This window comes from Lysinibacillus contaminans (assembly GCF_001278945.1).
Taxonomy (GTDB): Bacteria; Bacillota; Bacilli; order Bacillales_A; family Planococcaceae; genus Lysinibacillus; species Lysinibacillus contaminans.
Genome location: NZ_LGRV01000004.1, coordinates 4,507 through 62,177, shown reverse-complemented (window position 1 = coordinate 62,177; position 57,671 = coordinate 4,507). Strand labels below are relative to the sequence as shown.

55 protein-coding genes, 2 pseudogenes and 2 riboswitches (1 of these 59 running past the window's edge) are annotated in these 57,671 nt (G+C 36.7%); of the genes and pseudogenes, 41 read left to right on the top strand and 16 right to left on the bottom strand.

All coding sequences use genetic code 11. From position 1 onward, the window contains the following. Positions 1-157, bottom strand: partial view of a catalase gene (locus tag AEA09_RS15005; RefSeq protein WP_053584780.1) — the 5' portion only. The gene continues 1,817 nt to the left of window position 1, outside the view; the window shows 157 of its 1,974 coding nt (coding positions 1-157); its start codon is at positions 155-157; its stop codon lies off the left edge, out of view. A 190-nt stretch (positions 158-347) separates the two neighbouring features. Here AEA09_RS15005 and AEA09_RS15000 point away from each other — a divergent pair, with 190 nt between their 5' ends. From AEA09_RS15000 to AEA09_RS14975, 6 genes are all read left to right on the top strand, one after another. Then, a complete protein-coding gene (locus AEA09_RS15000; RefSeq protein ID WP_053584779.1) occupies positions 348-782 on the top strand; it encodes a MarR family winged helix-turn-helix transcriptional regulator in 435 nt (144 codons plus the stop codon). Between the two features lie 52 nt (positions 783-834). After that, the gene (locus AEA09_RS14995) at positions 835-1,818 is read left to right on the top strand and encodes a ring-cleaving dioxygenase (RefSeq protein ID WP_053584778.1); all 984 of its coding nucleotides are present in this window, start codon (positions 835-837) and stop codon (positions 1,816-1,818) included. Positions 1,819-1,845: 27 nt separating this feature from the next. Beyond that, on the top strand, positions 1,846-2,463 hold the full coding sequence (locus tag AEA09_RS14990) for a nitroreductase family protein (protein ID WP_053584777.1): 618 nt from the start codon (positions 1,846-1,848) through the stop codon (positions 2,461-2,463). Positions 2,464-2,527: 64 nt separating this feature from the next. Then, positions 2,528-3,070, top strand: coding sequence for an NADPH-dependent FMN reductase (locus tag AEA09_RS14985; protein ID WP_053584776.1), 543 nt, complete (start codon positions 2,528-2,530; stop codon positions 3,068-3,070). A gap of 138 nt (positions 3,071-3,208) precedes the next feature. After that, positions 3,209-4,606 carry a sensor histidine kinase gene (locus AEA09_RS14980; protein WP_053584775.1) on the top strand — a complete coding sequence of 466 codons (1,398 nt, stop codon included), beginning with the start codon at positions 3,209-3,211 and terminating at the stop codon, positions 4,604-4,606. Beyond that, positions 4,581-5,270 carry a response regulator transcription factor gene (locus tag AEA09_RS14975; protein ID WP_053584774.1) on the top strand — a complete coding sequence of 230 codons (690 nt, stop codon included), beginning with the start codon at positions 4,581-4,583 and terminating at the stop codon, positions 5,268-5,270. The genes AEA09_RS14980 and AEA09_RS14975 overlap by 26 nt, the downstream gene beginning before the upstream one ends. 93 nt (positions 5,271-5,363) lie before the next feature. On the opposite strand, the gene AEA09_RS14970 is transcribed toward AEA09_RS14975, so the two are convergent. Next, positions 5,364-5,939, bottom strand: coding sequence for a YdhK family protein (locus AEA09_RS14970; RefSeq protein WP_053584773.1), 576 nt, complete (start codon positions 5,937-5,939; stop codon positions 5,364-5,366). A gap of 143 nt (positions 5,940-6,082) precedes the next feature. Further along, positions 6,083-6,304: pseudogene (locus AEA09_RS14965) on the bottom strand (biotin transporter BioY); the annotation flags it as partial. 320 nt (positions 6,305-6,624) lie between these two features. Between AEA09_RS14965 and dapF the strand changes: the two are divergent. The 5 genes from dapF to AEA09_RS14945 all read left to right on the top strand — a co-directional run bounded on the left by dapF (position 6,625) and on the right by AEA09_RS14945 (position 12,119). Continuing rightward, on the top strand, positions 6,625-7,479 hold the full coding sequence (gene dapF / locus AEA09_RS14960; protein ID WP_053584772.1) for a diaminopimelate epimerase: 855 nt from the start codon (positions 6,625-6,627) through the stop codon (positions 7,477-7,479). A gap of 47 nt (positions 7,480-7,526) precedes the next feature. After that, on the top strand, positions 7,527-8,720 hold the full coding sequence (locus AEA09_RS14955; RefSeq protein ID WP_053584805.1) for a dicarboxylate/amino acid:cation symporter: 1,194 nt from the start codon (positions 7,527-7,529) through the stop codon (positions 8,718-8,720). A 194-nt stretch (positions 8,721-8,914) separates the two neighbouring features. Beyond that, complete coding sequence (locus AEA09_RS20120; protein ID WP_169778083.1) at positions 8,915-9,076, top strand: hypothetical protein; 162 nt, start codon at positions 8,915-8,917, stop codon at positions 9,074-9,076. 85 nt (positions 9,077-9,161) lie between these two features. Further along, a complete protein-coding gene (locus AEA09_RS14950) occupies positions 9,162-10,331 on the top strand; it encodes an endonuclease Q family protein (protein WP_245622878.1) in 1,170 nt (389 codons plus the stop codon). Positions 10,332-10,493: 162 nt separating this feature from the next. After that, positions 10,494-12,119 carry an S-layer homology domain-containing protein gene (locus AEA09_RS14945; protein WP_053584770.1) on the top strand — a complete coding sequence of 542 codons (1,626 nt, stop codon included), beginning with the start codon at positions 10,494-10,496 and terminating at the stop codon, positions 12,117-12,119. Positions 12,120-12,239: 120 nt separating this feature from the next. Here the strand turns inward: AEA09_RS14945 and AEA09_RS14940 are convergent, their stop codons facing one another. Both AEA09_RS14940 and AEA09_RS14935 read right to left on the bottom strand, forming a co-directional pair. Beyond that, positions 12,240-12,527: a DUF2653 family protein gene (locus AEA09_RS14940; protein ID WP_053584769.1), complete on the bottom strand. Its 288-nt coding sequence runs from the start codon at positions 12,525-12,527 to the stop codon at positions 12,240-12,242. Beyond that, entirely contained in the window at positions 12,515-12,976 is a 462-nt protein-coding gene (locus tag AEA09_RS14935; RefSeq protein ID WP_053584768.1) for a hypothetical protein, read from the bottom strand. Before AEA09_RS14935 ends, AEA09_RS14940 begins: the two co-directional genes overlap by 13 nt. 517 nt (positions 12,977-13,493) lie before the next feature. Between AEA09_RS14935 and AEA09_RS14930 the strand changes: the two genes are divergently transcribed. From AEA09_RS14930 to AEA09_RS14880, 11 genes are all read left to right on the top strand, one after another. Next, positions 13,494-14,780 (top strand): SEL1-like repeat protein, encoded by a 1,287-nt coding sequence (locus AEA09_RS14930; RefSeq protein ID WP_053584767.1) that lies wholly within the window; start codon positions 13,494-13,496, stop codon positions 14,778-14,780. 197 nt (positions 14,781-14,977) lie between these two features. Then, positions 14,978-15,466: a hypothetical protein gene (locus AEA09_RS14925; protein ID WP_053584766.1), complete on the top strand. Its 489-nt coding sequence runs from the start codon at positions 14,978-14,980 to the stop codon at positions 15,464-15,466. Positions 15,467-15,844: 378 nt separating this feature from the next. Beyond that, complete coding sequence (locus AEA09_RS14920; protein ID WP_053584765.1) at positions 15,845-17,134, top strand: globin-coupled sensor protein; 1,290 nt, start codon at positions 15,845-15,847, stop codon at positions 17,132-17,134. A gap of 272 nt (positions 17,135-17,406) precedes the next feature. Beyond that, positions 17,407-18,795 carry a protoporphyrinogen oxidase gene (gene hemG / locus AEA09_RS14915; protein ID WP_053584764.1) on the top strand — a complete coding sequence of 463 codons (1,389 nt, stop codon included), beginning with the start codon at positions 17,407-17,409 and terminating at the stop codon, positions 18,793-18,795. Between the two features lie 137 nt (positions 18,796-18,932). Next, positions 18,933-19,034: riboswitch (SAM riboswitch) on the top strand. Positions 19,035-19,181: 147 nt separating this feature from the next. Further along, positions 19,182-21,029 (top strand): bifunctional homocysteine S-methyltransferase/methylenetetrahydrofolate reductase, encoded by a 1,848-nt coding sequence (locus tag AEA09_RS14910; RefSeq protein WP_053584763.1) that lies wholly within the window; start codon positions 19,182-19,184, stop codon positions 21,027-21,029. Next, on the top strand, positions 21,022-24,453 hold the full coding sequence (gene metH, locus AEA09_RS14905; protein ID WP_053584762.1) for a methionine synthase: 3,432 nt from the start codon (positions 21,022-21,024) through the stop codon (positions 24,451-24,453). Before AEA09_RS14910 ends, metH begins: the two co-directional genes overlap by 8 nt. Positions 24,454-24,562: 109 nt before the next feature. Further along, positions 24,563-25,066 carry a GNAT family N-acetyltransferase gene (locus AEA09_RS14900; RefSeq protein WP_053584761.1) on the top strand — a complete coding sequence of 168 codons (504 nt, stop codon included), beginning with the start codon at positions 24,563-24,565 and terminating at the stop codon, positions 25,064-25,066. 111 nt (positions 25,067-25,177) lie between these two features. Further along, the gene (desA, locus tag AEA09_RS14895; protein ID WP_053584760.1) at positions 25,178-26,203 is read left to right on the top strand and encodes a Delta(5) desaturase DesA; all 1,026 of its coding nucleotides are present in this window, start codon (positions 25,178-25,180) and stop codon (positions 26,201-26,203) included. Positions 26,204-26,355: 152 nt separating this feature from the next. After that, positions 26,356-27,510: a sensor histidine kinase gene (locus tag AEA09_RS14890; RefSeq protein WP_425412012.1), complete on the top strand. Its 1,155-nt coding sequence runs from the start codon at positions 26,356-26,358 to the stop codon at positions 27,508-27,510. Positions 27,511-27,544: 34 nt separating this feature from the next. Next, complete coding sequence (locus AEA09_RS14885) at positions 27,545-28,150, top strand: response regulator transcription factor (RefSeq protein WP_053584759.1); 606 nt, start codon at positions 27,545-27,547, stop codon at positions 28,148-28,150. A gap of 89 nt (positions 28,151-28,239) precedes the next feature. Further along, positions 28,240-28,956, top strand: a complete 717-nt coding sequence (locus AEA09_RS14880; RefSeq protein WP_053584758.1) for a 3-ketoacyl-ACP reductase — start codon at positions 28,240-28,242, stop codon at positions 28,954-28,956. Positions 28,957-29,101: 145 nt separating this feature from the next. Here the strand turns inward: AEA09_RS14880 and AEA09_RS14875 are convergent, their stop codons facing one another. From AEA09_RS14875 to AEA09_RS14865, 3 genes are all read right to left on the bottom strand, one after another. Beyond that, positions 29,102-30,076: a proline dehydrogenase family protein gene (locus AEA09_RS14875; RefSeq protein WP_053584757.1), complete on the bottom strand. Its 975-nt coding sequence runs from the start codon at positions 30,074-30,076 to the stop codon at positions 29,102-29,104. A gap of 85 nt (positions 30,077-30,161) precedes the next feature. After that, the gene (locus AEA09_RS14870) at positions 30,162-30,914 is read right to left on the bottom strand and encodes an ABC transporter permease (protein ID WP_053584756.1); all 753 of its coding nucleotides are present in this window, start codon (positions 30,912-30,914) and stop codon (positions 30,162-30,164) included. After that, positions 30,911-31,642: an ABC transporter ATP-binding protein gene (locus tag AEA09_RS14865; protein ID WP_053584755.1), complete on the bottom strand. Its 732-nt coding sequence runs from the start codon at positions 31,640-31,642 to the stop codon at positions 30,911-30,913. The genes AEA09_RS14870 and AEA09_RS14865 overlap by 4 nt, the downstream gene beginning before the upstream one ends. 258 nt (positions 31,643-31,900) lie before the next feature. On the opposite strand from AEA09_RS14865, the gene AEA09_RS14860 reads away from it, so the two are divergent. Continuing rightward, the gene (locus AEA09_RS14860; RefSeq protein WP_082332691.1) at positions 31,901-32,401 is read left to right on the top strand and encodes a methylated-DNA--[protein]-cysteine S-methyltransferase; all 501 of its coding nucleotides are present in this window, start codon (positions 31,901-31,903) and stop codon (positions 32,399-32,401) included. Positions 32,402-32,450: 49 nt separating this feature from the next. Here the strand turns inward: AEA09_RS14860 and AEA09_RS14855 are convergent, their stop codons facing one another. Continuing rightward, positions 32,451-33,746, bottom strand: coding sequence for an ammonium transporter (locus AEA09_RS14855; protein WP_053584754.1), 1,296 nt, complete (start codon positions 33,744-33,746; stop codon positions 32,451-32,453). 14 nt (positions 33,747-33,760) lie between these two features. Next, complete coding sequence (locus AEA09_RS14850) at positions 33,761-34,102, bottom strand: P-II family nitrogen regulator (protein WP_053584753.1); 342 nt, start codon at positions 34,100-34,102, stop codon at positions 33,761-33,763. 313 nt (positions 34,103-34,415) lie between these two features. Here AEA09_RS14850 and AEA09_RS14845 point away from each other — a divergent pair, with 313 nt between their 5' ends. From AEA09_RS14845 to AEA09_RS14795, 11 genes are all read left to right on the top strand, one after another. Next, positions 34,416-35,885: a nicotinate phosphoribosyltransferase gene (locus AEA09_RS14845; protein WP_053584752.1), complete on the top strand. Its 1,470-nt coding sequence runs from the start codon at positions 34,416-34,418 to the stop codon at positions 35,883-35,885. A gap of 15 nt (positions 35,886-35,900) precedes the next feature. Continuing rightward, entirely contained in the window at positions 35,901-36,728 is an 828-nt protein-coding gene (gene nadE, locus AEA09_RS14840) for an ammonia-dependent NAD(+) synthetase (RefSeq protein WP_053584751.1), read from the top strand. A gap of 173 nt (positions 36,729-36,901) precedes the next feature. Further along, on the top strand, positions 36,902-37,222 hold the full coding sequence (locus AEA09_RS14835; protein WP_053584750.1) for a hypothetical protein: 321 nt from the start codon (positions 36,902-36,904) through the stop codon (positions 37,220-37,222). A 427-nt stretch (positions 37,223-37,649) separates the two neighbouring features. Then, entirely contained in the window at positions 37,650-38,594 is a 945-nt protein-coding gene (locus AEA09_RS14830; RefSeq protein ID WP_053584749.1) for an AAA family ATPase, read from the top strand. Then, complete coding sequence (locus tag AEA09_RS14825; RefSeq protein WP_053584748.1) at positions 38,591-39,772, top strand: DUF58 domain-containing protein; 1,182 nt, start codon at positions 38,591-38,593, stop codon at positions 39,770-39,772. The genes AEA09_RS14830 and AEA09_RS14825 overlap by 4 nt, the downstream gene beginning before the upstream one ends. Continuing rightward, on the top strand, positions 39,769-41,949 hold the full coding sequence (locus AEA09_RS14820; RefSeq protein ID WP_053584747.1) for a DUF4129 domain-containing transglutaminase family protein: 2,181 nt from the start codon (positions 39,769-39,771) through the stop codon (positions 41,947-41,949). Before AEA09_RS14825 ends, AEA09_RS14820 begins: the two co-directional genes overlap by 4 nt. A gap of 34 nt (positions 41,950-41,983) precedes the next feature. After that, a riboswitch (purine riboswitch) is annotated at positions 41,984-42,085 on the top strand. 159 nt (positions 42,086-42,244) lie between these two features. Next, on the top strand, positions 42,245-43,798 hold the full coding sequence (gene guaA, locus AEA09_RS14815; protein WP_053584746.1) for a glutamine-hydrolyzing GMP synthase: 1,554 nt from the start codon (positions 42,245-42,247) through the stop codon (positions 43,796-43,798). A 162-nt stretch (positions 43,799-43,960) separates the two neighbouring features. Further along, complete coding sequence (locus AEA09_RS14810) at positions 43,961-44,893, top strand: tyrosine-type recombinase/integrase (protein WP_053584745.1); 933 nt, start codon at positions 43,961-43,963, stop codon at positions 44,891-44,893. Positions 44,894-44,907: 14 nt separating this feature from the next. Beyond that, a complete protein-coding gene (locus AEA09_RS14805; RefSeq protein WP_053584744.1) occupies positions 44,908-45,165 on the top strand; it encodes a hypothetical protein in 258 nt (85 codons plus the stop codon). An 870-nt stretch (positions 45,166-46,035) separates the two neighbouring features. Continuing rightward, entirely contained in the window at positions 46,036-46,596 is a 561-nt protein-coding gene (locus AEA09_RS14800; protein ID WP_053584743.1) for a hypothetical protein, read from the top strand. 213 nt (positions 46,597-46,809) lie between these two features. Next, on the top strand, positions 46,810-47,763 hold the full coding sequence (locus AEA09_RS14795; RefSeq protein WP_053584742.1) for a hypothetical protein: 954 nt from the start codon (positions 46,810-46,812) through the stop codon (positions 47,761-47,763). A gap of 117 nt (positions 47,764-47,880) precedes the next feature. Here the strand turns inward: AEA09_RS14795 and AEA09_RS14790 are convergent, their stop codons facing one another. Then, positions 47,881-49,146 carry a hypothetical protein gene (locus AEA09_RS14790; RefSeq protein ID WP_053584741.1) on the bottom strand — a complete coding sequence of 422 codons (1,266 nt, stop codon included), beginning with the start codon at positions 49,144-49,146 and terminating at the stop codon, positions 47,881-47,883. 463 nt (positions 49,147-49,609) lie between these two features. Here AEA09_RS14790 and AEA09_RS14785 point away from each other — a divergent pair, with 463 nt between their 5' ends. After that, positions 49,610-50,458: a hypothetical protein gene (locus tag AEA09_RS14785; RefSeq protein ID WP_053584740.1), complete on the top strand. Its 849-nt coding sequence runs from the start codon at positions 49,610-49,612 to the stop codon at positions 50,456-50,458. A gap of 227 nt (positions 50,459-50,685) precedes the next feature. On the opposite strand, the gene AEA09_RS14780 is transcribed toward AEA09_RS14785, so the two are convergent. Further along, positions 50,686-51,249 (bottom strand): tyrosine-type recombinase/integrase, encoded by a 564-nt coding sequence (locus AEA09_RS14780; protein WP_425412010.1) that lies wholly within the window; start codon positions 51,247-51,249, stop codon positions 50,686-50,688. Between the two features lie 1,143 nt (positions 51,250-52,392). Here AEA09_RS14780 and AEA09_RS14775 point away from each other — a divergent pair. Genes AEA09_RS14775 through AEA09_RS14755 form a run of 5 tightly spaced genes read left to right on the top strand, consistent with a single transcriptional unit; the run spans position 52,393 to position 54,535 of the window. Further along, complete coding sequence (locus AEA09_RS14775) at positions 52,393-52,653, top strand: helix-turn-helix domain-containing protein (RefSeq protein ID WP_053584739.1); 261 nt, start codon at positions 52,393-52,395, stop codon at positions 52,651-52,653. A gap of 6 nt (positions 52,654-52,659) precedes the next feature. Further along, positions 52,660-53,070 carry a hypothetical protein gene (locus tag AEA09_RS14770; RefSeq protein ID WP_162212725.1) on the top strand — a complete coding sequence of 137 codons (411 nt, stop codon included), beginning with the start codon at positions 52,660-52,662 and terminating at the stop codon, positions 53,068-53,070. Positions 53,071-53,088: 18 nt separating this feature from the next. Continuing rightward, positions 53,089-53,607 carry a phBC6A51 family helix-turn-helix protein gene (locus AEA09_RS14765; protein WP_053584737.1) on the top strand — a complete coding sequence of 173 codons (519 nt, stop codon included), beginning with the start codon at positions 53,089-53,091 and terminating at the stop codon, positions 53,605-53,607. After that, positions 53,607-53,873 (top strand): hypothetical protein, encoded by a 267-nt coding sequence (locus AEA09_RS14760; protein ID WP_053584736.1) that lies wholly within the window; start codon positions 53,607-53,609, stop codon positions 53,871-53,873. The genes AEA09_RS14765 and AEA09_RS14760 overlap by 1 nt, the downstream gene beginning before the upstream one ends. Before the next feature lie 5 nt (positions 53,874-53,878). Further along, complete coding sequence (locus AEA09_RS14755) at positions 53,879-54,535, top strand: eukaryotic translation initiation factor 3 subunit E (protein ID WP_053584735.1); 657 nt, start codon at positions 53,879-53,881, stop codon at positions 54,533-54,535. A gap of 143 nt (positions 54,536-54,678) precedes the next feature. Here AEA09_RS14755 and AEA09_RS14750 read toward each other — a convergent pair whose 3' ends face one another. The 3 genes from AEA09_RS14750 to AEA09_RS14740 form a co-directional block, all read right to left on the bottom strand. After that, positions 54,679-54,969: a hypothetical protein gene (locus tag AEA09_RS14750; protein WP_053584734.1), complete on the bottom strand. Its 291-nt coding sequence runs from the start codon at positions 54,967-54,969 to the stop codon at positions 54,679-54,681. A gap of 432 nt (positions 54,970-55,401) precedes the next feature. Then, complete coding sequence (locus AEA09_RS14745; protein WP_053584733.1) at positions 55,402-56,019, bottom strand: hypothetical protein; 618 nt, start codon at positions 56,017-56,019, stop codon at positions 55,402-55,404. A gap of 4 nt (positions 56,020-56,023) precedes the next feature. Beyond that, positions 56,024-56,482: a class I SAM-dependent methyltransferase gene (locus AEA09_RS14740; protein WP_053584732.1), complete on the bottom strand. Its 459-nt coding sequence runs from the start codon at positions 56,480-56,482 to the stop codon at positions 56,024-56,026. Between the two features lie 281 nt (positions 56,483-56,763). Here AEA09_RS14740 and AEA09_RS19685 point away from each other — a divergent pair. Next, a pseudogene (locus AEA09_RS19685) lies at positions 56,764-56,955 on the top strand (GMP synthase (glutamine-hydrolyzing)); the annotation flags it as partial. Between the two features lie 176 nt (positions 56,956-57,131). On the opposite strand, the gene AEA09_RS20360 reads toward AEA09_RS19685, so the two are convergent. Next, positions 57,132-57,671: IS30 family transposase (locus AEA09_RS20360; protein ID WP_245622877.1), on the bottom strand; the 540-nt coding region annotated here is incomplete at its 5' end.

Here is a 57,671-nt window from a genome sequence, read left to right as displayed (position 1 = left end):
TTTCACGGAAATGAAAATCTTCAAGCAAGGTAGGACCTCGATCACCGGCTTTTAAAGAGTGCTCGTCATCTGCCATTTTCAGCCCTTGATTTGTTGTTAATGCTTGTCCTTTATCATTTACACGGAACGCTTCTAGTTGCTGTTGTTTTTCAGTCATTTTAGAATCCTCCTTTAGATTAGTTTCAAAACACTATACCCTTTGAGATTTTTAGCAAACACCTAACTAAAAGTGTTAAATATCTATTACATTTTGAAGAGTTAAGATATTTGCTGTTTCGAAATGAGTATGATATGATTATCTCGAATTAAAGATATTTTTTTGAGTTAATTGGGGGAGAGGGAATCGAGTGAAGGGGAATAATCGAAATTTAAAAGCTTTTACTGTCATATTCCGCGCCTATCAAGCGATACAAGATGCAACGAAAAAGGATTTATTGCAATATGGGTTAAATCAAACTGAGTTTGGAGTCTTAGAGTTTCTTTATCATAGAGGCGAACAGCCGATTCAAGTAATTGGGAAAAAGATTTTAATCGCTAGTAGTAGTATCACGTATGTCATTGATAAGCTAGAGGAAAAAGGGTTTGTCTGTCGCCGTTCTTGTCCAAAGGATCGCCGTGTTACTTACGCAGTATTGACATCGGAAGGACAGATGTTGATGCAAAGAATTTTCCCTGCACATGAACAAAAAATTAACGAGATTTTTGAGGTTTTAACAGAACAAGAAGTGGATTCGATGATGGATGCACTAAAAAAAGTCGGCATCAATGCCACTAAAAAATAAAAAAATTTTACACATATATCTCGAATTCGAGATAATCAGGAGGAACTAAATTATGAACCATTTAAAAGGCATTCACCATGTAACAGCAATCACTAGCAGTGCAGAAGAAAACTATAAATTTTTCACGTATGTATTAGGGATGCGTTTAGTGAAAAAAACAGTCAATCAAGATGATATACAAACGTATCACTTATTCTTTGCAGACGACAAAGGTAGCGCGGGTACAGATATGACATTCTTTGATTTCCCGAATATCCCAAAAGGTGTACACGGTACGAATGAAATTTCAAAAACATCATTCCGTGTCCCAACTGATGCAGCTTTAGAGTATTGGGTAAAACGATTTGATCGCTTAGAAGTCAAACATACTGGCATCAAAGAACAATTCGGCAAAAACACTCTTTCATTTGTTGATTTTGACGACCAACAATACCAACTTATCTCAGATGAAAAAAATGAAGGTGTTGCTTCTGGTACACCTTGGCAGAAAGGTCCAATACCACTTGAATATGCAATTACAGGGCTAGGTCCAGTACATATACGTGTATCGGATTTGAAATATTTTAAAACTGTACTTGAAAAAGTAATGTTGTTTACTGAAATCGCTGAAGAGGGTGATTTCCACTTATTCGAAGTAGGCGAAGGTGGAAATGGTGCACAAATCGTCGTAGAACATAACACAGTTCTTCCAGTTGCTCGTCAAGGCTTTGGTACAGTACACCACGCAGCATTCCGTGTAGCAGATCGTGCTGTATTAGATGAATGGACAGAACGTTTAGAGGGCTTTGGTTTCCATACATCAGGCTATGTAGATCGCCATTTCTTTGAATCGTTATATGCACGAGTGGCACCGCAAATTTTATTTGAGTGGGCAACTGATGGCCCAGGCTTCATGGGAGACGAATCTTATGAGACTTTAGGTGAAAAATTATCATTGCCACCATTCCTTGAAGCAGAACGCAACAAAATTGAGCAATTAGTGCGCCCAATTGATACTGTAAGAAGTGCAATTTCGTTCGATAAAGAATATGAATAAGCATTTCTATATTTGGAGGTAATACAATTGGAATTTACGAAGTTAATTGACAAGCGTCGCTCTGCAAATAATTTCATCAAAGATGTCAAAATGACTGAAAACGATATTCGTCCAATTTTAGAAGATGTGAAGTTAGCGCCATCAGCGTTTAATTTACAGCATCCTGAATACATCGTTGTAATGGATGAAGATATGAAGGAGAAAGTGCGTGAGGCAGCTTATGGTCAATATAAAGTACATGCGGCATCAGCTGTTGTTTTAGTACTAGGTGATAAAGAAGCTTATAAACAAACAGCACGAATCAGTCAGGGTATGGTGGATTTAGGAATCATTACTGATTTCGAGCTTCAAGGTCTCATAGATGATAATACGAATTTTTATGAGGGGCGTGGCGAAGATTTTATGAAGGAAGATGCGATTCGTAATGCATCACTTTCAGGTATGATTTTCATGCTCGCTGCAAAAAATCGTGGCTGGGACACATGTCCGATGATTGGTTTTGATCAGGAAAAAATGCGTTCTCTATTTAATGTGCCAGCAACACACGAAATTGCCTTAATGATTACGATTGGCAAGGAAAAGGAAAGTAGTCGTCGTTTACGAGGCTACCGTAAACCAGTCGAGGAGTTTGTCACTTATTATTAATGAAATATAAAATAAACCATGCAATCAATATTTTTGATATTGTTAAAATCCAGGGGGAAGAAATATGAAAGTAGTAGCAATCGTAGGTAGTATTCGAAAAGAATCTTATAATATGCAATTAGCAACATACATTCAAAAACGTTATACAGAGAAATTTGAACTTGAAGTATTAAGCTTACGCGACTTGCCAATGTATGACCAAGATGTAGAAAATGAAGCACCGCAAGCTGTGTTAGATTTCAAAGCAAAAGTAAAAGCTGCAGATGCTGTACTTTGGGTAACTCCAGAATATAACGGTACAGTACCAGGCGTTATGGTGAATGCGATTGACTGGTTATCTCGTGTAGACAAAGTGATGATTGGCAAACCATCATTTATTATGGGTGCATCAATGGGTAACTTAGGAACTGTCAAAGCTCAATTACATTTACGTGATATCTTATTCTCACCAGGCATTAGCTCACCAGTTCTTGGTGGCAATGAAGTATATGTCGGCGCCGTACACACAAAATTTGATGCAGAAGGTAACTTAACTGACGAGGGTACAGTCAAATTCTTAGATCAAGTTATTGAAAATTTCTTAAACTGGATGCAAAAATACGCTTAAAATATGGTAGGGTGATTTCTTGAATTTACAGAAATCACCCTTTTTTATTGTCTACACGAAGAAAAATATTCTATTTCTGCATGAAATCTTCAAACTTAAGGGGTATAATCTTAAGAAACTTAAAATGGCGGTATATAGATGCGCAAACTTTCATTGAAGCTAGGTACTATCTTTTTTGTCATATTATTTTGCATTGAAACATTAATGATGTTCTTTTTACATGCTTCACTTGCTGATTCAAGGGTAGAAGAAGAACTTATTAGCTTACAAGCAAGAGGGAATTCGCATAGAACGATTTTAGAACGAAATTTTGACAGGGAAACACTATCCCATGTAGCTTTAATGGAATCAGTGGATAGTACTGATGTTGTCATTATAAATAACGAAGGAAAGATATTAACAACCTCTGGACCTCAGGATAATATAGAAGATTATTTAAAAAAATTGAACACGCCAGTTCCTTATATGGGGCAAACATTAGAAGGAAATTGGGAAGAAGTAGCGTTTATTTCTACAATTAGCCCAATAAAAGATGGACAAACAACGGTTGGATACGTTTTAATGCTTCAAAATACAGATTCCATCCACATGCTAATGGAACGCCTGAATAAGCACTTTTTATTGGTTGGTATGATTTCAGGATTGGTGACCATACTCATTATTATTATTTTGTCTAGAAAGCTGGCCAAGCCCCTTATTCAAATGAAAGAGGCTACGCTGAAAATGAGTAAGGGAGATTTCACCGTAACTCTTGCTAAAAGTGGCAAAGATGAACTTGGTGATTTGTCGAATGCGATACAGCTATTAGCAGATGATTTGAAGTATGTGAAGCAGGAGCGAAAGGAATTCCTATCTAGCATTGCTCATGAGTTAAGAACACCCTTAACATTCATCAAAGGATACACAGATATTCTCTATAAACGTAATTTGTCAGAGGAGGATAAAAAGAAATATTTAGCCATTATTATAGAAGAAACAAACCGGCTTTCGCATTTGATTAAAGATTTATTTGATTTAGCAAAAATGGATGAAAACGCATTTGTTATAGAAAAAGAACGCCTTGATGCCAAGTTGTTTTTGGGGAATATTGAAACGAAGCTGAGCCCAGCTTTTCAGGAAAAACAAATAAACTTCTATGTCCACTGTGAAGAATCTATAACGATAATCGCAGATTCGTTAAGGCTTGAACAAGTTATTATTAATTTACTAGATAACGCATTAAAGTATTGTACAGTTGGAGATACAGCTGTAGTGACAGCCAAGTGCATAAATCAGGAAATACAAATAATAATTGAAGACACAGGAAAAGGAATTTCTAAGAAAGATTTACCTTACATTTTTGATCGTCTATATAGGGTGGAAAAATCTCGCGCTCGCGCATTAGGCGGTTCTGGATTAGGCCTTGCTATTGTGAAGGAACTTGTTCACGCACACGACGGTGAAATAAAAGTTCATAGTGAAGAGAATAGGGGAACTACATTTGTATTGACGTTTAGAGGAGCTGGAAATAATGAAAACATTGTTACTAATCGATGATGAGCCGAGAATGCTAGACTTACTCTCTCTTTATTTAGAACCAAAATTTCATTGTGTCACGGAATCATCCGTACTAGAAGCATTGACGTATTTAGAGGCACATCATGTAGATTTAGTGTTACTGGATATCATGATGCCGGAAATGGACGGATGGCAAGCATGCCAAGAAATTAAAAAATACTGGGATGTACCAGTTATTATGCTAACGGCTAAAGGAGAACGAGCTGACATTGTGAAAGGTTTAAATCTTGGTGCTGACGATTATATTCAAAAGCCGTTCGATGAAGATGAGTTGATTGCACGAATACACGCTGTATTAAGGAGATTTAAAACAGAGGATGATGTGATTACATTTCATGGGCTACGTCTGATAAAAGAATCTTTCGAGCTACATTTTCGGCACGAAGAAATTTCTTTAACGCCTAAAGAGTTTGCTATGATGGAGTTATTTCTTAAATATCAAAATAAAGTCTTTTCAAGGGAACATTTAATTAGCACGGTATGGGGGCATGCTGTTACGATTGAAGATCGAACAATTGATTCACATGTACGTAATTTACGAGATAAACTACGCAAGGTAGAATTCCCTGTAGATGACTATTTGCAAACAGTATGGGGAATTGGCTACAAGTGGCTTAAATCTTCAAATACAGAATTCATATAAAGGTAAATTCTAAATACTATGTTAAATACGTAGCAAAAAAGACAGAATCATCAGGAAGTGATTCTGTCTAACTATTTACCGAAAGTTCCTATACTAATTTGCAGTTGTCAGTTCACTTTCTGTAACCCATTTATGATTCTTAACCGCTTCGCCATTGGTAGTAGATACATAATCAATCATATAAACCGTTGTTTGTACTGCTTCATCTATGACGACTGTTGCATTTTCCATACCTTCCATATGAGATGCATCAGTTTTCACTTCTGTACCGGTTGTTAACGGTGCATCGCCTGCATCAATTAATTCCTCGTGAATAACCCATTTATGCTTTTCAACACGGTCATCGCCTGTAGTAGGCTCATAAGAGATCATGTAAGCAGTAGTATCATAAGCGCCAACGATTGTTGCCTCTGCGCCTTTCATTCCGTCCATATGTCCATCTGTAATGATAGCAGTACTACCAACTGGATACATTGGATTTTCTGCATTCTTCAAAGTTTCAGGTACGTCACCTGAACTGGAATGATCCATAGTAGAATGGTCCATTTCCGTATTTTGTTCAGTAGTAACTTCTTTTTTAGTTTCAAATGGATCTTCTGAACAAGCTGATAATGCTATAGCTGCAACAACTGTTAGAAAACCTGCATGCCATTTTCTTTGTAACTTCATATCATATTCCTCCCAACTCTTTGTACTTAATCTAACAAAGAAGTGTGCAGAAAATATGCATATGGTCATTAGCACATTTGTGATAGAGAGGGTATGCTTGTTAATCGCATGAAAAACAGTGAGGCTATAAATGAGAGTTCTTACTATTTAATAGGAATAATTTTCAATACTTTTTGCATGCGGTATGCGAAAATTCCTGCAAATATCGCTAAGATAATATCTTTTGGTAATGGTGGCATCATCCAAAGCCATGCAAGTTTATACGTGAAGCCTTCGGGTGCACTTGCCCATAACTTGTAGGAAAAGAACATCCAGTTTGTGCCTAGTAAATAGTTGATAGCTGTTGCAACAAGTGCAGCAATGACATCGACCAAGAAAGGTGCAAAGGATGTAATGTTAGCTGAGTGTTGAAAATAAGACTATATACGCAATATCGACTGTTTTTAATTTATGATGTGAATGTTCAGCTGCTCTTATCAAAATTCCACTCCTCTATATTTTAGTTAGTAGTGCTATTTTGAAAAAACAACATTTGTGTCAGTTTTATACTTATTCGGGTTAACACAAGTGTTGTTAATTGTTGAGTAAAGTATATTTTTCAGTCAATACATATAAAAATAAGTATGTTAATAGGAATGAATAACAGGTATTTTAAACATCTTTTTCTTAAGAAGGTGGGGGATAGATGGAGATCGTGTTCACGAAAATGCACGGTATCGGGAATAGTTATATTTATATTGATCTTTTTAAATATCACTACGCGGATGAGCTATTTAGCTCGCTAGCAAAGCAAATATCAAATGTAAATACGGGCATTGGTTCAGATGGCGTAATCGTCATTCAACCATCTGAAAATGCTGATTGCGGTATGCGTATTTTTAACAAAGATGGTTCTGAAGGAACGAATTGTGGAAATGGCCTGCGCTGCGTTGCGAAGTATGTATTTGAACGTAATATAGTACCAAAAGAACATTTTGTTATTGAGACGAAGTCGGGCATGATGCACGTGCGAGTAGTGGTGAAAAATAATGTAGTAACAGAAGTAATTGTCGATATGGGTGCGCCTTTATTGCATCGTGAAAATGTACCAATGATAGGGGATCCAAGAGACTTTGTCATTCATGAATTATTTAATCTTCCTAGTCATAGTTTGTTCGTAACAGCACTGTTTTTAGGGAACCCAAATGCAGTGTTTTTTGTGGAGAACATAAAGGATGCACCGTTACATTCAGTTGGTGGCATTATTGAAAATGATAGTAGGTTCCCGGAACGCGTGAATGTAGAATTTGTAGAAGTTGTTCATGCTACTGAACTGAATTTTAGGGTGTGGGAGCGTGGATCAGGGGTAACGGAAGCTTGTGGCACAGGAGCTTGTGCGGCTGTAGTGGCAGCAATTCTTAATGGCTTTTGTCGTAAGGGTGAGGACATTACCGTGCATTTAAGTGGAGGGGATTTAGTGATACGCTGGGATTTAGACGATCATGTTTGGATGCGTGGACCAGCAGCTTTTACTGCGGACGGTATTTATTATTTTTCATAAACGAAGGGATGTGAAAATTGGAAAGACTGAGAGCGTATCGATTTCCGATGATTTTATTGATTGCCATTCTTTTGGGTGCGATTATCGGTTTGCTTTTCGGTGAAAATGCGACGGTGCTGAAGCCATTCGGTGATGTTTTTATTAATTTACTATTTATGATTGTTGTACCACTAGTGTTTTTCTCAATTTCATCTTCTGTAGCTAGTATGGATAGCATGAAGCGGCTAGGTAAAATTATGAGTTCAATGCTTATTGTCTTTATACTTACAGGGATTATTGCTTCCATTGTCATGTTAGTTGCTGTTAATATTTATCCGCCAGGTGAAGGAGTGTCGATTGACTTAGTGACACCTGAGACAACGGAGGAATTGAGCTTATCTGAGCAGTTAGTAAAGACATTTACAGTACCTGATTTTGTGAATTTAATGTCAAGAAGTAATATGCTTGCACTTATCTTATTCGCTGTATTAATAGGGCTTGGCACTGGATTAGCAGGTGAATCTGGCAAGCCATTTGGTCGTTTTTTATCGAGTGGTTCAGAAGTATTCATGAAGGTTATTAAACTTGTAATGTACTACGCACCAATTGGCTTGTTTGCGTATTTTGCTACGTTAATTGGTGATTTTGGAGCAGCCTTACTTGGGGATTATGCTAAAGCGATTTTATTATATTATCCAGTAGCGATACTGTATTTCTTAATAGGGTTTACCTTGTATGCATTCATAGCAGGTGGGAAGTTAGGTGTGATGAAGTTTTGGAAAAATATTTTGACACCAGCAGCGACAGCTTTTGGTACAGGAAGCAGTTTTGCTACGCTACCTGTCAATTTAACCGCAGCTAAAAATATCGGCATTCCAAAAGATATTCGTGAAACTGTTTTACCACTAGGGGCTACGATTCATATGGATGGTTCCTGTTTGTCTGCTATTTTGAAAATTGCCTTTGTATTTGGGGTATTTAATATGGATTTTTCAGGGATAGGCACGTTTTTAACGGCCATAGGCATTTCTCTATTGTCGGGTGTTGTAATGAGTGGTATTCCTGGCGGGGGCTTTATAGGTGAAATGCTGATTATTACATTATACGGCATGCCAATGCAGGCTTTACCGATGATTTCAGCAATTGGCGTAGTGGTGGATCCGCCGGCAACGATGGTCAATGCTACAGGTGATACAGTAGCAAGTATGCTAGTCACGAGAAGTTTAGAGGGCAAGGATTGGGTGCATCAGGTCGTTGATTAGAGAACGAAAAGTGAGCGCATTGTATATTTACAGTGTGCTCACTTTTTTTGTCATTATTTTTGAATAGGACCATGGTTAATGTTAGATGGTGCTTCGTTTACTTTGACAAATATGAGAAAGCTTGTACCAAGGTTTAAAAAGGAATAAATCAAAAATAAATACACATTCTATTTCGGAAAGGATGTGTATTAAAAATGGAAGAGAAGAAATTTGCCCAATTAGACCAGGAGCAACTTAAAAAAATCAATGACCTGGAAAGGAAAATAGGTGTGACGTTAATCGCCTATGACCATCAAGTAATACAGCAAGGAGCCGGCGATTATAGCAGTAACACACAGGAGAACCATTCTTCATAAGGATGTGTAGAAGCCTTGCAGAAATGCAAGGTGTTTTATTTTGCTTAAGAAGAGATAACATATGGAAATAAAGGGGGAGTTGCATTTGCTTAAAGACTATTATGCGGATTTACATATTCATATTGGGCGTACTGCAAGTGGTCGTGCAGTGAAAATTACAGGTAGTAAGACACTTACGCTAGCGAGAATTTTAGAAACGGCGAGTGCCCGAAAAGGTCTTGATATTATTGGTATTATTGATTGCCATTCACCAGAAGTGATTGAAGAACTGGAGCATATGATTGAAAATGGTGAACTTCATCAACTAAATGAAGGAGGCTTATGTTTTCGTGAGACTACACTTATTCTTGGTACGGAAATTGAAATTTATGATGCAAGTTGTCACGGGCCGATTCATGTCCTTGCGTATTTTCCGACATTGATAAAGATGAAGGAGTTTTCAAATTGGATGCGTGAACATATGAAAAATGTTCATTTGAGCTCGCAACGAATTTATTGTGATGGTAGAACATTGCAACAAAAAGTACGAGATGTAGGAGGATTATTTATTCCGGCACATGTTTTTACACCGTTTAAAAGTTTGTATGGTAAAGGTGTCCTTCGAAGCTTAACCGAAGTATTTGATCCACTACTAATTGATGCGATAGAACTTGGATTAAGCTCTGATACAACGATGGTGAGTGGCATTAAAGAGCTACAGCCTTATGCATTTGTGACAAATTCGGATGCTCATTCTCTTGGGAAAATAGCACGTGAATATCAAAAGTTACAATTAGAAGCTGCAAATTTTACTGAATTAAAAAAGGCACTCCATGCAAAAGGAGGGCGAATGATCGCTACTAATTATGGTTTAAATCCTCTCCTTGGCAAGTATTATCAAACGGTATGTGCGAAATGTGGCGAGAAGGTAGATGAGAAGGAAGTTAAGTGTGAGGCTTGTGGAAGCAATCAAATCATAAAAGGAGTTTCAGTACGCATTAAGGAGCTGTCGGATAGGGTAGAGGATGTGCGAGTGCGACCCCCGTATATTCATCAAGTACCTTTAGATTTCATACCTGGGTTAGGCCCAAGAACGGTGGAGCGTTTATTGAAAGCTTTTGGTACAGAGATGGCTATTTTGCATACAGTGACAACGGAGCAACTTGAACAAGTAGTGCCACATAAAATTGCGAAAATGATTGATTTAGCAAGAAATGGTCAATTAGCAATTGAAGTTGGCGGCGGGGGCATTTACGGAAAGATTCGATATGAGTAGATAAGGGGCATTTCCTTGAAAACAGGGTACGGACTCTTTGTTGTTTCTATTGGGACTTGAAATAATAGTTTGTAAATTGGAAAAACTTGATGTTTTTTAACCTGTTTTTAACCTTCATCTAGTAAACTAGTAATATATTAGATATTGATGAGGAGTGGGAACATGCAGTTTTCAAAGAAATTTCGCTTTTTAGCGGCAAGTGTACTGGCATTGCAACTAACAGTACCAGCGTTAGCAAGTGCAGAGGAAAATATCGTAGACGAGATTGCACCAAGTTGGGTTATGCAGGCAGATTATGTGGCGTTAGGGGATTCACTAGCACATGGTATGAATGAAGTAGGTGCAATTGGTTTAGGTTATACGGATTTTATTGCACAAACGTTGAAAAAAGAGGGGCTTATTACGTCGTACAGTAAAGACTTTGCATACTCGGGCTATACGACAAAAAATGTACTAAATGATTTACAAGCAGATGTAGAGAAGCCGATCACTGGTTTTGGTTATAAGAGCGAGAAAGCCAGTATTCGTGCATCTATCAAAGATGCAGAAATCGTAACATTAACGGTTGGTGCAAATGATTTATTGCCGCTATTAAAAGAGGCAACAGCGACGGGCATTAATATGGAAACAATCGTGAAAGCATCGACGGAGACAATGACTAATTATGCGTCTATTTTAATGGAAATTAAGAAACTTAACCCGAAGGCAGAAATCTATGTGATGGGGTACTACAATTCTTTCCCTTACTACGAAGAAAAGTTACAATCTCAATTTAAGTCACTTTTAGGTATAATGAATGGTTCAATTAAGATGACTGCAGAAAAGGTCGGGGCAATTTTTGTACCGACAGCTAATATTGTCGCAACGAATGTCGCAAGTTATTTACCAAATCCAGAGAATATCCATTTAAGTGAAGCGGGTTATCAGGCTGTCGCAAACGAGGCATTTTTACCAATCATTAAAAACAGCAAGCTTTGGGATATTACATCTAACTTAAGTGTGACACTTGAGGGGATGACAACGGCACATGTAAGCTGGGCAGCGGCAACAGATAATGTGGGGGTTACACAGTATAAGGTCTATGTAAATGACGAATTATTAGAGACAGTTGCTGCAGAAGAAACAGCGATTACACTAGAGGATTTTACCGAAAATACAGCGTATACTGTGACTGTAAAAGCGGTAGATGCAGCGGGGAATGAAAGTGTAGAAAGTCCGTCTGCAACATTTACAACAAGTGGGGCACCACAATTCACAGATACTGAAAATCATTGGGCACTTCCATATATTCAAAAAGCATCTGCAACAGGTATTATGAAAGGTTATGCTGATGGATCATTTAAGCCTGAACTAGCTGTTTCCCGTGTACAAGCTACGGCAATATTAGTACGTAGTCTTGGATTAACAACATCAGAAACAGCACCATTCACAGACATTAGTAATTATGACGCTGAAACACAGGCGGAAATTGCTGCAGCTTATGCCGCTGGATTAGTAAAAGGCACTGATGGTAAGTTTAATCCAAGCCAGCCTGTAACACGTGCACAGCTTGCGTTAATGATTAATCGTGCCTATGACCTACAGACAAAACAAGCATATGTCGTAAAAGGTGAAGTGCCATTTACGGATATTGCTAGTTATAATGATGAAACAAAACGAGCAATTGCTATGTTGTATGAGTTTGGCATTGTGACAGGTAGTAATGGGAAATTCTCACCTGCTGATTCCACAAAACGTAGCCATGCGGCGAAAATACTTGTGAGTTTCGGTGAGCTATTACAAAAATAATGACGTGAAAAAGGTAGAGGTTCTTGAAAGAGGACTCTACCTTTATACATTATTACAAAAAAACGGCAGTCCGATAAATCGCTAATAGGATTTTTCGGACTGCCATTTTAATATTTTGGCTTATGATAGCTTGGCAATAATGCCTTCTTCGTCGTCTAACACAAGCTCAATACTTGTTGAAAATGGATCGCCATGTAATACATCTTTGATCCATACGCGTAAAGTACCAATCAGTGCAGGAGTATCTAAAATTTCTGCTTGTCCAGCAACTTCGACCTCTGCGCCAAAGCCTGTTTCATCGTCATACATCAGTTCTACAACGACATCTTCTGGACGAACATTTTTGTGATATGCCTGTGATAAGCAAATTGCGTTAATAACATCTTGTTCGTTAATTATTTGTTCCATTGTGTTGCTTCCTGCTCTTTACGTTTTTTCTCTTTGAACATTTTAAAGATTTTCATAACTAGCATAATAATTGCTGCAACGGCCACTACATTAATTAGTAGACCAAGAATTGAACCAAGTATCCCCATGTTACCGAAGAGACCGCCGAATAGTAACCCAGCTAATCCACCCAACATTAAACCTTTCATCAGACCGCCTGAGAAGAAGCCGCCTTTTTTAGCATCTGCTTTGTTAGTAGTTGTGTTGCTTTTATTTGTTGTAGCATTGTTTTGATCTTTAGTATTATCCTGTGATTTTTGGATATTCGAGTTATTATTGTTGCTGAAGCCCTTCTTACCAGATTTGTACGATTTCGCTTCTGCAGTTGGTGTATCAGAAATCAATAGTGTCGCCCCAACAGACGCAAACATTAGTGTTGCTGCAAATAGAGCGGCAAGGATTTTTTTCATTACTTACATTCCTCCAAGAATTGTTTTAGTATAGTCATAAAATGTTTTTATAATAACAATTCTACCTGAAGTTATGCGGAAAATAAAATAATTGCGTTATTTAATTTTAGAATTTCAAAAAAATTGAAATAGTAGTGTAGAATATAGAAAATACTTAATTGAAACTGAAGGTTGCTCGTAACTTGTTCTAATAAAACAGGTAGGTATGAATAATGACAAATATCGTACCCTTTTATAGAAAAAATCTTTTTGTATTTTGAACGAGCTATTATACAGAACATGTAAAACTGTACACAAAAGTATTTGTTAGAAAACACCCTGTTGAGTAGTGTTCAATCCATTTACACGTGATTTTATCGGTTTAATTAGGGATGTATAAATGAATGCAGAGGATTGTTTTTAATACATTTCCGTGCAAGTAGTAGTCCTTCTAATAATAAATGTTTAACAATTTTTTTGACTACCTTCCATATAATAATGCAAAGGCAGTTTTTTTACATAGCTAAGGGGGGAAACGATGTACAAACAATTTTTAGCTACACAAAATATAGAACGTATTGAAGCATTACAGCAGCTAGTACAAACGCAAAATTCATGGTTTGCACAAAACATCATGTTGCTTACGCTTCAGGAAGTGCAATTAACGACGTTGCAAAAGATGATTTATCAAGTAGTGCAGGAATTACTAAAAAAGAATCAGCAACGTTTTTTAAAAATTGTGCACCCTAAGCAGGCACAATCCATTCAGGAAAACGTAATAACACTTTTAGCTGAGTATGATGATATGTTGCGCGAAGCGATACCACTTCAAATCTATGTGGAGATTTGGCAAATTGCTTCGCTTGAAAAACTAGCGTATTCAACTGAGGTTGTAGATGATGTGATCGATATTTTGGAATGGTTTTTTGCGCAAGAGGACGAAGAGATAGAGACTCTTGAAGAAGATGAATTGGACCATGAGGAAATGATTGATCTATATAAAGAGGCTATTGAAGAGAATAATCCAGAGGCACAATTTGAGCTAGGAAATTATTATAGTGAGAATGAAGATATTCCGTATCTGCCAAAAAAATCTGTAAAATGGTTTGAATTGGCGGCAACACAAGGTTATGCAGATGCACAATATGCACTAGGGAACTATTATTTTGAAGGGATTGGCGTGTCAGAAAGTTGTGAACGAGCATTTTCTTTGTATGAAATGGCTGCAGAGCAAGGACATGCGGATGCTGCAAATAATTTAGCAGATATGTACTTTAATGGTGAAGGCGTTCCTGAAAACATGACGCTTGCAAAGCAGTGGTTCGATTTTGCAGCTGAGCATGGTGTGGCTGAGGCAATGTTTACGTTAGGCATTATGCATGAGCAGGGATTAGGCTGTTCTACGGATGAGAAGCAGGCCTTTTTGACATATAAAAAATCGGCAGAATCAGGATATGTAGAGGCTCAGTATTATCTTGGAAGCATTTATTTAAATGGTAGTCTAGGACAGCAGAAGGATATAAATAAAGCTTTATACTGGTATGAAAAGGCGGCGACACAATACCATGTAGATGCATTTTATGATTTAGGGTTTATATGGAGCACAGGTTTAGCGGGCATTCGTAATATTGAAAAAGGTATTCATTGGTTTAAGCAAGCGGCACTCCAAGGTGACCAGGAAGCGAAGCTACAACTCGGACATATATACAATAGAGGAGAAGGTGTCCAAAAAAATGTTGAAGAAGCTAAAAAGTGGTACCGACTAGCAGCGGAGGCTGGTGTAGAGGAAGCAAAGAATAAGCTTCAGGAGTTAGAAAAAGAGTGACCTATATACTGGTATTTTATAGGTCTTTATAATTATGTTGCAATTTTTGTTTAAAAAAGTCATTCGACACGGTGTATTGTGTTATTCTAATATATATAATTTATTATTTTAAACATTATTTCCCGATATAATGGTTTATTTTAGAGGTGTTCGAGGAAATATAGTAGCAAACAGTTTTTTAAAGGAGCTGATTGTGTATGAACATCTCAGATTCATCAGTGCAAGCAAAGGAACGAGAAGTAAAGATACGTGTGCTCCAAGATATCTTAATTGGGCAACGTGACGATCTTTCTTTATTATGTAGTATTGTAGAATATCTCAAGAGCCACAGTAGTGTCCGGTTGGATAACAATGATACAAAGAGGCTTACAGAGAAATTGAACGTTTTAAAATCACGTCAAACAAATCGTTATGAAGTGATTGATAAGATAATAAACGAAAATCGAAAAGATATCAAAAGTGGGGAAACTGATAGCCGGATGATTGTAGAGTATGGAAAGGAAATTCGGAAATTAGAAAGTGGACTTCGCACATTAATACTGTTTACGGGCGATGTTATTGAAATGTTGAAGTTAGGCTCTACAGTTGAAGATAGAGTAGATGATCGGATTTATTATTTTGAGAAGCGTTCGTGCGCATTAGAAATTGAAATGAGTGCATTGCAGAGCAAAATGGCAACGCTTTAAAATAGTCAGGATATCCATATTTTGGATATCTTATTTTTTTGTTTATGAAAATCGCCCATTGGATACCAAACACCATTCTATTAATTAGGCATTTTGAGTTAGAATAGGTAATAAATTCCTTTAATGATTTTATTTTACAAAAAATTCTAAATTGGTGTATAATCAATAATTGTAAATGAAATATACAATTTATAGAAGTTATTTAAGGTATATATATTAATAATATAATGATCATTTTACTATTAATTTGATATGAGAGATAAGATAATTAGATTGTCGCTGAATATATAAGTGAGCCTAGTAGTATATATATATATACGGAAATGGAATATAACTCTATTATTCCAAAATATATGTGAGCGAAAGAAGGAAAAATGTGTGATTTTTCAGAAGAAAAAAAGAGTTGCCGTGTTAGATTTACATCAATATACAGTTAAGGTGGATGTGGCAAGTAATCCATCTCTACGAAAGCAAATTGAAATGTTAAATTTAACTGAGCGAGATCTACAGTATTTAAAAGCATTTAAGCTATATGTAGAGGATAATATAAATCGCATCGTTGATCGATTTTATGACATGATAGGAACTGAGCGTAGTTTAACGGACATCATTAACAAACATAGTTCCGTTGAGAAGCTGAAAATCACATTAAGTCGCCACATCATTGAGATGTTTAATGGTACGATTGATGAAGATTTTTTCAAGAGACGTGTTAGTATTGCTAAGGTTCATGTTCATATTGGTTTGAAAACTCAATGGTACATTTGTGCCTTCCAGGACTTAACGATTACCTTTATTGATTTGGTTGAAAAATTTGTTGAGAACCCAATAGATCAATTTAACACAATTCGTGCAATCTCAAAAATCTCTAATTTTGAGCAACAATTAGTATTAGAAGCATTTGAAAATACGGTCGAGCAATTAAAGTTAAAGGTAGAGAAAGAAAAAGTAGAGGTTGAAAGAAAAATTGTGGCATCTTCAGAAGGGCTTGCTGCTATTTCGCAAGAAACAAACGCTGCCTTCCATTTATTAAATACACAATCAGATGAAATTATGCAGTTAGCTAAAAAATCGTTAAATGTATCAACGTTAGCTGAAAATCAGGCGTTAGAAGGAAGAGAAAGACTACGTAATCAGTCTTTGAACATGAATAATATTATCCACTCCCTTGGCGATATTACAGATAATATTGAAAAACTAGCAGATATGACAAAAGAGATGGAAAGTATTATGAGTGTTGTAACAAATATAGCAAACCAAACAAACTTACTGGCACTAAATGCAGCCATCGAAGCAGCACGGGCAGGAGAAGCTGGAAAAGGCTTCAGTGTTGTTGCTGATGAAGTCCGAAAGTTATCAGATCAAACAAAAGAATCCGTGACATCTGTTGCAGAATTACTAAAAAATACAAATGATCGAACCGACAAGCTTGTTCATTCTTTAGGTAATATTCAGGAGGAAGTTGCTTCTGGTGAAGAAAATATGGTGCAAACGGAAGGGCAATTCAATAAGATTTTAGATGCTATGATGGAAGCCAAGCGTCAAAATGACTGTATGGAAAAAGAAGTAAAGACTGTGACTGGGATTGTAAGTGAGTTGTCTCTTGCTTTTGATGAAGTAACGAACTCGGCAGATAAATTGGCGAATGTTGCACAAGATTTAACTTAATAGTACGAAGGAAATGTCTAGTAAGTAAAAGGGAAACTTACTAGGCATTTTTTTACATAATAGCTGTAAAAGTTGGCGCTACGCTTTCGTCACAGATAATAGTTATACAAATCTAAATTACTTAGTTTACATAATTGTTAAAAGAGTATAAGAACAAATTTTGGTGTAGAGCCTCTATTTTTGTTTCTAAATTTGTAAAGGGTTTTGCGTAATTTTGCCGTAAAAAAGCTTATACTATATAGAATAGAACAAGAAAATGGGAGTGGGTTTGGATGAAGACAGTAGCTGTATTAGGCGGAGGCATTACAGGGCTATGTACGATGCATTATTTACAACGTCAAGTGTTGGAAAAGGGCTTAGATGTCAAACTTGTACTTATTGAAAAAAATACATATTTAGGAGGGAAACTGCACTCAGCATACGAGCAGGGTTTTATTATGGAAAAGGGTGCAGATTCAATCGTAGCACGTCATAAGGGTGTCATGGAGTTAGTGAAGGAGTTAGACTTTGAAGAAGAGCTCGTATATAACGAAACGGGCGTGTCTTATATTTACACAAATAATGAGTTACATGCAATCCCAGCAGATTCAACGTTTGGCATTCCGATGAGTTTAGCCTCTTTGGAAGCAAGTACTCTAGTATCAGAAGCGGGAAAACAGGAAGCGTTAAAAGATTTTACGATGCCGAACGTGGGCTTTACGAAAGAAAGTTCGATTGGTGAGTTTTTAACGTATTATTTAGGCGAAGAACTTGTACAAAATCAAATTGCTCCTGTACTTGCTGGTGTATATTCTGGAGATTTACACCAGTTATCGATTGCTTCAACGTTACCGTATTTAATTGATTATAAAGATGATTATGGCAGTATTATGAAAGGCTTTGAAATGCATCGTGAGCAATATGTTAAAGCGGCAAATAAAAAATTCATCTCATTTAAAAGTGGCTTGTCGGCACTGATCAATCGTCTAGAAGAAACGTTAACGGAAGTAGAAATACTTAAAGGTGTAGCGACAACTCAAGTTGTGAAAAATGACAAGGATTATACGATTTTGTTAGCTAATGGTGAGACACTCGTGGCAGATCATGTGGTCATGGCGATCCCGAATGAAGCAGTGCAACATTTATTAAGAGATGAGGCATTAAATCAGTATTTTGATCAATTCAACACAGCGTCGGCTATTACAATTTATTTAGGCTTTGATGTGCCAGACACAGTGTTGCCAGCAGATGGAACAGGTTTTATTGTGTCACATAATTCAGATTTGCAATGTAATGCTGCCACATGGACGAGCCGGAAGTGGAAGCACACTTCAGCAGAAAGCAAATTACTCGTTCGACTTTTTTATAAGAGCATTAACCCTGAGTATGAGAAGCTACGCGCGATGTCAGAGGAAGAACTTACGGTGGTTGCTTTAGAGGATGTGCGTAAAAGCTTAGGAATAGAAGAAAAGCCAGTAGTAGTGAATGTGACGAAATGGATTGACCAAATGCCTAAATATGATTTAGCGCATCATGAAGCATTAAAAGGATTAACTGCTGAGTTAGAGGTGAACTATCCAAACTTATCGCTTGCCGGATGTTCGTATTTTGGTGTCGGCATTGGTGCTTGCATTCAAAATGGCAAAAATGTTGGAGAAATGATTGCAGAAAAACTAAAGTAATGGTTTTTTCTAAATAGTAGGGGAAACATAAAATTAAAGTATTTAAGATGAAAATTACTTTGTTGTGTGAAATAGTCTTGACGCCAACGTTTGTACAGGATATGATTCTTTTAATTATTTAAAAAATTCATACAATTTTCTTATCGAGAGAAGCTAAGGGACTGGCCCTATGACGCTTCAGCAACCAACTTTGTGTCAGGTGCTAAATCCAGTAGACCGTTTTGGTCGGAAGATGAGAAGGAAAAACAATTACGACTCGTTAAAGCCTTCTTTTTAAAAGAAGGCTTTTTACTGTATTCAGCGGGTATCTGATAGCGGTAGGTGAAAATCCGCTTGAGTGAATTTGATATATGCGACAGAGATAAAGGAAGAGAGGGCTACGCTTTATGGGATTGCTTGAGAAGTTAAAAACACATGTATTAACAGCTGATGGCGCAATAGGGACGCTGTTATATGGCTATGGTTTGGAGTACTGCCACGAAGAAATGAATGTGCAACGACCTGAGTTAATTGAAAAGATTCATCGTGAATATATCGCGGCAGGCGCTGATATTATTCAAACCAATACATACGGTGCAAATGCTATTAAACTAGCGCGCTACGGTTTAGAATCGCGCGTGCAACAGTTCAATGAAGCGGCAATTACAATTGCTAAACGTGCAGCTGCAGATGGTGGACAGTTTGTACTAGGCACGATCGGTGGTATTCGCGGTATTCGTAAGAGTGATGCGACATTAGAAGAAATTTTAACAACAGTTGAAGAGCAAGCAACTGTGTTACTAGCGGGCAATCCAGATGGCCTTCTACTTGAAACATATTATGATATTGAAGAATTAGCAGCAACTTTAAAGATGCTACGAGCAAAAACGAAATTACCAATTATCGCGCAAGTTTCGATGCATGATCCAGGTGTCTTACAAAATGGTATGTCGCTAAATCAAGCGCTACATGAGCTTGAAGCTTTAGGTGCAGACATCGTGGGTGTAAATTGTCGTTTAGGCCCACATCATACGATCCAAGCATTTGAAGGAGTAGAGCTGCCTGAAAAAGCGTTTATGTCAGCGTATCCGAATGCATCTCTTTTAGATGTAGAAGATGGGCGTGTTGTCTACGAATCTGAGGCAGATTATTTTGGGCGTGCGGCAGTGGCACTTCGTGACCAAGGTGTACGTTTAATTGGCGGTTGCTGTGGTACGACACCAAAGCATATTGCAGCGGCTAAAAAATATTTAGAAGAGTTAACACCAGTGCAAAAAAAGTCTGCAAAGCCAGAAAAAATAGAAGTTGTACGTGAAGCAGAACCGGCGAAGTATGAACCATTACATGAAAAGGTGAAGCGTGAGCGCTCAGTTATAGTTGAGTTAGATACACCAAGACATTTAGAAATTGATGGTTTTATAGAAGGCGCAAAAAAAATATATGAAGCTGGCGCAGATGTGGTTATGATGGCGGATAATTCTTTAGCGTCGCCACGTATTAGTAATATAGCGATGGGGGCGTTGCTGAAACACACACACAGTGTACGTCCCCTAACGCATATTACGTGCCGAGACCGTAATTTAATTGGCTTGCAGTCACATTTAATGGGCTTAGATGCATTGGGTATTCACGATATTTTAGCTGTTACTGGAGACCCGACAAAAGTGGGGGATTTCCCTGGGGCAACAAGTGTATATGATGTATCTTCAATGGAATTAATCCAACTGATTAAGCAATTGAATGAAGGGGTGTCGTTCTCAGGGAAACCGCTACGTAAAAAAGCGAATTTTTCTGTGGCAGCAGCATTTAACCCAAATGTGCGTGTTCTTGACCGCGCGGTGGCACGACTTGAGAAGAAAATAGAACATGGTGCGGATTATTTCATTTCTCAACCTGTTTATACAAAAGAAAAGATTATAGAAATTTATGAGACGACTAAACATTTAGAAACGCCAATATATATTGGAATTATGCCTGTAACGAGTTATAAGAGTGCGGAGTTTTTACACCATGAAGTACCAGGCATTAAATTATCGGAAGATGCGTTAGAGCGCATGAAAGCGTGTGGTGATGATAAGGAACTTGCTACAAAAGAGGGCATTGCAATTGCACGAGAACTTGTTGAAGTAGCTGCGGAATATTTCAATGGCATTTATTTAATTACGCCGTTTTTACGTTACGATATGACGCTAGAATTAATGAGTTATATAGAGCAACTGGATGAACAGAAAAAAGGGGTACGTATAAATGGCTAAGCACTTGATTGAAGAGCAACTAGAGAAACGAATTTTAATCCTTGATGGCGCTATGGGTACAATGCTTCAAAATGAAAATTTAACAGAAGAAGATTTTGGTGGAGAAGAATTAGATGGCTGTAATGAAAACCTTGTGCTAACACGACCTGATGTTCTTGAAAAAATACACCGCGAGTATTTAGAAGCGGGTGCAGATATTATTTGTACGAATACATTTGGTGGAACCCCTCTTGTATTAAATGAATATGATCTTGGTGACAAGGCTGATGCTATTAATACGCGCGCAGTAGAAATTGCACGTAAAGTGGTCGATGAATTTTCGACGCCTGAGTGGCCTCGATTTGTAGCGGGGGCAATGGGGCCGACGACTAAAACATTATCGGTAACAGGTGGTATTACATTTGATGAGATTGAAGAGAACTTCTACGTACAGGCAAAGGCTTTAATTGAAGCTGGTTCAGATTTAATACTTCTTGAAACATGCCAGGATATGCTGAATGTAAAAGCGGGAACACTTGGTGTTTCACGTGCATTTAAAGAAACGGGTAAAGAATTACCTGTCATGATTTCAGGGACAATTGAGCCTATGGGTACAACCCTTGCAGGACAATCTATTGATGCGTTTTATATTTCGATTGAGCATATTAAACCGTTATCAGTTGGCTTAAACTGTGCGACTGGCCCGGAATTTATGACAGACCATATTCGGACATTATCAGAACTTTCGACAGGCTATGTTAGCTGTTATCCGAATGCTGGTTTACCAGATGAAGAGGGTTGCTATCATGAATCACCAGAGTCACTATCTCAAAAATTAAAAGGCTTTGCTGAAAAAGGTTGGTTAAATATTGTTGGTGGTTGCTGTGGTACGACGCCAGCGCATATAGCGGCGATTCGTGAAATACTAAACGACCAAAAGCCACGTCTTTTACCAGAATCAACACATGGTCACGCGGTATCCGGAATTGAATCCTTACTATATGATGATTCGATGCGTCCATTATTTATCGGAGAACGTACGAATGTTATTGGTTCACGAAAATTTAAAAATTTAATCATTGATGGAAAGTTTGAGGAAGCTGCAGAAATCGCACGTGCCCAAGTGAAAAATGGTGCGCACGTTATTGATATTTGTTTAGCCAACCCAGACCGTGATGAACTTGAAGATATACGTGGCTTCATGCAAGAAGTTGTGAAAAAGGTAAAAGTGCCATTGGTAATTGACTCTACCGATGAAAAAGTTATTGAAGAAGCATTAAAGTTCTCGCAAGGAAAAGCGATCATTAACTCCATTAACTTAGAAGACGGTGAAGAACGTTTCGATGCGGTAATGCCACTTGTGAAAAAATATGGTGCTTCATTAGTTGTCGGTACAATTGACGAACAAGGGATGGCAGTTGACCGTCATCGTAAGCTTGAAATTGCGGAACGTTCTTATAAATTGTTAACGGAAAAATGGGGCTTAGCACCAGAAGATATTATTTATGACCCATTAATGTTCCCAGTCGGGACAGGGGATGAGCAGTATATTGGCTCAGCGGTTGAAACAATCGAAGGAATTCGTCTGATTAAAGAAAAACTGCCTCGTACGTTAACGGTTCTTGGTGTAAGTAATATTTCATTCGGTTTACCACCAGTTGGTCGTGAAGTGTTAAATGCAGTGTATTTATATCACTGTACATTAGCTGGTTTAGATTATGCGATTGTCAATACGGAGAAATTAGAACGCTATGCCTCGATTCCACAGGAAGAAATTGATTTAGCAAATAATTTATTATTCAATACGACTGACGAAACATTGGCCGTGTTTACAGACTTTTATCGTGATAAAAAGAAAGAAAAAACAGAAGAGGATATTCCTAAAACTGTAGAAGGTCGCTTGGCGTACTATATTTTAGAAGGTACGAAGGAAGGGCTGTTAGAAGATTTAGATGCTGCTCGCGAAATGTACGATGCGCCACTTGATATTATTAATGGGCCTTTAATGAAGGGCATGGCGGAAGTTGGTCGTCTATTTAATGACAATCAGTTAATCGTAGCAGAAGTATTACAATCTGCAGGGGTTATGAAAGCGGCAGTTGCACACTTAGAACAATTCATGGAAAAAGATGAAGAGAGCGCCGGTAAAGGGAAGATGGTATTAGCGACGGTTAAAGGTGATGTGCATGATATCGGTAAGAACTTAGTAGATATTATTTTAAGTAATAATGGCTATAGAGTTGTGGATTTAGGCATTAAAGTCACACCAACGCAACTAATTGAAGCCATTCGTAAAGAGAAGCCGGACTTCATTGGACTTTCAGGCTTACTTGTAAAATCGGCACAACAAATGGTCATTACTGCACAAGATTTCAAGGAAGCGGGTATTAATGTACCGATTTTAGTCGGGGGCGCCGCTTTGTCTCGTCGCTTTACCGAAACGAAAATTGCAAATGAATATGATGGTCCTGTCATTTATTCAAAAGATGCAATGCAAGGATTAGAGCAAGCTAATCGTTTAATGGGTGCAGAAACACGTGAAGATTTCTTGGCAGAGATTACTGAATCTCGTCAGAAACGTTTAGAGGCAGACGAAAAACGCGCGGCACGCCCAGTAAAAGAAGTACTAGTAAAGCCAGTGCGGACTATAAAAGATGCATCTGTATTTATGCCGTCGGATTTACGCCGCCACGTGAAGAAAGATTACTCTGTTTCACATTTGTATCCATACGTGAATATGCGTACATTGATTGGTCATCATTTAGGCTTAAAAGGACAAGTCCAGCAATTACTAGATGCAGGAGATACACGAGCTACAGAATTAAAGGAATTAGTGGATGGTTATTTACAAAGCGATGTATTAAAACCTTCTGGTATGTATCAATTCTTCCCAGCGCAGGCTGATGGTGATGATGTAGTTGTCTATGATCCAGCTGATAGTAAAACAGAAATCGAGCGCTTCACATTCCCGCGTCAGCAAGTTGAACCTTTTATGTGTCTAGCTGATTTCCTAAAAACCGTAGAAAGTGGCGAAATGGATTATATTGCGCTAATGGTCGTTACGGCGGGACAAGGTGTGATGGCAGCGGCACGCGTTTTAAAAGAAGAAGGGAAATTCTTAGAAAGTCATGCTCTTCAATCTACAGCACTTGAGCTCGCAGAAGGGTTTGCTGAACGTATTCATCAGGAAATTCGCGACCAATGGGGCTTCTCAGATACAACAGATTTCACGATGCGTGACCGTTTCGCGGCGAAATATCAAGGACAACGCTTCTCATTTGGTTATCCAGCGTGTCCGAATCTAGAGGATCAAGAAAAATTATTCGGCTTATTAAAGCCTGAAGATATCGGTGTAAATCTAACAGAAGGCTTCATGATGGAACCGGAAGCATCTGTTTCTGCGATTGTTTTTGCACATCCAGATGCGCGATATTTTAACGTATAAATCTTTATAATGTGTACTATGTAAAGCGCCCTACTGTTTACGGTAGGGCCTATTTATATTAATGTTTAGAAAGAAAGAGGTATAAGTAAATTTTTTAGGAGTGATGAGAATGATTCGACCAATGAAAGAGAGAGATTTACCTGAAGTTTTAGACATCTATAATGACATAATTTTAACGAACACTGCTGTGTATATGAACGAGCCCCAAACGTTACAAGAAAAAAAACAATGGTTTGATGCGCATGAATTAGCAGACCATCCGATGCTTGTTTTTGAAGAGGATGGGCAAGTGGGTGGCTTCGCTACATACAGCCAATTCCGCCTATATCCAGGCTATAAATATACGATGGAGCATTCGGTGTATGTACATAAAACGCATTATCATAAGGGGATTGCGACCAAGTTGATGCGTGAACTTATTCGTATTGCGGAAGAACAAGGTGTGAAAACGCTTGTCGCAGGTATAGATGGTGAAAATATCGGTAGTATTAAAGCACATGAAAAACTAGGTTTTGAATATGCTGGAACCATAAAAAATGCAGGTAATAAATTTGGTCAGTGGTTGGATTTAGTATTTTATCAGCTACATTTAACTGGTCCAAAAGAGAAATAATATGAAGAATATTACATTTGTCATATTCTTTTTGTGATGTTTGCGTCTGTTGCTAGTTATATGCTTGTTTTATGATGAGGTCATAAGAAAAAATGAAACGAGGGAAAAGGGATGGCAACAGATAAAGAAAAAACAAAAAAATTGCGTCAAGACGTAGCGCCATTTGCGAAATCAGATACAGGTAAAAGTGTTTTCCAAATGATCAATACGATGGTACCACTATTTGCACTTTGGATTGCGGGATATATGCTTGTGGATTACTCACCGTGGTTAACTGCAGGACTTAGCGTTATATCAGCGGGGTTTGTTGTAAGAACTTTTATTATTTTTCATGATTGTACACACGGTTCATTTTTCAAAAGTAAAAAAGCAAATGACTGGGTTGGCTTATTTACGGGAGTGTTAACATCATTCCCATACGAAAAATGGAAACGTGAGCATACAATTCACCATGCAACAAGTTCGAACTTGGATAAGCGTGGTATAGGCGATATTGATATGATGACAGTAGAAGAATATTTAGAAGCATCGAAAGGACAACGTTTATGGTATCGTTTTTACCGTAATCCGTTTGTAATGTTTGGCTTAGGGCCGCTTTTAATGGTATTTGTATTAAACCGTGGTAACCGTAAAGATGCAAAGAGAAAAGAGCGCGTTAACACATATGTAACGAATGCTATTCTTGCAGTAGTTTGTGCAACGTTACTTTACTTCTTAGGTTGGCAGGCATTTTTATTAGTACAAGGTGTGACATTATTTGTCGCAGGTTCACTAGGTATTTGGTTATTTTACATTCAACATACGTACGAAGATTCTTATTTTGAGCATGACGCAGAATGGGATTATGTCAAAGCGGCTGTTGAAGGAAGTTCTTACTATAAATTACCGAAACTATTGCAGTGGGCAACAGGAAATATTGGTTTCCACCACGTACATCATCTAGCGCCACGTGTACCAAACTACAATCTTGAAAAAGCGCACGAGGAAACGCCGCCACTTCACACAGCGACGACAATTACATTACGTACAAGTTTAGAATCATTACGTTACAAATTGTACGATGAAGAACTTCGTAAGTTTGTTTCGTTTAAAGATGTCAAAGAAACGATCAAGCGTAAAGGTAGTATAGCCGCTTAATAAGATATAGCACAGCCATCTCTTCATGGGGTGGCTGTTTTACGTAAAGTGTAATTATTTTCTACGCTACAGCAAAATCACAACCGAAAACAAGCACACTTGGATTTTCGTTGATATAATAGTGGAAAAGTAGGAAAGATTGTGAGGCAACGATGAGAAAGTGGCATAGTATTATTCCGAATAGTCCGATGCTCAGTATATATTTATGGATTATTTTTTGTTTTTTACCGTTCTTCTTTATTTTTAAGAAGTCTTCGTATATTGAAATTTCAATTGGAATCACCTTTTTAATGTTGTATTTCATATTTTACCGTTTTTCAGTAAATGCTAAAAATGGACTTGTCTATATGTGGATTAGCTTCGAGATGGTTATTAATATTGCCCTGACGATTTTATATGGTTATGTATATTTATCGATCTTCACAGCAGTGTTCATAGGTAATATTCGCAAACCAGTTGGATTTTATATCATGTACGGGCTACATATAGGATTCACGGTTATATCAACAGTCTTCGGCTTCTTTGTAGAACTGCACCTGTTTTTATCGCAGCTACCATTTGTCGTATTAACGATTTTAGCGGTTGTGTTATTACCACTAACGATTTATTCGAAAAATAAACGTGATAATTTAGAGGGTCAATTAGAAACAGCGAATGAACGAATTGAGGAATTAATCATTTTTGAAGAACGCCAACGGATTGCGCGTGATTTACATGATACACTTGGCCAAAAATTATCTATGATTGGCTTGAAAAGTGACTTAGCAGCGCGTTTGATAGAGCGTGATCCGCAACAAGCACTGACAGAAATAAAAGACATTCGCCAAACAGCAAGCATTGCATTAAAAGAAGTACGTGAATTGGTTGCGGATATGCGTACAGCGAAATTTGAAGATGAGATGATACGCGTTTCACAAATTTTAAAAGCGGCTGAAATGGAACTTCTCTTTGATGGAGATATCGATACATTGCATGTTCCACCACTTGTGGAAAATGTATTATCGATGTGCTTGAAAGAAGCTGTAACAAATGTCGTGAAGCATAGTGGTGCAACGAAATGTGAAATTGCATTCCATCAAAACTTTAAAGAGGTATATTTAGTCGTACGTGATAATGGACAAGGTATTTCAAATAAGCATGCTTTAAAATCAGGGAACGGCTTAAGTGGTATGCGTGAACGTCTAGAGTTTATCAATGGTTCATTCAAAATTGAGGGTGAAGAAGGTACGACGTTAACCATATCTATTCCTGTGACGATTACCCACCAAAAAGTAAACGAGAAAATAGACGATCTAGAAAGACCTTAATGTATTATATAAATGAAATGAGGAAGTGAATTATATGATTCGAATAGTAATTGCTGAAGACCAAGGGATGCTTTTAGGGGCTCTACGTTCGTTACTAAGCATGGAAGACGATATGGAAGTTGTCGGCTTAGCGAAGAATGGGGAAGAGGCACTGGCGCTTGTAAGTGAGCATCAACCAGATATTTGTATTATGGATATTGAAATGCCTATAAAAACTGGGCTCGATGCAGCGGAGGAATTGCATGGTTCGGATTGTAAAGTTATTATTTTAACGACGTTTGCAAGACCTGGTTATTTTGAACGTGCGCGAAAAGCGGGTGTTCGTGGCTATTTATTAAAGGATAGTCCGATAGAAGAATTGGTCAGTGCAATCCGTACAATTATAGACGGTAAACGTATTTATGCACCTGAGCTTGTTGATTTTGTCTACGAGGATGATAGCGAAAATCCATTAACTGAACGCGAAAGCCAAGTGTTAACGCTTGTCGCTGAAGGTAAAACGACGAAGGAAATAGCCGCAGAGTTATTTTTATCAGCGGGTACAGTGCGTAACTATATTTCCACTATTTTGGAGAAGTTACATGTCGGTAATCGGATAGAGGCTATTGCGCGCTTCAAAGAAAAAGGGTGGAATAAGTAAAGCCAATCTGTGTACTTTTAAGCATGTGCGCTGTAAGCTAAGGCGTAGAGGTTTTGCCTATAATGAAGATAAATAAGGGAGCGGAAAGTATGCAAACTATTTCTGGAAAAACGGCTTTAATTACAGGTGCGGGCCGAGGTATTGGTCGCGCAACTGCAATTGCATTCGCTAAAGAAGGCATTAACGTTGGTTTAGTAGGACGTACATTAGAAAACTTACAAAACGTCGCAGAAGAATTAAAATCATTTAATGTGAAAGTAGCGATTGCTACAGCAGATGTAGCTGACATAGAGTCTATTACTGCTGCAGTTGAAAGCATTCGTACTGAACTAGGTGCGATTGATATTTTAATAAATAACGCTGGAATTTCAAAATTCGGTAAGTTTTTAGAACTTTCGCCAGAAGATTGGACAAATATTGTAGATGTTAACGTTAAAGGTGTCTATTACACAACTCGTGCTGTATTACCTGAAATGATTGAACGTCAAGTTGGTGATATCATTAATATTTCTTCTACAGCAGGTCAAAAAGGTGCGCCGATCACAAGTGCTTATACCGCATCAAAAGCGGCAGTAATTGGGATGAGCGAATCATTAATGTTGGAAGTTCGTAAACATAATATCCGTGTCGTGACATTAACACCAAGTACGGTGGCAACGGATATGGCGGTTGAATTACAGTTAACAGATGGTAACCCAGAAAAAGTGATGCAAGCAGAAGACCTTGCAGAGTTAATGGTGGCACAATTAAAATTACATCCACGTGTTGTTTTAAAACATGCGGGTCTTTGGTCGACAAATCCTTAATAGTAGTTCAGTGTGTGGCGAGAGAAAAATCTCGCCACATTTTTTTATAAGGAAATGAATGTGGAAGGATCCTCTATCTACCGGAATAATTAGGCTAGCGACCTCAAAAAAACCTTACCGCATAAAACGGTAAGGTAACGATGCATTATTTATTACGCTTTGTTAAACGTCCAAGAACGAATGCCCCTGCTGCGACAGCTAGGACGGTATTCGTTTTTTTCGTAAATACTTTCTTAGTTACGAGGTTAATATTTTGTGGGCGTTCTGCAAGACGACGCATGAAGTAACCATACCAGTCTTCACCGAATGGCACGTATACGCAGAAATTATAACCTTCTTTGGCAAGCGCCTTTTGCATATCTGTGCGGAAGCCGTAAAGCATTTGAAATTCAAATTTATCATTTGGAATATTGTTGTCGGCGACGAAGCGCTTTACGTGCGCAATCACATTATGATCATGTGTTGCAATTGATGTGAATTTACCGTTCAACAAATGATACTCGATCAGCTCGATAAAGTTTAAATCGATATCTAATTTATCTTGGAAAGCGATTTCTACAGGCTCTTTATAAGCCCCTTTTACGATACGTAGTCGTTGGTTTTTGAACTTCTCAATATCATCTTTTGCGCGGTAAAAATATGCTTGAATAACTGTACCTACATTATCAAACGTTTTTGCAAGCTCCTCTACCATATCAAATGATGTTTGTAGGCGGTCGTAGTTCTCCATATCAAAGTTTACGAAAATATCATAAGCTGCTGCTTTTTCAACAATTTCATATAAATTGTCATAGCAAAAATCAACATCGATATCTAAACCGAGATGAGAAGGTTTTAGTGAAATATGAGCATCCACAGCATTTTCGTGAATTGCTTCGATGACAGCGAGGATTTGCTCTTTGGCTTGAGTTGCTTCAATTTCGCTCGAAACAAATTCTCCTAGATTATCAATTGTGCAAGAAATATTATGTGTATTTAATTCTTTAATGCTTGCTATTGTTTCTTCGATAGTTGTCCCAGCTATTACACTCTGTGCACCTAATTTTGGCCCGTATTTTTTAGCTGTACTATTTAATAGTTCGTTCTCAGATAATTGGATGAAAAAGTCACGTAACAACATGTTCATTCTCCTCACTGTATTTATTAGCATTTTTCTTTTTAGTATATCATATTTGGAAAAAATGTAATGTTTTCCTCATTATGAATTACTGGCTTTTGAGCATTTGCATTCGTTTGTTAAACAAAGTTGGGTAGCTCAAAAATCCAATTAATAAGCTCGATAGTGTGGCTGTTGTTAAAAGGGCGAAAATAATTAAAATTTGAAATTGTACTGCTTGAATCGGGTCAGCTCCACCAATGATTTGTCCGCTCATCATCCCAGGTAATTGCACAAGGCCAATTGTTTTTTGGCTTTCAATTGTTGGAATCATGCTCGCTTTAATGGCGTCAATGAGTTGACGATGAATTGCCTGTTTTGGGGTGCCACCGAGTGATAAAATAAGCTCAATTTCATTATGATGACTAGTAATTTCCGCGGTAAATCGATTTAAAAACAAAATCGTCAGTACCATGGAATTCCCGATTAACATGCCACTAATCGGAATAATATATTGTGCGGTTGCAGGTATAATGCCAAAACCAAGTAGTATACCTTGTGTCACGATTTCTACAACTATTAACGTTAATGCAATTTTCCACGTAATGCCTTTTATGACTTTTCCTTTTTTACGAGCATTTAATGTTGCTGCAAAAATCATTAATGCAACCATCAGTAAAATATATATGCTACTGCCTGAATCAAATACGAATTTTAAAATAAAGCCAACAGCGAGTAATTGAACAACGGAGCGCACTGTGGCAATGATTGTATCTTTTTCGAGTCCAAGCTTTAACGTTTTCGATAACAGCAGTGGAATCAGGACGAAAATGAGTGTGAGGGAGAGTGTTGTGTATGTCATGTATTAACCCCCTGTACAAATTCAGCGACACGGTGATTTTTTGGCTTGTTTAGTAGAGAGCTTTCTCCTGTTTCGATGAGCTCGCCGTCCATCATCACCCATGTGTAATGCCCGATTGTAAGAGCTTGCTGTAGATTATGTGTGATCCAAATGATCGTGACCTTGTATTTTTTATTTAATGTTAAAATAAGTGCCTCGATATCCTGTACTGATTGGCGGTCGAGCGCAGAAGTAATTTCATCTAACAATAATATAGAAGATTTATTAATGAGGGTACGTGCTATAGATACTTTTTGTCGTTGCCCCCCCGATAATTCACTCGCAGATCGGTGTAAAAAACTTTCATCGAGCCCAACATCCTGCAAGTATTGGATGGCTTCTTGTTGTGTCAGTTTTTCTCCCTGTAAAGAGTTAGGTAGTGCTAGATTATCAATAACTGTGCCAGCAATCATGGGGGCCGACTGAAGGGCAATACCGACATATTTTCGTAAAGCAGTAGGTTCGTAGGCAGTAATCGGCTGATCGTCGATAAAAATAGTGCCAGTTGTTGGTGACAATAAACCGTTGCACATTTTTAGTAATGTTGTTTTACCTGCACCAGAAGGACCGACAAGAGTCGTGATTTTCCCTTTTGGAATGGAACCAGTAATGTTTTTTAAAATGATTAAATCGTTCACGGAATAACTAACTTCCTGAAAGTGAATAGCAGGTTCGTACGTAAAATCCATTCATATAACTCCTTTGCTTTTAAGGATTTCTATAAGCTATGACCAATGTAGCATGAAAAGTTAAAATGGAGTAGTGGCTAGTGAGAAGCAAAGAATGGTGTTTGATATAATTACGTTCAAAGAAATTACTTGTAGAATAAGCGCTATCGATTTAATGTGAAGAGTGGAAAATAAGCTTTTCAAGTACGCCGTATTTGATTACAGTAATTAGTAGGAATCACTCCTGGGAACTATAAAAGAAGTGAAGGAGATGTTGAAGTGACCGTTTTATATTTCGATACAATGAGTAGCGTGCTTGGAAATTTATATGTAGTGGCTTCTGATGAAGGAATTGTTTATATTGGTACACCGAATGCACCCTTTGAAGAAGTTGAAGTATGGGCGAAAAGACCGTTTGAAAACTATGTATTTGAAGAAAATAGCGAAAAACTAGCGCCCTATATCGAGCAGTTAGAGGCTTATTTTACGGGTGAGCTGAGAGCGTTTGATATGCCAATTCATGTGAAAGGTACACCATTTCAACTAGCTGTCTGGGATGCTTTAAAGGAATTGCCCTATGGCGCGACAACCTCGTATTCAGGAATTGCAGAAAGGATTGGGAATCCTAAAGCGGTACGTGCCGTCGGTGCAGCAATTGGTGCTAATCCTATATTGGCCATTATTCCTTGTCATCGAGTGATTGGGAAAAATGGTAAAATGACTGGTTTCCGAAGTGGTATTCCAATGAAAGAATTTTTACTTCAATTAGAACAAAAATAAAAGGAATGGTCTCAAAACACTACTGAGACCATTCCTATTTCAATAATTTTTATGAAACATGTTCTTCTGGCACACTTTGAGGTTTGCCGATATGTGTTAGACGTTCTGCAAATGATTCATTACGTAATGCGGAGCTTTTGAAAATTTCTTGATATTCATAAGCTGGCGTACCGTGCTCGATTACGTCAAGACCAGCAATTTCTTCTTCTTTTGATACGCGAAGTGGTACAAGTAATTTAATAAGGAAAAGGCCGCCTGTGACAGTCACACTAACCCAAGCGATAGTCGCTAATATCCCGATTGCTTGAACCCCTAGTAAAGTAATGCCACCGCCGTAGAATAAGCCTTGACCACCGATGTCGAATAGCCCAACTGCAAGTGTACCCCAAATGCCACAAATACCGTGTACTGCGATTGCCCCTACAGGATCATCGACTTTTAACTTCCATTCGATGAAACGTACACCTTCAACTAGCAATGGAGCTGCAATAAGACCGATGCAAAGAGCGCCGATAATACTTACGTTTGCAGCACCGGCTGTAATGCCCACTAAACCCGCTAATGCACCATTTAGCGTTAACGAGCCATCAATATGACCGTAACGGAATTTTGTGTAGAAAACAGTCGCTACAACACCAGCTGCAGCAGCGAAGAATGTATTCGCAATAACGCCAGGGACCGTTGCAGGATCTGCCGCTAATGTTGAAGCACCATTGAAGCCAAACCAACCTAACCAAAGAATGAAAACGCCTAATGCACCTAGAGGAATACTGTGACCTTTGATAACATTCACTTTGCCATCCCCGTATTTTCCAAGACGAGGACCAATCATAGCAGCGGCTACAAATGCTGCTACCGCACCTGTTAAATGAACAACCGTTGAGCCTGCGAAATCTACAAAACCAAGATCAGTTAACCAGCCACTACCACTCCAAATCCAGTGACCGACAACCGGATAAACCAATAATGTCATTAAAACGACAACACCTGTATAGGCCATGATATTCGTACGTTCAGCCACTGCACCTGATAAAATCGTAGCGCCTGTTGCTGCAAACATCGCTTGGAAGATGAAGAATCCAATATCATCTACGCCATTTAGTGCAAAACCACTTGTTCCAATAAAGCCACCTGCAGTATCACCAAACATAATTGCGTATCCACATAAGAAATAAACGATACCACCAAGTGAAATTGTAATAAAGTTTTTCATAATAATGTTTACTGCATTTTTTGAACGGGTAAAGCCTGCCTCTACCATTGCAAACCCTGCGTGCATAAAGAATACTAAAATTGTACCGAGCATAACCCATACTAAATTAACGGATAACATTACTTCTTCCATACTGATCTCCCCCTTTATTCTACTGCAACCGATCCGACTTCTTTAGTACGGATACGAATTGCCTGTTCTACTGGATAAATAAAGATTTTACCGTCCCCGACATTACCAGTTGCAGCATCACGTAACAAAACTTCTACAATAGCCTCTACTTTTTCGTCATCTACGACCATTTCTAATTTCAATTTTGGTAAAAACTCGATTTCATACGCATTCCCACGAAATAACCCTGTACGCCCTAATTGACGGCCACAACCAGCGATTTCAGAAATACTTAAACCTGAAATACCTTCCTTTGCAAGCCCGTCGCGAACAAGACCGAAAACCTCTTGACGAATGATTGCTTCTATTTTTTTCATCAGCACCAGCTCCTTGCGTTAATTTAATTTCCATGTTAAAGCTACATGACGGAGCGTGCAATTGTTTTCTTGGCATCTATGTTAGAAGATGTAACATCTATTTTTTCGCTTCTCGTAATAGTTTTGTAGAAATGCTTTTATAAAAGGAATGAAAGCGGTACTAAAATTTGTGTCTTAAATGTGAACGATTCTAAATTTTCTGAATAATTATGTGAGGAAATCTAACATCTAACTTTAAGTAATGTAAGAGGTGAAAATGTGTCTATTTAGTGTATACTAGGACTAATTATGAAAGCGGAAGAAGGAATTTCTCATGAGATCAAATTATGCAGACGATAGCTTAGCGCTACACACGGATTTATATCAAATAAATATGGCAGAGTCCTATTGGGCAGATGGCATACATAATAGAAAAGCGATTTTTGAATTGTATTTCAGGAAATTACCATTTGGCAATGGTTATGCCATATTTGCGGGATTGGAGCGTATGCTAGAGTATTTGCGTAACTTCCGCTTTAGCGATTCGGATATAGCGTACTTACGAGAAGAAATTGGGTATGAAGAGGACTTCATTGATTATTTAAAAGGTATCCGTTTTACGGGGGACATGTATTCAATGGTAGAAGGGGAACTTGTTTTTGCAAATGAACCAATCGTACGTATTGAAGCGCCTTTAGTAGAAGCGCAACTGATTGAAACGGCATTACTCAATATTGTGAACTATCAAACGCTTATTGCTACAAAAGCGAGCCGTATTAAACAAGTTATAAAAAATGAAGTAGCAATGGAATTTGGTACACGTCGTGCGCAGGAAATGGATGCGGCAATTTGGGGTACACGTGCAGCCTTTATTGGTGGATTTGCATCAACAAGTAATGTGCGAGCTGGAAAGTTATTTAATATTCCAGTATCAGGTACACATGCCCATGCCCTCGTGCAGGCGTATAAAAACGATTATGATGCATTCCATGCATATGCTAAACGTCACCGTGATTGTGTGTTCTTAGTAGATACGTACAATACATTGAAGTCTGGCGTCCCGACAGCCATTAAAGTGGCAAACGAACTTGGTGATAAGATTAATTTTATTGGTATTCGTTTAGATAGTGGTGATATTGCCTTTCTTTCAAAAGAAGCACGTCGTATGTTAGATGAAGCGGGTTACCCAGAGGCGAAAATCGTGGTATCTAATGATTTAGATGAGTACACAATCTTAAACTTAAAAGCGCAAGGTGCACGTGTGGATGTTTGGGGCATCGGTACAAAGCTTATTACAGCCTACGATCAGCCAGCTTTAGGTGCTGTTTATAAAATGGTGGCAATTGAAAATGATAAAGGGGAACTAAAGGATACAATTAAAATTTCGGCAAATGCTGAAAAGGTATCTACACCAGGACTTAAAAATCTATATCGAATTATCGACCTCGAAAATGGTAAAGCTGAGGGAGATTATATTACGATGCATGATGAAGATCCGCAGTCGGAAGAACGTATTAAAATGTTCCATCCTGTGCATACATTTGTGTCAAAATTCGTGACAAACTTTGAAGCGAAAAATTTACATGAGCACGTCATTAAGAACGGTGAAGTACGTTATCAAAATCCAACTTTAGAAGAAATGCGTACCTATGCAACGAATAATTTAGAACTTTTGTGGGATGAATATAAACGTGCGATGAATCCGGAAGAGTATCCAGTCGATTTAAGCCAAAAATGCTGGAATAATAAAATGCGTAATATCGAAGAAGTGAGCGAAATGGTCAATAAATTTGCAAAAGAGTAAGGAGTGGCAAGTGACATGTCAGCATTACAACAACGAATAATCGAAGAATTACATGTATTACCTAAGATTGATGTCCAAGTTGAAATTCGTAAATCTATAGATTTTTTAAAAGAATATGCACGCAAATATAGCTTTGTGAAGGGTTTCGTCCTCGGTATATCCGGTGGTCAAGATTCTACGTTGACAGGTAAGTTAGCACAGCTTGCAGTTGATGAACTAAATGCTGAAGCCAACGAGGCGAAGTATTCGTTTTGGGCTGTTCGGTTGCCGTATGGTGTGCAAGCAGATGAACAGGACTGTCAAGATGCACTTGACTATATTAAGCCGACAAAAATATATACAGTTAATATTAAAGAGGCAGTCGATGCGAGTGTTCATGCACTTTCAATGGCTGGCATTGAGCTTAGTGATTTTGCTAAAGGTAATGAAAAAGCACGTGAGCGTATGAAGGTACAGTTTTCGATTGCTGCCATGAATAGTGGCGTTGTGCTTGGTACAGATCACGCAGCAGAAGCTATAACAGGTTTCTATACGAAATTTGGAGATGGCGGAGCGGATTTAATGCCAATTTATCGACTGAATAAACGTCAAGGGAAGCAATTGCTAGCAGAGCTGAATTGTCCACCACATTTGTATTTAAAAGTACCTACGGCGGATTTAGAGGAAGAACGCCCGTCATTACCAGACGAGGTAGCACTAGGTGTGACGTATGACCATATTGACGATTATTTAGAGGGTAAGGAAATTCCTGAGCAAGCGCGAAAAACATTGGAAAATTATTATTTACGTTCGCAACATAAACGTCATATGCCGATTACGATTTTTGATGATTTTTGGAAATGAATTTGATACATGAAAGCCAATAAGTTCTAGTAGCTTATTGGTTTTTTTTACGTAAAAAAATAAATTATTTATATAATCTTTCTATGTAATTGGTTCTGTTTACTTAATCCTAAGCATATAATGTCGATATATATACCTATAAGGGATATAAAAAGTAAGGGAGGGTAACTGAAATGAGGACTTCTAGAGTGAGTGCAACGCCAAGTAGTATTTTTAGGAATGAGCAACAATATCTACATGCGGGTGATATTAGCCATAATTTTGGGCAAAATCCAAACCAGCAATTCAAGAAAAATATGCTACACAACAAAAATGTGAAAGCTGCTAGTTTGAAACAGAAAACACAGCAACGCGTATCTGGTAACAGAGCAGAAGCTTATTTTGATAGTAGTAATGACTTGGAAATGCGACGTGATATGATTGAAACATCGACAAAGCTTAGTCGTATTAGCAAACAACAGAAACGTCTGAACAGTTACCGTTCTTCTATATAAGATATCGGAAAAGCCCTCTTCATCGATTTTAGCGATGGAGAGGGCTTTTCATTTGAGTTCGAAGTGTAATAGAAAAATGGTTCATCACTAAAAGTCGGGGATGTCATTTTAATAAAGTACGTATTGATTTTAGAATGCTCGTTGATTGAAGTGGAGGCTTGCCGAGTGAAGCGGCTCATCGGACGCCCTCGGAAAGCGACCAACCGGAACGAAAATCAACACCATGATTTGGAGATGGATCTGAAAAAATAAGTTTGTAACATTATAGTAAGCAATAACGTTCTATATACTATGACGGGTTTGTTTATAAAAATATTTCAGACAAGCCATCTTTGATTGTGTTAACTAGCAGTTTTCGTTATGCTTAATATGAGTTATCTAGCAATTCTAATAATTGTAATGATGGAATAGGGAGGTTTTTTGATTTATGAATACACAAATACAAGCGGTACTAGAAAATATAGAAAAAGTAATGATTGGAAAAAGAGGGATAGCTGAGCTATGTGTAGTGGCATTACTTTCAAAGGGCCATGTGTTACTTGAAGATGTGCCGGGAGTAGGCAAGACAATGATGGTACGTGCGCTTGCGAAATCTTTTGATGCACAATTTAAACGCATCCAGTTTACGCCGGATTTATTACCTTCAGATGTAGTGGGGGTGTCGATTTATAATCCAAAAACGATGGAATTTGAGTTTCGTCCAGGTCCCATTATGGGCGATATCGTACTGGCGGATGAAATTAATCGGACATCACCTAAAACGCAGTCAGCTTTACTTGAGGGAATGGAGGAAGCGTCTGTTACAATCGACGGCAATACGTTGAAAATTGCGCAACCATTTTTTGTTATGGCGACGCAAAATCCGATAGAATATGAAGGTACATATCCTTTGCCAGAAGCACAACTTGATCGATTTCTATTGAAAATTAGAATGGGCTATCCAACAAAGGAACAGGAAGTAGAGATACTACGTCGTGCAGAAAACGGTGCACCTATTGAAAAAATACAAGCGGTATTATCGGTAACGCAATTAGTTGAGTTACAAGAGCTTGTATTAGGCGTATATGTTGAAGATTCCGTTAAAAATTACATGGTAGAGCTCGCTTTGCAAACTAGACAAGATAGCTATGTATACTTAGGCGTGAGTCCGCGTGCATCAATTGCGTTAATGAAGGCTTCGCAGGCGTATGCGTTTATGAAAGGGCGTAGTTACGTAACACCAGACGATGTGCAATATTTAGTGCCATTTGTCTTTAGCCATCGTTTGATGCTGAAGCCAGATGCTCGCTATGACGGCGTAACAGCGGAGGAAATTATTGAGCGTATTATAGCTAAAGTACCGGTACCGACAAAAAGGTTTGCGGAACAATGATGAAATGGCGAGCCCTTTTTGAAAAAAGTAAGCACTTTCTATTAGTGAGCTTGCTCATGATTATTACGTTCTGCTTTGCGATGTTTCAAGGTAGTTTTGTGAGTTGGTTCGTCTTTTTTACAGTGAGTCCTTTTTTATTGTATTCATTTATATTTTTACTTGTAAAAGAAGAAATTGTTCGTGTGGAGCGTAAAATCGACCCTTCTCGTGTGCAGAGTGGTCAATCGGCAAAAGTAACGGTACTCGTAGAACGAAAAACACGTTTTCCGTTTGTTTATATGATGGTTGAAGAACGAGTTAGTAGCGAGGAACTTGTCAAATCGAAGGTGCAAGGTACGAGTGCGGTCAAATTCGTCGGTTTCGCGAAAAAATTCGAATGGAGTTATACACTAGAAAACTTACCACGTGGGGAGCATCGTTTTTTAGGTGTAGAGATCGCCTTTTGTGATTTTTTTGGATGGGCGCAAAAGCGTATCTTAGTAGAAAAAGAGCAAATGGTTTTAGTCTATCCGTGTGTAAAGGAAATGAAATATGTCGCTCTGCAAACGAAATTAGATATTGGGACGATGATGTCGCCGTATTCGGTTGTTAAGGACACTTCGATGGCTGTCGGTTTACGTGAGTATGTACCGGGTGATCGCTTTTCATGGATTCATTGGAAATCATTTGCGAAAACACAAGTACTACAATCAAAGGAGTTTGAAGATCGCCAATCACAGGAGTTATTGCTGATGTTAAATGCCGATGCTTCGCCATTGTTCGAAGAGAAAATTGAGCTCGTAGCCTCGATGGTACAAACAATTGTCCGCGGCAGGGGTGATATGTCCTTTGTTTCTACGGGTGATAAAACGAAGGTGTTTCCACTAATTCAAGGTGAAAAGCAGCTTGATCAGGTGATGCATCATTTAGCGGCGGTAAAGCCAGTAGAAAATGCAACTGTCAATTTGCATGGGCAACAAAACTTTAAGCATATTTCGACGCTTTTATATGTAACGAGTGAACTATCAGAAGAGTTATTGCATACTCTTGCAAGCATAGTGAAAAGCTGTATTTGTTTTGTTGTTGCTGAGCAACCGCCGATTTTGTCAGAGATGGTACAACATCACAAGCAAATTCAAATCGTGCATGTGAGTCCAAATGATTATTATCACTTATTCACGGAGGTGATGAAGCCGTGAAAAAATCATTCGGGGATTTTATTGAATTAACAATTGCGTATATTATTATTTTCTTTATTTTACGAGAGTGGCTTGTACCTGTGATGGAACTTACAAATACAGGTTTATTGCATTTGTTTTTAGTATTTATCGGTTTATCATTAGCACTTAGTTTGTTTGAAGTGCGCCCGCTTTTATCGGGTATTGTAAAAATTGGCTATATCTTATGGTTTGTCGTATTTGCGTATAGCGGCAATCCTGTTTTTTCTTCAGAGACAATGCCGTTTATATTTAGCGAAATGAAGTGGAATGTTACTGCTATATTTTCAGGAGATTTTGGGGAAGTATCGGATACGTTTAGGACAGTCCTATTTTTGGCACTTATTTGGATGCTTGTGTACTTAATTCATCACTGGATTACTGTACGCATGAATATTTTCTATTTCTTCGCTCTGACTGTATTTTTTATCGCAACGCTAGATACATTTAGTGATTATGATGGCTCTGTTGCTATTGTAAAGGTTGTTGTACTTGGGCTCGTGATGACGGGTGTGCTTTTTGTAAAACGTCTTTTGATGAAGTCGGATGCTTCACATGATTTACTCTCTAAATGGAAGATGCTTGTGCCGATGGTAGTGATGGTAGTGATGGTGAGTCTCATTGCGCTATTTTTACCGAAAGCGGGACCAACATGGGCAGATCCAGTACCGTTTATAAAAAGTGTGACAGGTCAAGGGGAGTCTGGGGTAGGTGAGAAAACAGCTGGATATGGTGAAGATGATAGTCAGTTAGGTGGACCATTTAATGGTGATAATACGCTTGTTTTCACGGCTTCCTCACGTGATCGTCATTACTGGCGTATAGAGACGAAGGATTTGTATACTTCAAAGGGGTGGGTTCAATCTAATGCAAAAGTGAGTGCGGATAGTTATTTAAATAACGAATTTATCCAAACAACGCTGCAAGTAGGCAAGCCCGAAAATGAACAGCAAATTGATATGGACTTAGCGATACCGTTGCCATTTTTAATCCAAACATATGGATTGAAATCTGTCGAGGCAAATGAAGAGACCGTATATTTTAAGTCTAATCAGACTGAAAAAATACTGACAAAACAGTATACGGGAGAAGATAAAGCGTTATTAAGTTATACATTGACGTACAGTGAACCGGAATATAGCATGCAGCAACTGCGCATGTCAGATCCGTCAATGCTTGAAACACTAAATTCTTCATATGATCGCTTTTTACAATTACCAAACTCATTGCCGCGGAGAGTTCAAGATCTAGCAATAGAGTTAACTGAAGGTAAAGAAACCGTCTATGAAAAAATCAAAGCAATTGAAGGTTATTTTGCAAGAAGTGGCTTTGCCTATGATAAAAGAGCAGCCGCAATTCCTGGAGAGGGACAAGACTTTGTCGATCAGTTTTTATTTGATACGAAAATAGGTTATTGTGATCACTTCTCTACGTCAATGATTGTAATGTTACGATCAATTGGGATTCCGGCGCGCTGGGTGAAAGGATTTGCACCTGGGAATACGGGGTCACAATCTGATGGTGTGCGCGAATATCGAGTGACAAATGACAATGCTCATTCTTGGGTAGAGGCTTATGTGCCGGGCACGGGTTGGATGGAGTTCGAACCGACGATTGGTTTTTCTGGTACGGTAAATATTGATTATGATTTAGAACTAGATACTGACTTGCAAGAAGAACCTGCACAACAAGAGCAAGCGCCGAAGAAGCCAAAGGCAGAACAAGATACGAAGAAAGCTACTTCGGGTTCATCTTTAAACTTTAAAGCAGTTTGGACTTGGCTAAAAGAGCACCCGTACGTATGGGTTGGGTTTATTTTGTTAGTTGTGATCGTGCTCATCATATTATTTGTACAACGTAAAAAGTGGATACCGAAAATGCATGTTCGTTCATACCGGAAAAAGGAAGCGGACTGGTCAACTTTTGATTCATCTTACCATGTATTGACGAAACAACTTTCACGTATTGGTCTCCGCCGAAAAGATGGTGAAACTTTACGGGCGTTTGCAGAAAGAGTAGATGCAGCACTTGAGACAGAAGAAATGAAGAAGTTAACATCTGTCTATGAACAACACATTTATAGTAAACAACCGCAAGATGTTGATTTCGCTAAGCTAAAAGAAAGTTGGGAATATTTAATCAATCGCACAATCGGTTGATTTTAATAGTCACAAAGAGTAAAATTAAAAAAATTAGACATGATAGGATTGCTTTCATATAAGTTCGGAAATAAGGTTCGAATGTTTCTACGAGGACACCTCAAATGGCCTCTCTATGAAGGTGAATGTATTTGCTAGGTGAGAAAGTTATTTGTGAATCACCTTATTTTGCTACGCATTCGCCTTTACGAACCTAGAGCTTATGGACGCGTAGGAAGTTTTTACTTTCATACGCGTTTTTCTGTGAAACTTAAATGTAGCATATCCTTTACAAATAGTAGAAGAGGTGGAAATATTGTCAGTTAGCCCTTTATTAAAAGAGCAAGAAAAAATCGTCGTTTTAGACTTCGGTAGTCAATTTAACCAATTAATCACACGTCGTATCCGTGAGTTTGGTGTATTCAGTGAATTACACCCACACACAATTAAAGCAGAAGAAATTAAAGAGATGAACGCAGCAGGTATCATTTTCTCAGGTGGTCCAAACTCAGTTTATGATGAGAATGCGTTCCACGTAGATCCAGCTATTTTTGAATTAGGTTTACCAATCTTAGGTATTTGCTACGGTATGCAATTAATGGCTCATACACAAGGTGGTAAAGTTGAAGGTGCGGAAACACGCGAATACGGTAAAGCGGAAGTTAAAGTTACAGCTGCTAACAAATTATTTGGTGATTTACCAACTGAACAAATCGTATGGATGAGTCATGGAGACCACGTAACGGAAGTGCCTGCAGGTTTTGAAGTGATCGCAACAAGTGCGTCTTGTCCAATCGCTGCAATGGCAAACACTGAACGTAAATTATATGCAGTCCAATTCCATCCTGAAGTGCGTCACTCTGTATATGGAACTGACTTACTTCGTCAATTCGTTTTCGATATTTGTGAAGCTAAAGGCGACTGGTCTATGGCAAACTTTATCGAACTTGAAATCGCGAAAATCCGTGAAACAGTTGGCGACAAAAAAGTTTTATGTGCACTTTCTGGTGGCGTAGATTCTTCAGTTGTTGCTGTACTGATTCACAAAGCAATCGGTGATCAACTGACTTGTATGTTCGTAGACCACAACTTAAACCGTAAAGGTGAAGTTGAGCAAGTTATGAAAACATTCACAGAAGATTTCGATATGAATCTAATTAAAATTGATGCACGTGAGCGATTCATGGCAAAACTTGCGGGCGTTTCTGACCCAGAGAAAAAACGTAAAATTATCGGTAACGAATTCATTTATGTTTTCGATGAAGAAGCTTCGAAACTTGATGGCATGGACTTCCTTGCGCAAGGTACGCTTTACACAGACATCATCGAATCTGGTACTGCAACTGCGCAAACAATTAAATCTCACCATAACGTTGGTGGACTTCCAGAAGATATGCAATTCAAATTAATTGAGCCACTTAAAACGTTATTCAAAGATGAAGTACGTGCACTTGGTTTAGAACTTGGTCTTGATGAAAAAATCGTTTGGCGTCAACCATTCCCAGGTCCTGGTCTAGGAATTCGTGTACTTGGTGAAGTAACAGAAGAAAAACTTGAAATCGTACGTGAGGCTGATTTCATCCTACGTGAAGAAATCGCAAAAGCTGGCCTTGATCGCGATATCTGGCAATACTTCACAGTGCTACCTGACATCCGTTCAGTTGGTGTAATGGGCGATGCGCGTACGTATGACTACGCAATCGGTATCCGTGCAGTAACATCAATCGACGGTATGACTTCTGACTGGGCACGTATCCCTTGGGACGTATTAGAGAAAATCTCTGTACGCCTAGTAAACGAAGTGAAACACGTAAACCGCGTGCTGTATGATATTACTTCTAAGCCACCTGCAACGATTGAGTGGGAATGACCTGAGAATTATTCAGTGTTAATAAGCCTTAGGAATGTAGTCATATCAAGGGTTTATAGGAACTTTCGGTTAAAGTATTTACTTTAGACGTGCTACTATTTGTTATTAAAAATAAACTTCCTTTTATTCATGTGTTTAGCCTGAATAGAAGGGAGTTTTTTTGTGTCAAAAATTATAGAACTTATAGATGACTTTCGATTAAATCAAGAAATTCAAGATAGAAAACCTGAGTATGTTACTTTGTGTTTGTATCGCTTAAACAGATGGAATGAGTTTATGTTAGATTTTTATTCAATAACTGAAGTAGAAGATGTCAAACCAATGCATTTGAAAAAGTATATTCAGCATTGCCAACATCTTGGTAAGGAAAAACAGATAACGATAAATGGAAGTTTATCTACATTACGTGTCTTTTTTAACTACCTGGTCAATGAAGAATTTATTGATGAATTCGATAATCCGATAAGAAGAATAAAAAATTTGAAAGAAGAAAAAAGGGTGATTCGTACTTTTAATGATGATGAAGTTCAGCGAATCATTGGTGATGTAGCTGAAGAAACGTATTCAAATGTTAGGGATAAGCTAATTTTAATCATGTTATTTGATACAGGTATTCGTGTAAGTGAACTTTGCACTATCAAGGTTGAAGATGTATCTACTCGGCATATTCTCATACATGGGAAAGGGTCAAAACAAAGATTAATTTATATAAGCAAAATCATGCGTAGGTATATGCGTAAATATGAAGTCTTAAAAACAGAACGATTTAAGCATAAACATCCTGATGAAATAGAAGATTTTTACTTCTTAGACCAGTGTGCAGAAAAGCTATCTCGTTCAAGAATCAATAAGATACTAAAACAACATTGTGCAAATGCTGGTGTTAGAAAAGAAGTAAGATGTTCGCCACATGATTGTAGACATTACTTTGCACAAAAACAATTGAAAAATGGCATTGATGTTTATAGTTTAAGTCGGTTATTGGGACATTATGATACACAGATCACTTCAAATTATTTAAGGGGGTTAGAACAAGACACAATACTCGAAATGGGAAGAATTAAGTCACCATTAAACAAGATGAAGATTAAATAAAGGATGTGTAACTCATGGGTAGAGGAATCAAGGTTTTGGATGTGGTACAACAAGATGGCTTATCTATTTCAGTAGCTGGACGGTACTTTGCGATTTCTGATGCAAGACAAATTTACAATGATTCAAAAACTAAAGAAGATATTAAAGATGATTCAGTAATGATAGAAGTTAGAAATGATAAAGGAATTTTATCACATATAATTTTTGGTGCAGAAGAAGGGGAAAAGTTTGCTTTGGGACTATTGAACATATGTCATTCAATAAGATACTAGTTTTTTAACGATTATTACACAAATAGAAAAAGCCACCTACTGGAATAGGTGACTTAACAGTAAATCGAACTTCGAGTTCACGCAAATAAACTGAATACGATATACCTTATCTTGCTTTAATTCTATCGAAAAAAATTAGAATTAGCAAGGCTTATTAAGTGCACACTTTTTTAGGTATATCCAACGTGGAACGCCAAATAATACGTTGTTAAACAAACCTTGATAGGTTATGACTTAACCGCTGCAATAACTAAGTCTAAGACACAAATAATAGTATCCTTGTTTGCTATTGTGTCTGAATGGTGCTGACAACCATTAAAGGTCAGGTGTGGAAGGTCTGATTAGTTACGGCTATACAGAATACATAATACATTGAAATTGTTGCTGAGTTTCTCATAACAGTAGAATAAGCATTTACGATACACGCAGAAGGCATGTAGACGGATTACAAGACGTTTCGGGGCAGAAGTAGAAACTATATGTATTGTTCGAGAGAACACATTTAACAAGGGCATACATATACGGATACCTTAAATGACGGATTCATGTACATAAAATATGCAAATGACTGTCTATGTTTCAGATTCTATTATTTTAGTTTCTGAAACATAGGCAGTCATTTTTGCACCAAGCCGTTGTCCTCAATTCTGGCTTCATGTTGGGGGAACAGCGTAAATAAGTCAACTACAAGATTAATAGAAATGAAAAAATAATAGTGTAACAAGGGAAGAAGATATGAATTCATGTGGCTGTAAAATAAACGCTTGTAACTATGATTGGATATACACTAGCCGAACATAAAATAGCTACACGAAAAAGGGATAGGAAGGGTATTTGTCGAATTGTTGTAGTAGGAAATGAGGGGATATTATGCCAAATTGTGATTATGGTAAACCATGTAATTGTAGTGATTGTCGTACCAAAATCTTCAGTATACCTTGCAATTCTTGTGGTTTCGATACAAGCGTTTCATATAAAATGTTTGATAATGGTGGTATTACTGATAGAAAGGGACTTTTCAGTTATAACTTCCAAGAACGAACAGATAAATCATCTGAAATAAACTGCTATAAATGTGGTCATCATATGACTGGTGTTTCTTACTTTGAAAAGATAGAAGAACATAGAAATAATATGAAGTTGAATGAAAAAGTATGTGCGGAATGTGGAATAAGAGAATCTGAATCAATAAGCATAATTCAATATAAAGAATGGAAAAATGAAATATTATGTTTGTGTTGTCTTGAAAAGAAATTAATAGTTGAACTACCAAATCCGTCTACGTATGATGAGAAATTTAAGTTAGATGTAAAATCAATGAAATATGTAGTAGACATGGTTATGATTCCTTGCATAACTTGTGGTAGGAAACGCTGGTTAAAAGCTGATAATCAGTGGAAGAAACAGTGCGTTAATTGTTATAAGAAATAATTGTAATTATTTTAAGTGACACAAAGAAAATTTTGTACATAGTTCTGTACCGACTTTGTTTAAAGATGTATGTAAGCAATGAACTACAGGCTTCAGGGAACCTAGAAGACCCCTAGGTGAATTAAAATAGATTAGTGGTCAGTTTATTAGCCTTTCTTTAATGGGTAGCTGATAATGTATTTAAGTTATTCTAATTGGAAAGGTAGTGACCGAATGGGAAAGAAAAAGCATAAATGCACATGTAGACCGCAAAATCCTAATATTGAAAAGCGTGAAGTGTTCTTCAAATTGTACTTTAATCCGTACATCAAAGATTCATATACTCGCATATATGATGTACTGCTGGAAACCTACAATCGTACATATGATGCAATTTATAAAGATGTGAAGGAGAACCCTGATATAGCTTATGAAGTTTGCTTAAAAAAAGCTGAAGAAAGTGTTTTAAGCAGGGTTGCATACAATCCTGAATATGACTATGGATGCGAATGTTTTGAACAAATTCAAGATGATGCAGTTGACCTAATGCAAGAACAATCACTTATGCACTATCAATTTGTTCTAATGTCATTAAGTAACCTTTATCAGGTATTTGAACAGCAGTTGCGAAAGTGGTTATTTGAAGAAATGACACAACATCATAATGAATACATAAACCAAATTAAATTCACTTTAAACAATGAAGAAAAAGATTACGGTGAGTTTTACAGTCAGTTTGGGGCATTGCGGAATGTACTGCAAGAAATGAAACTAACCTTTACTATGCCTACGAAAAAAATTACTGAATGGGATGCCTTCTTTGGTGTTAATGAGGACAGTGGGATTGAAGTGCCTATTGTGGAAACAGAAATATGGCAAACAATTCGTGAATGTAATTTATTATCGAATACATTTAAACATGGTAGTGGAACATCAGCAATAGCCTTATACAAGATGCATCCAGAGTACTTTGAAAAAGTAAGTGACACCAAACTTATGAACTTGTACCGCACGACCAATATGGAAGAAGTCTTAAGTGTAGATAAAATATCTTTTGAAAAATACGCTACTGCTATGAAAAACTTTTGGGAAAAGCTAAAAACACATCAAAGCGGTTCTGTTAAGCTAGAAATCGATATTTCATCAGATCAAGAAATACAGGAAAAAGAATCGATAACAGGGAAATGATTGACCAATCTTCAATAATATTTTTATAACATAGTGAACCAGTTCAAAAAGAAAAGTCGATTCCTTAAAACACAGGGAAACGACTTTTCTGTATAGCTTTATTTCAAATCATGTAATTTACATATCACTCTGAAGATAATCTTGTAAAATCACTCGCATTCGCTTACTTGGAAGGTATAAATTAATAGCTTTACCATCCCTAATCTGGCTTCTCCAAATCCATTGAATCAATTCAGATAGTGCATACATATCTTCATCAACTGCTACGCCTTTAGAAATGAAAAATTTCTTTTCAAATGGATTCATAAAACGATTAACCGTATAGGCAAGTGATTCTTTTTCTTTAAATTCATTGGTAGCACGTGCATTGCTAGCAACAAATCCTTTTGTGTATCCTTTACCCTTCAACTTGGGAATGTCGTCTTTGAAGCACGTCCACATATTTAATTCAGCGGATGTTTTAACATTATTTTTGAAGTATGTGCCAATGTTTTTTTGTAACTTTTCAATTAAGTGTTTGTTTTGTTCTCTACGGAACCATGATACTGAAAAGGCATTTTTATCATCACCTAAATTATTTAATTTGCCATCATAAATATTTATCAATGCTTTTATAGCTGCTTTATCGTATGGTTCTTTATCATAATGGTTGATTAGATTGTATTTACCGTTAGGAAGCTTCTGAACGGCTTTATAGACATAATCAACATTGTATAAGTCGTAATAGTATTTTTGCTGCTGGCATTGGAATAGATAAGTCATAATGTATACTTCTTTAAATGCTTTGAATACTGAAATAGGAAAGGTCCAAAATAATACGGTATTTTCAAAGAAATATAAGTTATTTGTTTCAGCAAGTATTTTAATATCCTTGTACCGTGTATCTTGATATTCGCCATCGTCATTCCATTGAATCAATCCAGTATCATCATCTACACTAATCATACCTCCGTCTAACAACCATTTAAAATCATCATTATTCAATTTACATTGTTCAACCACGTTCATCACTTCATCAAGTATTAAAGTATAGTTCCCAGCTTTAATAAGTTCAATGAGTTCAGTATCAGCTTTCTGAAATAGTGCATGAGTGGCAGCTATATCATGTTCATTTAAAATTAATTGCTTTAGGTTATCCAATTTCCCTTTGTTTTTACCTTTTGGTTCTGGTGTAGTAAAGTTTCGACTTGTTACACTTTCTTTAACACGTTGCACTTCATCCAAGAATGGTGTGATATATAGGAAATTCTGATCTTTATCAGCTTCATTCATAAATTGAATTGACCAACTTGTTTTACCAGCACCCATAATACTATCAACAATGTGTACTGGTGTATGTTCTGAACCCCTTGTGTAATGAGTTTCTTTTACTAAATTCTGCATGTGAATCTTCCTTTCTTATTGGCTTACATACCATAAACAAGATAAGGTGCAGATGCAGACACATGAAACAAGGTGATATAAAAAATAGTTAAGAACATCAAAAGTTCTTATTTTCTCTAGAAACCTTGATATATCAAGGTTTGTAGCGTTCTCCCTTAAAGGAATATATACAAAAAGGGATTGTTTTTAATACAGCTTCTTAACTGAATATTTACCGAAATGAGTAAAGCAAAGAACGCTTTACCTATTTAAAACTAACAAGTTTCATTACTGAAATAGATTCTGAAGAAGATGAAATTGTTCAGAATCAAGCCTCTTGGCGAATTTATTCGACAAGTTGCGAAGCAACATTAACGTATTAAATATTACTACCATAAAGAAGGTGAATTTATCGTCTTGTAAGATGTTGGGGTTTGCTAGATAATTAATTTAATAATTATCGAAATTTGAAAGGGTTAGATTAATGAAAAAACAAATAGTATTTGATTTTACAAGATTTGAAGAAACACTGTCATCACTTAGTAACTATCTAAATGTAAGTGAAGAAAGAATCAGTAGATATGCACTAAGGCATAAGGATACTTTTAATGTAGAAGATTTTTTAGAAGAATTTGAAATTACAGATGAAAAACTACTAAACATTGATTTATTAATGTCATCGCTTCATGTTACAACTAACAATGATAAATGTGAATCAATAAAGAAATATGGATTAATTAGCTTACAAAAGGCAATTGAACTTGATACCCCACTCAGTAATTTCTTGAAAAGTCGTGATATTTTTATTGATGTACAGAAAAAAGAAATTCAATACAAAGATAAAGTCTTTGATCTTGGTAAAAATTTCGAGAGTGTATCTAATCCAATTGATGCAGTTATTCGTAAATTATATATGGATTATCAGATAAATTCTTTTTTTAATTATGGGAATGTACTAACATATGGTGTTCAAAATAATCCTGAATTTTTATTTGATTTATCTAATCTGTTAAAAGAAAATTTAACTTTTGAATGGTTTCAGAGAAAAAATGATTGTTATGTTCTAAAGATTAATGTGCCACTGGATAATATTGAAGATTACACATTTTTAGATGAACATAATAAAGAAAACTTTTCTTTTTCTGAGTTGGAATTGCTTAAAAGAAAGTGGATAATAAAGCAATCTTTTGAAAAGTTGAACGATGACTTTTTTTATTCAAGTATGGGAGAATGTTATTGCTATTTGAAAGTTGGCATTAGTATACCATCCGAAAATATAGTTAATATTTATAGTCCTGAAGAGTATAGAGAAGTGTATAGAATTAATGATTAACTTAAATAGAAGCTGATGCCAGCTGCATCAGTTTTTTTCACTTATCTAAATGTTAATAATAATGGCTGGCTATTGTATGATGGATAATTGTTAAAATCCGCAAATAATGAACCCCACGTAAGGAAAAGAAAATCACTGATAATATTTTTTTGAATATTGATTTTCAATTTCAAACACATAAAAAAGAAACCACTATTCTAAGTAATTTCTTTCAGTATAAACTGGATTTATAAGACAAAATCATTCAGACTTTCATTGATTTCTTCTTGTGTGATACCGATATAACGCTTTGTAATATCGATGCTTGAATGGTTTAAAATGGCTTGAAGCTTATAAATATCTTTAGTCTGCTTATAGTACCAGTAACCAAACGTTTTTCTTAATGTATGTGTTCCAATACCTTCAGTTATATCAACCATTGCAGAAGCTTTATTAAGGGTTCTATACGCTTGTACTGAAGATATGGCTTTGTCACCTTTACGAGAAGGGAATAACCATTCAGATTCAACTGTATCTATGTAAGACTGTACTTCTTCATAAATGTTAGAAAGGTTTATTTCTCTAAATTTATCCGTTTTACCTTCCTTCACTTTCAGCTTCTTCTTCCTTTTAACATCTTTCACTTTCAGCTTCAGAAGATCACCAACACGTAAACCAGTATTTATTCCAATAAGAAATAATATGTAATCACGTTCAGAACACCACTTTTTCAGTGACCACTTCATATCTTCAATTATTTCTTTACTTCTAATTGGTTGTACGTCTTTTATTTGTTGGGGGTTCATGTTCATTATTATAGTTCCTTTCAGTCCAGTAGAATCAATGTTTTGAATGTATGTTTTTTAAAGATGTTATTAGAATAACGCTGTTTCCTAACAAAATCAATAAAATCAGTGAAATGAATGTATGTTTATAAAGTATTTTCTTACATTCGGAAAGTTGGGTGGATTCAGTGGTGTATCCGTTCTTTAGCTGGTGGGGTGGTTATATATTCAGTGGGTGCTGGTATTTAAAGAAGGGGGTGTATTTGTTTTAAGGGGTGGGGGTGCATATTACTATCCATTCAGTAATAGAAAGTATTACAGAAGAAGCTGATGCTTCTGACGGTGTGTGCTGGTGTGTTAGTTGCTTATCAATCTGAAGCATTAAATGTTTATGATCTGCTTTAATTGGTTGAATGAGTTGCAGAAGAAATTAAATGAATTATGAAGATTTATGTTTGGCAGCTTGTGCATGTTGTTCAGTGGTATGACTTGAAGTAACTGCTGAAAGAACTGTTAAAGCAAATGGTTTACTTGTTTTTGATTATTAATATTCAAGAAGTTTAATAACAAATCAATAATAATAAATACATGTGTTTCTTTAATTTGTAGTAGTACCCACCCATATGGGGACAGGGGGATATGTTGCCGTGGCGTCATGATTTTATATATCTGAACACAAATTTTACCCTTCAGGATGATTCAGCTTTTCAGCTACTCATTAAAAATATTTTAACAAGCTTAACCGTGATTACACTGATACTTGTTAAAAATGTTTTAGTTAGTCCTGTATAAATTTCTTTATCATAACAATAGCCAATATAACAACATCCATAAATATTATTAAAGGGGTGCTATTTTCATATTTAAAATAGTAGTCGCAGCTTAAATAAAATTGCAGAAAAATTTTATGGTACGTCTTACTTTATTCATATTTCAAGAACCTATATATAGAAAAGTTTATAGGTTCTTGAAATGATATATACCTGAAGCTTTTCAGCAAATTGTTTTTTCCATCAAAAGCAATTGCACTGGATGCAGAATAAACCCACTAGCTTACATTGGGTAAAAGGATGTAAGTGGATTTAATTAGGTGCTTCTTTACTGAAGCATCTTTTTATTTTGTCTAAAAATCATAATTTAAGAATTTCAGAAGGAAGTGAACAAACAACCATGAACGCAATTAACAAAGAACTTATAAAACATTTAAGAAGCATAGCGAACCTTTCACAAGATGAACTTGCAAAACGACTTGGGGTGCATCAAACCCTTGTATCTAAAATTGAAGCTGGTCTTGTAGAACTACAACCACGAACAGAACAAAAACTGATGAACGTGTTTAAAGCTGAAGGTATTACACCGAAAGATATTGCACTATTACAGAGTGTTTTTACCAATAGGAACATGAAGATAACACCAATTAAAAAGGATTAGGAAGGAATGGATACCATGAAGCAAATAATTAAGAACCTACAATATGTAGAACTTTCCATATTGAACGAAACAACAAAAGAACAAAGTGGCATCCTTCATTTACTTATGAATGAAACGATAGAACAAACTAAAGAAATGAAGTTCTTCTATGATGCATCTTTCACTTCAGATAAATTTTTAAAGCATCACTTCACTTATGTTCAGTTGGCTAAAAAGGAAAAAGCAAAAGTTCTTTGTGATCTACACGAACTTCAAGCTGAACTTATGGTAAAGAACGGCAATATAAAACGTGCTTTAAAGATAGTGACAAGCCTATTAGAAACGCAATTAAGAAAGAATAATATTGAACGTGTTATAAACCAATGGCAAAAAACCGGCAACCGTTCATTGAAAGATACAAGGATTTTTGTGGAATAGAAAAGGGGATGTTTTGAAATGGCAACAAACCAAACAAACAAGAAAGCTGAACAACTAATAAACGCAATTAAACCACCTTTAACATTATCAGAACAACAAGTAAACCTTGTTAAAAAGCTTGTTAAAGGAAGGATGCTTGAAGGGTTTACGGTGCAGAACTTCTGTAAAGAAAATTCTATCAGCACCAAGACTTTCTATGAATGGCAAGAAAGCAGTGATTTTACTTATTACTTGAATGAAATACAAAATGCTGTCATTCCTTCAGATGAAAAAGAAGCCTTTCAAAAGCTTAAAAAACATATCTTGAAAATTGCTGATAAGCAGAATCCTTCTATAAAGGAAATTGAACTGTTTACAAATACATTCAGCTACGTTGTTGAACAGGATAAGCGTGATCGCATGGAAGCATTGGGTATGTCAGGCATAACCAAACTAAACACCGCAAAAAGTTTGGAAGAAAAGAAATCTTTATTGCTTCAGCGATTGAAACCAGACAGTCCAAGCAAACCAAATAAAACAAAAGGGGAAGATGAATAATGTACGAATTACCAAAACTACAAACTGAATTATCTGAAGAAGGAAAAGCAATTCAAAAACGAATTGAAGAACGTGCTGAACCATTGAAAAATATTTCAGCTTATTTTGATGAAGTACGAAAACAGGAAGAAGAAGCACGTGCAAAGGCTGAAGCTGAAGAAATTAAAAACCTTCCACCTGTACCACTAACACCTGAACAACATATTGCAAAACTTACTGAAGCAATTGCATTACTTACTGAAAAAATTGAAGGGAAGGGGGAATAATTACTTTGAAGATATTAAAAAAGCTTAATGGTCTATTTGATAAAGTAGAAAATACAGAAGCATCTTACATGAAAGCACTTGAAAAGAAGGAAGAAGAAATACTTAAACTATCTGTTGATCTTCAAGCAAAAGCCGATATGTTGAAAGAACTTCACAAGGAAACTTTAAAAGGTACTATCTCGAAAGAAGCATATGAAGAAGAACGTGTTGAAGTTGAAAAGCTTCAAGCAGCGATTGCTGAAATGCAAAAAGAAGTACAATTGATTCAGGTATATGAAAATGAAGATATTCATGCAGTTCTTGAAGAATTAGAAGCTGAAAGAAATGTGTATTCGGCTGGAAAACGAACAGAAATGCGAAAAATTGAAATGGAACTATTAGAAGCAAAACTTGCTTATCTTGAAAAGATGCAAGAAGCACGTGCAAAGTATAATGAAATAGTTAATCCTGAAGTAAAGATTGATGCACTTAAAATAAAACTTGGAATGAAACAAAGAAGCTATGTAAGTGGTGCTGGTGAAGTGCTAAACATGATTGGTGTTGGTGGTGGGTATGAACCTTTACGAGTTGAACAAAGTGAAGTATACAATGCTTTAGCTTATGGTCAACTACCTTCAGGACTTCAAAGTGCTGTAAGTAAAGCACGTGAAGATGGTATTTGACTAACAAGTACTAACAAGTAACTGAATATTAACCTTCAAGGATAAAGGTAAATGCACCCCCCAACTGATTCAATATAAGAATCGGAAGGGGTGAATTTTCTTGTATTAAACTTCAAACATTATCAAACTAAAAGAAGATTGTATTATTTAATTAGCTTCTCAAAATCTAAAACCTTTTTCCCTATTTCATCTAAGTAGCATGTGATTTTAAACATACTGCTATCCAACTTATAAAGTCTATCAATAGCAAAGTCGATTTTCATTTTTAAATCATAAGCATCATTTTCAATCTCATCATGGACACGTTTAGATACAGCTTCTTGAATTGAATTTAACTTCACTTCTTCAGCGTTTTTTAGTTCAACAAGATCATTCCTTATTTTTTCAATATCCTTCTGAATGGTAAGTAATAATTCATAGTGATTATCTTCCATAAATATACACCTCTTTAGAATTTTAGTTCGTTAGTACATGTACTATTATGACATAATGAAATGGAAAAAACTTGAATATTAATATTCAAAAATAGTAAATTTACTGCTTGAAGTGTTGATATATTAGGGTTTATTGCCATTTTGTTAATAAAAATTTTTTTTAAGTATGGCTGTGGTGGTGGATAGGTTAAATATTTTGCACCTATTCTATAAAAATATTAAAAAATGAAGTCTGAAACTGTAGGGGGTGTGTAAGAAAATGAAATTTGCGGTATTAGCACAAACAAATGAAAAAGGTACTTTAAAATGGTTAGTTCGTAATCAGTTTAAAGAATTGAATAAGAAAAAGCACTTGGTTCAGTATTTACACTGATTCAGGTGCTTTTTTATTGTCATAATGGTGTTGCAAAATGAATAAAAAAGATTCTGAAATTATACATGGTCATAGATGGCCAAATAATCTTCGTTTTTAGAATTAGTCTTTTTTATTTTATTTGTTTTCTTAAGACTTTCTTTTTTTCGTGCAAGTTTTTCTTCAAGCAATGCTATCTTTTGAATTTCACTTTTACCTCCCATAGCACATGATTGTAAATGACGATTATCATACTCAAATTTAATCGGAGAATTAGAATATACTTCAAACTCGTCATATAGGCTATCTTCAATAGTTCCCCCAAATACATACTTATAAAGATTAACTTCAGTACTCTCGATTCCTAAATCACTTAGTCTGTCAATAAAAATATCTTGATTACCATCATAAAAAATTGTGGGACTATCAATAATGAATTTTACGGTTTCATCGTAAAGAATATGATGGAAATTATTTGGTGAGAACTCAGGATGGAAATACTTATAGTTTAACCACTCATCATACTTAATATCAGGATTGAATATATCTAACCTTGTATAATCAAAAAGGATATTGACAGAATTTAAAGTTATATATAGTTGATTTTCATAAGGGTTATATTCAATATCAGTTATTTCAGATTCTGACATTCCGACAACAATTAAAAATTGATTTTCAGTAAATGAAATTCGTTTCATTTTATTACCTTCTTTCTTGTAGTTTTTTTAAAGCAGTTTCACGGTTATTATCAGGAATCTTTTTTAAAACAAGCTGCTTTAATCTATCCGAAGAAATAGGTTTACCATTACAATTGGTTGACCCCCGAAATTCAGGTCTGCAATATTTGTTTTTACTAACAGTTTGGAAACCCAAACTTTCTAACATGGTTTCAGATGCTAACCATGCTTCCCTAAAATGTTCGTTTTGATAATGTCCAGTAAGTACAAGTAATCCATCTGTTTTCAATACAGTATATGCAGAAGAGTCGAGTGGATAGTAATCATAAGGACATAACATATATATTACATCTACTGAGTTTGGTTCATAACCTAATTCATCTGCGAAACCTTGTATTATGTTTAAATCTTTATCTTCAATAATATCTATATTTGTTGCATAATCAAAAAGCAAACTTCCACATCCAACATTTAATAGTTCCATCTCTGAAAACACCTCTAAAGTCTGTAAATTCTTTTTATTTACATTTTAACGAATTCTCAGATTATATTATATAGTTTCCAACAAAATATTTTTTTAAACATTAATAGATGCAATCTTATTAATTTCTAGTAACAATTAATCTGTAATAGGTAGTAACAAGTTAAAGTGCAATGTTTTAGTTTATAGTTTTTTATAGTATTGAGAATGGTTGAAAAACGTGCTACTATTTAAATTAAGAAAACACACGAATTTTAGAATTTACATTTTATAATATAATAGTAGAAACTACGTATGACTACGCAATCGGTATCCGTGCAGTAACGTCAATTGACGGCATGACTTCTGACTGGGCACGTATTCCTTGGGACGTATTAGAGAAAATCTCTGTACGCCTAGTAAACGAAGTGAAACACGTAAACCGCGTGCTGTACGATATTACGTCTAAGCCACCTGCAACGATTGAGTGGGAATAGGACTGTTCAGTAATATAAACTCAACAGGTTATAAACGTAGTCATATCAATGTCTAACGTAGTTTGTTAAGAACTAAATCAATGGTTAACGTACAACTATTTATATTTCAATAATTAAACCTCTTCCAGTTATTTGTAATAAATAACTGGAAGAGGTTTTTTGTTTTAGACGGTTTGTCAAATTAAGTGCAACAGTTCTTCCCGAAACGTTTCGTATGCAGTTTTCCAACCAAGGCATTTCCTTGGCCGATTGTTAATGAGATGGAGTGCTTGATTCATATCATCTAGTGTTACGTGATCGAAATTCGTTTTCTTAGGGAAGAACTCGCGCAGTAAGCCGTTTCCGTTTTCATTACTGCCACGTTGCCAGGAAGAATAAGCATCCGCAAAATAGACTTGGATGTTTAGTTCTTTCTCAAGCACGTTGTAACAGCTAAATTCTTTTCCACGATCGGTTGTCGCCGTTTGGATTGCACCTTTGGGCAATTGTTGGTGTAACTGTTTGACGGCTGTTTCCATTGAGTTTGCGGAACGGTCTGGGATCAAAATGCCTGTATACCAGCGGGTTTTACGCTCAATAAATGTAGCGACGCAGCCCTTAGCTTGTCCACGTCCAGAAACGACTGTATCTAACTCCCAATGTCCAAATGATTCCCGTTTACGGACTTCTTTTGGACGTTTTGAAATGGGCGTGCCAATGTTGAAACGCCCTCTTGT

Excerpts from the sequence above, each read along its gene's own strand:
- AEA09_RS20120 (WP_169778083.1), top strand. The coding sequence starts at position 8,915 with ATGGAAGAGAAGAAATTTGCCCAATTAGACCAGGAGCAACTTAAAAAA.
- AEA09_RS14790 (WP_053584741.1), bottom strand. The coding sequence starts at position 49,146 with ATGCAGAATTTAGTAAAAGAAACTCATTACACAAGGGGTTCAGAACAT.
- AEA09_RS14805 (WP_053584744.1), top strand. The coding sequence starts at position 44,908 with ATGGGTAGAGGAATCAAGGTTTTGGATGTGGTACAACAAGATGGCTTA.
- AEA09_RS14850 (WP_053584753.1), bottom strand. The coding sequence starts at position 34,102 with ATGAAAAAAATAGAAGCAATCATTCGTCAAGAGGTTTTCGGTCTTGTT.
- AEA09_RS14750 (WP_053584734.1), bottom strand. The coding sequence starts at position 54,969 with ATGGAAGATAATCACTATGAATTATTACTTACCATTCAGAAGGATATT.
- AEA09_RS14765 (WP_053584737.1), top strand. The coding sequence starts at position 53,089 with ATGGCAACAAACCAAACAAACAAGAAAGCTGAACAACTAATAAACGCA.
- AEA09_RS14980 (WP_053584775.1), top strand. The coding sequence starts at position 3,209 with ATGCGCAAACTTTCATTGAAGCTAGGTACTATCTTTTTTGTCATATTA.
- AEA09_RS14780 (WP_425412010.1), bottom strand. The coding sequence starts at position 51,249 with ATGAACATGAACCCCCAACAAATAAAAGACGTACAACCAATTAGAAGT.
- AEA09_RS14740 (WP_053584732.1), bottom strand. The coding sequence starts at position 56,482 with ATGGAACTATTAAATGTTGGATGTGGAAGTTTGCTTTTTGATTATGCA.
- AEA09_RS14875 (WP_053584757.1), bottom strand. The coding sequence starts at position 30,076 with ATGTTGTTACGTGACTTTTTCATCCAATTATCTGAGAACGAACTATTA.
- AEA09_RS14800 (WP_053584743.1), top strand. The coding sequence starts at position 46,036 with ATGCCAAATTGTGATTATGGTAAACCATGTAATTGTAGTGATTGTCGT.
- AEA09_RS14945 (WP_053584770.1), top strand. The coding sequence starts at position 10,494 with ATGCAGTTTTCAAAGAAATTTCGCTTTTTAGCGGCAAGTGTACTGGCA.
- dapF (WP_053584772.1), top strand. The coding sequence starts at position 6,625 with ATGGAGATCGTGTTCACGAAAATGCACGGTATCGGGAATAGTTATATT.
- AEA09_RS14855 (WP_053584754.1), bottom strand. The coding sequence starts at position 33,746 with ATGGAAGAAGTAATGTTATCCGTTAATTTAGTATGGGTTATGCTCGGT.
- AEA09_RS14775 (WP_053584739.1), top strand. The coding sequence starts at position 52,393 with ATGAACGCAATTAACAAAGAACTTATAAAACATTTAAGAAGCATAGCG.
- desA (WP_053584760.1), top strand. The coding sequence starts at position 25,178 with ATGGCAACAGATAAAGAAAAAACAAAAAAATTGCGTCAAGACGTAGCG.
- AEA09_RS14865 (WP_053584755.1), bottom strand. The coding sequence starts at position 31,642 with ATGGATTTTACGTACGAACCTGCTATTCACTTTCAGGAAGTTAGTTAT.
- AEA09_RS14835 (WP_053584750.1), top strand. The coding sequence starts at position 36,902 with ATGAGGACTTCTAGAGTGAGTGCAACGCCAAGTAGTATTTTTAGGAAT.
- AEA09_RS14770 (WP_162212725.1), top strand. The coding sequence starts at position 52,660 with ATGGATACCATGAAGCAAATAATTAAGAACCTACAATATGTAGAACTT.
- nadE (WP_053584751.1), top strand. The coding sequence starts at position 35,901 with ATGTCAGCATTACAACAACGAATAATCGAAGAATTACATGTATTACCT.
- AEA09_RS14970 (WP_053584773.1), bottom strand. The coding sequence starts at position 5,939 with ATGAAGTTACAAAGAAAATGGCATGCAGGTTTTCTAACAGTTGTTGCA.
- AEA09_RS14870 (WP_053584756.1), bottom strand. The coding sequence starts at position 30,914 with ATGACATACACAACACTCTCCCTCACACTCATTTTCGTCCTGATTCCA.
- AEA09_RS14925 (WP_053584766.1), top strand. The coding sequence starts at position 14,978 with ATGAACATCTCAGATTCATCAGTGCAAGCAAAGGAACGAGAAGTAAAG.
- AEA09_RS14845 (WP_053584752.1), top strand. The coding sequence starts at position 34,416 with ATGAGATCAAATTATGCAGACGATAGCTTAGCGCTACACACGGATTTA.
- AEA09_RS14995 (WP_053584778.1), top strand. The coding sequence starts at position 835 with ATGAACCATTTAAAAGGCATTCACCATGTAACAGCAATCACTAGCAGT.
- AEA09_RS14830 (WP_053584749.1), top strand. The coding sequence starts at position 37,650 with ATGAATACACAAATACAAGCGGTACTAGAAAATATAGAAAAAGTAATG.
- AEA09_RS14785 (WP_053584740.1), top strand. The coding sequence starts at position 49,610 with ATGAAAAAACAAATAGTATTTGATTTTACAAGATTTGAAGAAACACTG.
- AEA09_RS14880 (WP_053584758.1), top strand. The coding sequence starts at position 28,240 with ATGCAAACTATTTCTGGAAAAACGGCTTTAATTACAGGTGCGGGCCGA.
- metH (WP_053584762.1), top strand. The coding sequence starts at position 21,022 with ATGGCTAAGCACTTGATTGAAGAGCAACTAGAGAAACGAATTTTAATC.
- AEA09_RS14760 (WP_053584736.1), top strand. The coding sequence starts at position 53,607 with ATGTACGAATTACCAAAACTACAAACTGAATTATCTGAAGAAGGAAAA.
- AEA09_RS14935 (WP_053584768.1), bottom strand. The coding sequence starts at position 12,976 with ATGAAAAAAATCCTTGCCGCTCTATTTGCAGCAACACTAATGTTTGCG.
- AEA09_RS14910 (WP_053584763.1), top strand. The coding sequence starts at position 19,182 with ATGGGATTGCTTGAGAAGTTAAAAACACATGTATTAACAGCTGATGGC.
- AEA09_RS14955 (WP_053584805.1), top strand. The coding sequence starts at position 7,527 with ATGATTTTATTGATTGCCATTCTTTTGGGTGCGATTATCGGTTTGCTT.
- AEA09_RS14985 (WP_053584776.1), top strand. The coding sequence starts at position 2,528 with ATGAAAGTAGTAGCAATCGTAGGTAGTATTCGAAAAGAATCTTATAAT.
- AEA09_RS14930 (WP_053584767.1), top strand. The coding sequence starts at position 13,494 with ATGTACAAACAATTTTTAGCTACACAAAATATAGAACGTATTGAAGCA.
- AEA09_RS14795 (WP_053584742.1), top strand. The coding sequence starts at position 46,810 with ATGGGAAAGAAAAAGCATAAATGCACATGTAGACCGCAAAATCCTAAT.
- AEA09_RS14885 (WP_053584759.1), top strand. The coding sequence starts at position 27,545 with ATGATTCGAATAGTAATTGCTGAAGACCAAGGGATGCTTTTAGGGGCT.
- AEA09_RS14890 (WP_425412012.1), top strand. The coding sequence starts at position 26,356 with ATGAGAAAGTGGCATAGTATTATTCCGAATAGTCCGATGCTCAGTATA.
- AEA09_RS14940 (WP_053584769.1), bottom strand. The coding sequence starts at position 12,527 with ATGGAACAAATAATTAACGAACAAGATGTTATTAACGCAATTTGCTTA.
- hemG (WP_053584764.1), top strand. The coding sequence starts at position 17,407 with ATGAAGACAGTAGCTGTATTAGGCGGAGGCATTACAGGGCTATGTACG.
- AEA09_RS14975 (WP_053584774.1), top strand. The coding sequence starts at position 4,581 with ATGAAAACATTGTTACTAATCGATGATGAGCCGAGAATGCTAGACTTA.
- AEA09_RS14900 (WP_053584761.1), top strand. The coding sequence starts at position 24,563 with ATGATTCGACCAATGAAAGAGAGAGATTTACCTGAAGTTTTAGACATC.
- AEA09_RS14745 (WP_053584733.1), bottom strand. The coding sequence starts at position 56,019 with ATGAAACGAATTTCATTTACTGAAAATCAATTTTTAATTGTTGTCGGA.
- AEA09_RS14825 (WP_053584748.1), top strand. The coding sequence starts at position 38,591 with ATGATGAAATGGCGAGCCCTTTTTGAAAAAAGTAAGCACTTTCTATTA.